Annotated in this window: 50 protein-coding genes and 2 riboswitches (1 of these 52 running past the window's edge); of the genes, 12 read left to right on the forward strand and 38 right to left on the reverse strand. The window is 44.6% G+C overall.

From position 1 onward, the window contains the following. The 4 genes from ACEW8F_RS03800 to ACEW8F_RS03815 form a co-directional block, all read right to left on the reverse strand. Positions 1-110, reverse strand: a 110-nt coding sequence (locus ACEW8F_RS03800) for an adenylosuccinate synthetase (RefSeq protein ID WP_373482210.1), incomplete at its 3' end; no start/stop codon positions are given. 350 nt (positions 111-460) lie between these two features. Further along, on the reverse strand, positions 461-1,033 hold the full coding sequence (locus tag ACEW8F_RS03805) for an ANTAR domain-containing response regulator (RefSeq protein ID WP_373482142.1): 573 nt from the start codon (positions 1,031-1,033) through the stop codon (positions 461-463). Positions 1,034-1,068: 35 nt separating this feature from the next. After that, positions 1,069-2,397, reverse strand: coding sequence for a type I glutamate--ammonia ligase (gene glnA / locus ACEW8F_RS03810; protein WP_373482143.1), 1,329 nt, complete (start codon positions 2,395-2,397; stop codon positions 1,069-1,071). A gap of 477 nt (positions 2,398-2,874) precedes the next feature. Then, the gene (locus ACEW8F_RS03815) at positions 2,875-3,102 is read right to left on the reverse strand and encodes a hypothetical protein (protein WP_373482144.1); all 228 of its coding nucleotides are present in this window, start codon (positions 3,100-3,102) and stop codon (positions 2,875-2,877) included. A gap of 569 nt (positions 3,103-3,671) precedes the next feature. On the opposite strand from ACEW8F_RS03815, the gene ACEW8F_RS03820 reads away from it, so the two are divergent. From ACEW8F_RS03820 to ACEW8F_RS03830, 3 genes are all read left to right on the forward strand, one after another. Then, positions 3,672-5,711 (forward strand): glutamine synthetase III, encoded by a 2,040-nt coding sequence (locus tag ACEW8F_RS03820; RefSeq protein ID WP_373482211.1) that lies wholly within the window; start codon positions 3,672-3,674, stop codon positions 5,709-5,711. 188 nt (positions 5,712-5,899) lie between these two features. After that, positions 5,900-6,241: a P-II family nitrogen regulator gene (locus ACEW8F_RS03825; protein ID WP_304888102.1), complete on the forward strand. Its 342-nt coding sequence runs from the start codon at positions 5,900-5,902 to the stop codon at positions 6,239-6,241. 152 nt (positions 6,242-6,393) lie between these two features. After that, positions 6,394-7,662 carry an ammonium transporter gene (locus tag ACEW8F_RS03830; protein WP_373482145.1) on the forward strand — a complete coding sequence of 423 codons (1,269 nt, stop codon included), beginning with the start codon at positions 6,394-6,396 and terminating at the stop codon, positions 7,660-7,662. A 218-nt stretch (positions 7,663-7,880) separates the two neighbouring features. Here the strand turns inward: ACEW8F_RS03830 and ACEW8F_RS03835 are convergent, their stop codons facing one another. The 19 genes from ACEW8F_RS03835 to ACEW8F_RS03925 all read right to left on the reverse strand — a co-directional run bounded on the left by ACEW8F_RS03835 (position 7,881) and on the right by ACEW8F_RS03925 (position 29,557). Continuing rightward, entirely contained in the window at positions 7,881-8,318 is a 438-nt protein-coding gene (locus tag ACEW8F_RS03835; RefSeq protein WP_373482146.1) for a flavodoxin, read from the reverse strand. Positions 8,319-8,382: 64 nt separating this feature from the next. Continuing rightward, positions 8,383-9,507: a GTPase gene (locus ACEW8F_RS03840; RefSeq protein WP_373482147.1), complete on the reverse strand. Its 1,125-nt coding sequence runs from the start codon at positions 9,505-9,507 to the stop codon at positions 8,383-8,385. Then, a complete protein-coding gene (locus ACEW8F_RS03845) occupies positions 9,500-10,666 on the reverse strand; it encodes a YcjF family protein (RefSeq protein ID WP_373482148.1) in 1,167 nt (388 codons plus the stop codon). The genes ACEW8F_RS03840 and ACEW8F_RS03845 overlap by 8 nt, the downstream gene beginning before the upstream one ends. A gap of 393 nt (positions 10,667-11,059) precedes the next feature. Beyond that, complete coding sequence (locus ACEW8F_RS03850; protein ID WP_373482149.1) at positions 11,060-12,370, reverse strand: TIGR02679 domain-containing protein; 1,311 nt, start codon at positions 12,368-12,370, stop codon at positions 11,060-11,062. Continuing rightward, positions 12,357-16,472, reverse strand: coding sequence for a TIGR02680 family protein (locus ACEW8F_RS03855; protein WP_373482150.1), 4,116 nt, complete (start codon positions 16,470-16,472; stop codon positions 12,357-12,359). Before ACEW8F_RS03855 ends, ACEW8F_RS03850 begins: the two co-directional genes overlap by 14 nt. Next, positions 16,459-17,616, reverse strand: a complete 1,158-nt coding sequence (locus ACEW8F_RS03860; RefSeq protein WP_373482151.1) for a TIGR02678 family protein — start codon at positions 17,614-17,616, stop codon at positions 16,459-16,461. The genes ACEW8F_RS03855 and ACEW8F_RS03860 overlap by 14 nt, the downstream gene beginning before the upstream one ends. Then, positions 17,603-19,120 (reverse strand): TIGR02677 family protein, encoded by a 1,518-nt coding sequence (locus tag ACEW8F_RS03865; RefSeq protein ID WP_373482152.1) that lies wholly within the window; start codon positions 19,118-19,120, stop codon positions 17,603-17,605. The genes ACEW8F_RS03860 and ACEW8F_RS03865 overlap by 14 nt, the downstream gene beginning before the upstream one ends. Before the next feature lie 4 nt (positions 19,121-19,124). Beyond that, complete coding sequence (locus tag ACEW8F_RS03870; RefSeq protein ID WP_373482153.1) at positions 19,125-20,045, reverse strand: 5'-nucleotidase; 921 nt, start codon at positions 20,043-20,045, stop codon at positions 19,125-19,127. A 260-nt stretch (positions 20,046-20,305) separates the two neighbouring features. Then, a complete protein-coding gene (locus ACEW8F_RS03875) occupies positions 20,306-20,470 on the reverse strand; it encodes a hypothetical protein (protein WP_373482154.1) in 165 nt (54 codons plus the stop codon). Positions 20,471-20,513: 43 nt separating this feature from the next. Further along, on the reverse strand, positions 20,514-21,626 hold the full coding sequence (gene trpD / locus ACEW8F_RS03880) for an anthranilate phosphoribosyltransferase (RefSeq protein ID WP_373482155.1): 1,113 nt from the start codon (positions 21,624-21,626) through the stop codon (positions 20,514-20,516). A 93-nt stretch (positions 21,627-21,719) separates the two neighbouring features. Further along, positions 21,720-22,760 (reverse strand): alcohol dehydrogenase catalytic domain-containing protein, encoded by a 1,041-nt coding sequence (locus ACEW8F_RS03885; protein ID WP_373482156.1) that lies wholly within the window; start codon positions 22,758-22,760, stop codon positions 21,720-21,722. Between the two features lie 113 nt (positions 22,761-22,873). After that, positions 22,874-23,051, reverse strand: a riboswitch (cobalamin riboswitch). 96 nt (positions 23,052-23,147) lie between these two features. Beyond that, on the reverse strand, positions 23,148-24,116 hold the full coding sequence (locus tag ACEW8F_RS03890; protein WP_373482157.1) for a tocopherol cyclase family protein: 969 nt from the start codon (positions 24,114-24,116) through the stop codon (positions 23,148-23,150). Between the two features lie 64 nt (positions 24,117-24,180). Continuing rightward, entirely contained in the window at positions 24,181-25,026 is an 846-nt protein-coding gene (locus ACEW8F_RS03895) for a DUF92 domain-containing protein (RefSeq protein WP_373482158.1), read from the reverse strand. 14 nt (positions 25,027-25,040) lie between these two features. After that, positions 25,041-25,262, reverse strand: coding sequence for a hypothetical protein (locus ACEW8F_RS03900; RefSeq protein WP_373482159.1), 222 nt, complete (start codon positions 25,260-25,262; stop codon positions 25,041-25,043). A 23-nt stretch (positions 25,263-25,285) separates the two neighbouring features. Next, positions 25,286-26,152 (reverse strand): phytoene/squalene synthase family protein, encoded by an 867-nt coding sequence (locus ACEW8F_RS03905; RefSeq protein ID WP_373482160.1) that lies wholly within the window; start codon positions 26,150-26,152, stop codon positions 25,286-25,288. Next, a complete protein-coding gene (locus tag ACEW8F_RS03910) occupies positions 26,149-26,511 on the reverse strand; it encodes a phytoene desaturase family protein (protein WP_373482161.1) in 363 nt (120 codons plus the stop codon). Before ACEW8F_RS03910 ends, ACEW8F_RS03905 begins: the two co-directional genes overlap by 4 nt. Next, positions 26,471-26,779: a phytoene desaturase family protein gene (locus ACEW8F_RS03915; RefSeq protein ID WP_373482162.1), complete on the reverse strand. Its 309-nt coding sequence runs from the start codon at positions 26,777-26,779 to the stop codon at positions 26,471-26,473. Before ACEW8F_RS03915 ends, ACEW8F_RS03910 begins: the two co-directional genes overlap by 41 nt. A 153-nt stretch (positions 26,780-26,932) precedes the next feature. Beyond that, positions 26,933-27,391, reverse strand: coding sequence for a redoxin domain-containing protein (locus ACEW8F_RS03920; RefSeq protein WP_373482163.1), 459 nt, complete (start codon positions 27,389-27,391; stop codon positions 26,933-26,935). A 36-nt stretch (positions 27,392-27,427) separates the two neighbouring features. Continuing rightward, a complete protein-coding gene (locus ACEW8F_RS03925) occupies positions 27,428-29,557 on the reverse strand; it encodes an HD domain-containing phosphohydrolase (RefSeq protein WP_373482164.1) in 2,130 nt (709 codons plus the stop codon). A 298-nt stretch (positions 29,558-29,855) separates the two neighbouring features. Further along, a riboswitch (TPP riboswitch) is annotated at positions 29,856-29,952 on the forward strand. Between the two features lie 107 nt (positions 29,953-30,059). Between ACEW8F_RS03925 and thiC the strand changes: the two genes are divergently transcribed. Beyond that, positions 30,060-31,352, forward strand: a complete 1,293-nt coding sequence (gene thiC / locus ACEW8F_RS03930; protein WP_373482212.1) for a phosphomethylpyrimidine synthase ThiC — start codon at positions 30,060-30,062, stop codon at positions 31,350-31,352. Between the two features lie 112 nt (positions 31,353-31,464). Beyond that, a complete protein-coding gene (locus tag ACEW8F_RS03935) occupies positions 31,465-32,604 on the forward strand; it encodes a hypothetical protein (RefSeq protein WP_373482165.1) in 1,140 nt (379 codons plus the stop codon). 126 nt (positions 32,605-32,730) lie between these two features. Here ACEW8F_RS03935 and ACEW8F_RS03940 read toward each other — a convergent pair whose 3' ends face one another. Continuing rightward, complete coding sequence (locus tag ACEW8F_RS03940; RefSeq protein ID WP_373482213.1) at positions 32,731-33,996, reverse strand: MFS transporter; 1,266 nt, start codon at positions 33,994-33,996, stop codon at positions 32,731-32,733. Between the two features lie 244 nt (positions 33,997-34,240). Between ACEW8F_RS03940 and ACEW8F_RS03945 the strand changes: the two genes are divergently transcribed. Next, positions 34,241-35,128: a LysR family transcriptional regulator gene (locus ACEW8F_RS03945; protein ID WP_373482166.1), complete on the forward strand. Its 888-nt coding sequence runs from the start codon at positions 34,241-34,243 to the stop codon at positions 35,126-35,128. Here the strand turns inward: ACEW8F_RS03945 and ACEW8F_RS03950 are convergent, their stop codons facing one another. From ACEW8F_RS03950 to ACEW8F_RS03985, 8 genes are all read right to left on the reverse strand, one after another. Beyond that, positions 35,129-35,656: a hypothetical protein gene (locus ACEW8F_RS03950; protein WP_373482167.1), complete on the reverse strand. Its 528-nt coding sequence runs from the start codon at positions 35,654-35,656 to the stop codon at positions 35,129-35,131. Then, entirely contained in the window at positions 35,632-37,296 is a 1,665-nt protein-coding gene (gene fadK, locus ACEW8F_RS03955; protein ID WP_373482168.1) for a medium-chain fatty-acid--CoA ligase, read from the reverse strand. The genes ACEW8F_RS03950 and fadK overlap by 25 nt, the downstream gene beginning before the upstream one ends. A gap of 121 nt (positions 37,297-37,417) precedes the next feature. Further along, on the reverse strand, positions 37,418-38,767 hold the full coding sequence (locus tag ACEW8F_RS03960) for an MFS transporter (RefSeq protein WP_373482169.1): 1,350 nt from the start codon (positions 38,765-38,767) through the stop codon (positions 37,418-37,420). A 19-nt stretch (positions 38,768-38,786) separates the two neighbouring features. After that, the gene (locus ACEW8F_RS03965; RefSeq protein ID WP_373482170.1) at positions 38,787-39,800 is read right to left on the reverse strand and encodes an electron transfer flavoprotein subunit alpha/FixB family protein; all 1,014 of its coding nucleotides are present in this window, start codon (positions 39,798-39,800) and stop codon (positions 38,787-38,789) included. Positions 39,801-39,817: 17 nt separating this feature from the next. Next, on the reverse strand, positions 39,818-40,606 hold the full coding sequence (locus tag ACEW8F_RS03970; RefSeq protein WP_373482171.1) for an electron transfer flavoprotein subunit beta: 789 nt from the start codon (positions 40,604-40,606) through the stop codon (positions 39,818-39,820). A 13-nt stretch (positions 40,607-40,619) separates the two neighbouring features. Further along, positions 40,620-41,762, reverse strand: a complete 1,143-nt coding sequence (locus tag ACEW8F_RS03975) for an acyl-CoA dehydrogenase family protein (RefSeq protein WP_373482172.1) — start codon at positions 41,760-41,762, stop codon at positions 40,620-40,622. Between the two features lie 16 nt (positions 41,763-41,778). After that, entirely contained in the window at positions 41,779-43,002 is a 1,224-nt protein-coding gene (locus ACEW8F_RS03980; protein ID WP_373482173.1) for a CaiB/BaiF CoA transferase family protein, read from the reverse strand. A gap of 82 nt (positions 43,003-43,084) precedes the next feature. Continuing rightward, entirely contained in the window at positions 43,085-44,257 is a 1,173-nt protein-coding gene (locus ACEW8F_RS03985; RefSeq protein WP_373482174.1) for an acyl-CoA dehydrogenase family protein, read from the reverse strand. Positions 44,258-44,599: 342 nt separating this feature from the next. Here ACEW8F_RS03985 and ACEW8F_RS03990 point away from each other — a divergent pair, with 342 nt between their 5' ends. After that, positions 44,600-46,027: a diguanylate cyclase gene (locus tag ACEW8F_RS03990; RefSeq protein WP_373482175.1), complete on the forward strand. Its 1,428-nt coding sequence runs from the start codon at positions 44,600-44,602 to the stop codon at positions 46,025-46,027. 50 nt (positions 46,028-46,077) lie between these two features. Here the strand turns inward: ACEW8F_RS03990 and ACEW8F_RS03995 are convergent, their stop codons facing one another. Together ACEW8F_RS03995 and ACEW8F_RS04000 are read right to left on the reverse strand one after the other, a co-directional pair. Beyond that, a complete protein-coding gene (locus ACEW8F_RS03995) occupies positions 46,078-46,617 on the reverse strand; it encodes a GNAT family N-acetyltransferase (protein WP_373482176.1) in 540 nt (179 codons plus the stop codon). A gap of 36 nt (positions 46,618-46,653) precedes the next feature. Then, positions 46,654-47,139, reverse strand: a complete 486-nt coding sequence (locus tag ACEW8F_RS04000; protein WP_373482177.1) for an N-acetyltransferase family protein — start codon at positions 47,137-47,139, stop codon at positions 46,654-46,656. Between the two features lie 346 nt (positions 47,140-47,485). On the opposite strand from ACEW8F_RS04000, the gene ACEW8F_RS04005 reads away from it, so the two are divergent. From ACEW8F_RS04005 to lpdA, 5 genes are all read left to right on the forward strand, one after another. Then, positions 47,486-49,447, forward strand: a complete 1,962-nt coding sequence (locus tag ACEW8F_RS04005) for a sigma-54-dependent Fis family transcriptional regulator (protein WP_373482178.1) — start codon at positions 47,486-47,488, stop codon at positions 49,445-49,447. Positions 49,448-49,667: 220 nt separating this feature from the next. Continuing rightward, entirely contained in the window at positions 49,668-50,654 is a 987-nt protein-coding gene (locus ACEW8F_RS04010) for a thiamine pyrophosphate-dependent dehydrogenase E1 component subunit alpha (RefSeq protein ID WP_373482179.1), read from the forward strand. After that, on the forward strand, positions 50,651-51,625 hold the full coding sequence (locus tag ACEW8F_RS04015; protein ID WP_373482180.1) for an alpha-ketoacid dehydrogenase subunit beta: 975 nt from the start codon (positions 50,651-50,653) through the stop codon (positions 51,623-51,625). The genes ACEW8F_RS04010 and ACEW8F_RS04015 overlap by 4 nt, the downstream gene beginning before the upstream one ends. A gap of 295 nt (positions 51,626-51,920) precedes the next feature. Continuing rightward, a complete protein-coding gene (locus ACEW8F_RS04020) occupies positions 51,921-53,234 on the forward strand; it encodes a dihydrolipoamide acetyltransferase family protein (RefSeq protein WP_373482181.1) in 1,314 nt (437 codons plus the stop codon). A gap of 21 nt (positions 53,235-53,255) precedes the next feature. Then, positions 53,256-54,641 carry a dihydrolipoyl dehydrogenase gene (gene lpdA / locus ACEW8F_RS04025; RefSeq protein WP_373482182.1) on the forward strand — a complete coding sequence of 462 codons (1,386 nt, stop codon included), beginning with the start codon at positions 53,256-53,258 and terminating at the stop codon, positions 54,639-54,641. 154 nt (positions 54,642-54,795) lie between these two features. Here the strand turns inward: lpdA and ACEW8F_RS04030 are convergent, their stop codons facing one another. The 4 genes from ACEW8F_RS04030 to ACEW8F_RS04045 form a co-directional block, all read right to left on the reverse strand. Next, the gene (locus ACEW8F_RS04030) at positions 54,796-55,653 is read right to left on the reverse strand and encodes an SDR family NAD(P)-dependent oxidoreductase (RefSeq protein ID WP_373482183.1); all 858 of its coding nucleotides are present in this window, start codon (positions 55,651-55,653) and stop codon (positions 54,796-54,798) included. An 80-nt stretch (positions 55,654-55,733) separates the two neighbouring features. Further along, on the reverse strand, positions 55,734-56,546 hold the full coding sequence (locus tag ACEW8F_RS04035) for an AraC family transcriptional regulator (RefSeq protein ID WP_373482214.1): 813 nt from the start codon (positions 56,544-56,546) through the stop codon (positions 55,734-55,736). 78 nt (positions 56,547-56,624) lie between these two features. Beyond that, positions 56,625-57,290 (reverse strand): hypothetical protein, encoded by a 666-nt coding sequence (locus tag ACEW8F_RS04040; protein WP_373482184.1) that lies wholly within the window; start codon positions 57,288-57,290, stop codon positions 56,625-56,627. Positions 57,291-57,366: 76 nt separating this feature from the next. After that, on the reverse strand, positions 57,367-57,671 hold the 3' portion of the coding sequence (locus tag ACEW8F_RS04045; protein WP_373482185.1) for a macro domain-containing protein. Its footprint extends 730 nt past the window's final position; only the last 305 of its 1,035 coding nucleotides appear in the window; its start codon lies beyond the right edge, outside the window; its stop codon occupies positions 57,367-57,369.

Consider the following 57,671-nt stretch of genomic DNA (forward strand, 5'->3'; position numbering starts at 1 on the left):
TCGCCCCCTTGAAACCGAACAATTAAATCAGACTGTTTGGCGAAATAATCCACCATTTTGCCTTTGCCTTCATCGCCCCACTGGGCGCCAACTAATACAGAAATCGACATCTATTCTCATTCCTTCCATCAACCTCAGACCCGAAACACCTCTGTACGCCTGGATTGTATCCATTTTCATCAGAGGGCTTTGATCGAACACCACTTATTAGCATCTTTAAATATTTTAAAATATAAAATTTATGGGATCATTTTTTCCCAGAGCATTATAACATAAAGCCATCAGATTTGTTCCACATATTTTTAATTTTTTCAATGATATTGTTTACATTTTTTCTTTTCATCGTTTAAGCCGGATTACACTTAAACCAATCTTCTGTTCTTAAAGCTTATCATGTAAAAAGCTTCATAACAAGGATTTATCTCGTCATGAAGCTCAATTTGCTGACTATTTTTATTCGCTACTTTTTATCATAGGTTTTGATGATCTGTTCGGCCACTTTTCGGGGCGATGTCCGCATATCCATGGCCTTCTTCTGGATATAGCGATGGGCCTGATCTTCGGTCATATCCAGATGCCCCATCAGGAACAGTTTCCCCCGGTAGACAACCCCAAGGTCATCAATTTTTGCTTTCAAGGCCTGATTCTGACTTTGCAGCTTCTGGATTTTTTCCCGGGACTGACAGACAAAGCGAACGTTTTGAACCAACAGCTGCCGGTTCAGGGGTTTAGGGACCACAAACGCCGCTGTTTCGGTCAGTTTTTCTTCGACGTGATCGACCAGTTCGCTTTTGACAATCAGAATCACCCCGACCATGAATTTTTCAAGAATATCAACAGCAAAATCCACACCGAATTCATCACCTAAAGGGGTGTTCACGATCACCAGGTCATATTCAATTTCCTGAAGTCTCCGCCGACCTTCGGCGGCCGAATTGGCCGAGTCGATTAGTTGAAAATTCATCGGGCGCAGAATATCGGCCAGCCCACGGATAACGTCATCTTGCTTGCATACCAATAATACGCTGCTCATCCCCTTCACCTCCTGACTTTTTAAGTTTTTTCGGTTTAATAAGTTAAGAGGTAGCGATCAATTTCCCAGGGGTGAACGGTTTTAATATAGTCCATCCATTCGGCTGTTTTCAGTTCAATATATTTTTCGGCCAGGTCTTCTCCCAGCACCGTTTTAATTAAGGGATCGGCGTTCATTTCAGTCAGGGCATCCATTAAGGTGATGGGCAGCTCCTGAATGTTTTTAACCGCCATGGGATCTCTGGTTATTTCATCTTCATCCAGTTTTAATTCATCCATTAACGTCATCTTCTTTTCAATCCCTTCAAGACCGGCCGCCAGAATAATAGCAAAGGTCAGGTAGGGATTACAGGTGGGATCTGGCCCCCGCAGTTCAAATCGATAATACTCATCGGACTCCATCGGGATCCGGATCAGTGGTGAGCGGTTGCCAAAGCCCCAGCCGATGTGCCGGGGCGCTTCCTTACCGCCGGTTAAGCGTTTATAGCTGTTAACCAGCGGATTGGCAATGGCCGTCATGCCTTTAACGTGGGCCAGTACTCCGGCCATAAATTGTCGCGCTTCTTCGCCCAAAATGCCGTCTTTATTTTCAAAAATATCCTGTCCGTCTTTTAGCAGCGACACATGAATGTGCATGCCGCTGCCCGGTTCTTCCATCAGCGGTTTTGGTAAAAATGAGGCATGCACCCCATTTCTTTGCGCCACGGTTTTTACCACGGTTTTAAAGGTCATGATCTTGTCTGCTGAACACAGGGCATCGTCGTATTTAAAATCAATCTCGTGCTGTCCCCGACCAGCTTCGTGCCGCGAGCTTTCGATTTCAAAACCCATGTCTTCGAGGGTCAGACAAATTTCTCGGCGGGTGTTTTCGCCCCGATCATAAGGCGCCAAATCAAAATAACCGGCCTGATCAGTGGGAATGGTGGTGGGATCGCCGTTTTCATCTTGTTTGAAAAGATAAAACTCACATTCCGCGCTGGTGTTAAATTCGTACCCCAGGGCTTTGGCCCGGTTAATGGTTTCTTTTAAGATATAGCGGCTGTCTGCTTCAAAAATATCGCCATTGGGGTATCTGATATCACAGATAATTCTGGCGACCTTCCCTTGCTGAGGACGCCAGGGCAAGAGCTGAATGGTACTGATGTCCGGAAACAAGACCAGATCGGTATCCCGGGATTCAGGAAATCCCACCACTAACGAGGCATCAAAGGGAATCCCGCTGGCCAGAGCTCGTTCCATCTGCATTGCCGTAATGGCAATATTCCGATTTTGTCCAAAGAGATCACAAAACTGAAGACGAATAAATTTTACATCATTCGCTTCAATAAATTTCATCGCTTCAATTATATTTTTCGCTAAGCTCATCCTAAACCTCCACTTATTTTAATCCGAAACAGCATGGATTTATTTCTATACTTTACGCATTAATCTATCTGTACTGCCGCTTCTTTAAATTAATTTTGTTATCATTGTCTCAGTCTTTTAAACCGGCTCACACAAACCTTGCGGTTTCTTTGTGTTTTATACCCATTCGCCCGATAACTCCACACGAATTTACCCCATTGCCTACCAATAAATAAAAAAAGAGCATACTAAATGATCCCCTCTGCAATCTGAAAATTTCAGGAGGATCGAACGCCTTTGTTCTTTGATAACTGTTCCTATTTTATTTTTTGTATACAATGTACTTTGTGACTAGTCTTATCATTAAAACATATTTCCGCTGCGGTTTCAATTTATTTTTGTTTTATTTTAGGTGACAAGGTTTTCAGTTTCTATTTATCACTAAAAACCCCTTAAACTTTCAGCTTAAAGGGGTTTTCGCAGTTTGAGCGGTTGTACTTATTGCACCGGACCTTTTTCCATTTGGGCCATGACGATTTGTCGCATCATCTCCATCGAGCCGGCAAATTCCTCAAGGGTTAATCCCGGTACTCTTTCAGCCACCAGCCGATAGCCGGCTTCAAAGTCTTCGGCGGCATTTAAAGCCATCATCAAATCGGCATCGCCTAGTAAGGCATCCAGCACCTTGATATGTTTTTCTTCATCCATTTCAAATTTAATACTCATATTTGTTGCTCCTTTCATTTAAGCAGTCTATTCTGACATTTATTTTCCTAGAATATTTTATACTGATAATACTATATATATATTATAGTAGGCTTTAGTCTTTGTAAATCATTCCTGCACCTTTATAAATTGATAACCATTACATACAATTTGTTGTAAATTTTACTTTACAAGAGCCTTTTCATCGTCTATAATAAGCTTAAATTTAAATAGTGATAACTGCCACGAGAGTGACGATAGCAATGGTGCTTTGAAAGTGTAATGATAACTTTCTGAGGCGCTTTTTTTTTAGCCACTTTCCGGCACCCTTCGCGGGTTCCAAAAAACAGTTACCCATCTTTTAAGATGAGATTCATCATCTGAAGATTTATATCTTGTCAGAAAGAAGGCCTTCGCTTAAATTAATAGAAACCTTCGATTTGATTTTACTCAGCTTTTATTGTAACATATCTGACAATGGTGCCATGTATGTTATAATTATACAAATTATATTTTAGGAGGAAACACACGTGCCAATTTATGAGAATGTATCCGAACTTTTCGGATCAAAAGTTTTTAACTCCGGTGTCATGCGAAAGCGCTTACCAAAGCATATTTACGCTTCGCTGTTAAAAACAATGAAAGAGGATTTACCTCTGGAAGAAAACGTCGCTGAAGTTGTGGCAAACGCCATGAAAGATTGGGCTTTAGAATTGGGTGCGACTCATTATACGCACTGGTTCCAGCCAATGACTGGTATCACTGCTGAAAAGCATGATGCCTTTATCAACCCAACTGAAGACGGTAAGGTTATTATGGAATTCTCCGGTAAGGAACTTATTAAAGGCGAACCAGATGCGTCTTCCTTCCCTTCCGGCGGACTTCGGGCAACTTTTGAAGCGCGGGGCTATACCGCCTGGGACCCAACGTCCTATGCTTTTATTAAAGGAACGACCCTATATATTCCCACCATTTTCTGTTCCTACTCTGGTGAAGTACTTGATAAGAAAACACCACTGTTACGATCGATGCAGTCCCTGAATACTCATGCTGTGCGTATTTTGAAACTATTTGGGAAAGATGATGTCAAAAAAGTAACTTCCACCATTGGTGCTGAACAGGAATACTTCCTGATCGAGCGGGAAATGTATAAAAAACGTAAGGATTTGATCCTTTCCGGCCGGACCTTATTTGGTGCCAAACCACCGAAGGGCCAGGAAATGGAAACTCATTATTTTGGTAAGATTCGCGGTCGAGTTGCTGCTTATATGGCTGACTTGGATCAGGAATTATGGAGCCTGGGCATTGCCTCTAAAACACGACATAATGAAGTTGCCCCGGCGCAACACGAGCTGGCACCAATTTTTGCCAACACCAATATTGCCACCGACAATAATCAGTTAATTATGGAATTCATGCAACGCGTTGCTTACCGTCACGATCTGGCTTGTCTGTTACATGAAAAACCATTTGAATTTGTCAATGGCTCAGGAAAACACAATAATTTCTCGATGTCCACCAACACCGGCGAAAACTTATTGGAACCGGGTAAAAATCCTGTCGAAAACAAGCAATTTCTAATTTTCCTTTGCGCTGTTATTGAAGCTGTTTTTAAATACAGTGAAATGCTGCGAATTACGGTCGCCAGTGCCGGTAATGACCACCGTCTGGGCGCCAATGAAGCACCACCAGCCATTGTTTCCGTTTTCCTGGGCGAACAATTAACAGCCGCCTTAAAATCCATCGAAACTGGCAAACCAGTTAAAGAAGCGAAAGATCTGGTCATGGAACTTGGGGTTAACAGCTTACCAAAATTCATCATCGATGCCACCGACCGAAACCGAACCTCCCCATTTGCCTTTACCGGTAACAAATTTGAGTTCAGAATGCTGGGTTCCAACCAATCGATTTCTGGTCCTAATATTACCATCAATACGATTGTTGCTGATGTATTGAAAGACTATGCGGATACGCTGGAAAAAGCCGACGATTTTGATACCGCTCTGGATACCTTGCTTCAAAATACTGTTAAAGAATGTAAGAATATCGTCTTTAATGGTAATAACTACTCTGATGAATGGGTTGAAGAAGCGGCTCGACGCGGTCTGCCAAACTTAAAGACAACACCGGAAGCTTTAGCTGAATTTACTTCTGAAAAGAATGTTGCCCTTTTTGAACGACACAATATTTTTACTCCTGCCGAAATGGACTCTCGTTATGAAATTCATTTGGATGAATACATCAAAACAATCAATATTGAAGCCTTAACGATGCTTAACCTGGCTAAACGTGATATCTCACCGGCTGTTGTTACCTATACGAAAGAAGTTGTTGATACCCTGATTGCTAAAAAGGCCTGTGGCGAAGCCATCGACGTTTCAGCAGAAGCTACCCTGGTCGAAAGATTATCTAAGCTTTCCGGTGACCTGATCAAAGCCATTGATGGCCTTGAAGCCACTATTGCCGGTATCGAGGATTGTGACTCCGCTCAGGCTGAAGCCAACTATTCCTGTGAAAAAATTATTCCGGCCATGGAAACCCTGCGAGTGACAGCTGATTCCCTTGAAGAAATTGTTGCTGATAAATACTGGCCATTCCCAACTTACGAAGATATTTTATTCTACGTATAATTAAAACACCAACCAATCAGAACTCGCTCGTTTCACTACGTTCGTCTGATTGTGCAGCAAATGTCTTTGCCTGCGAAAGCGAGCTTTCTCGTCAAAGCCGCTTGCTACACTTGAACAAAAATAATCGGGGTTAGGGGGTTTATACCCCTCCCCGTTATCCATTCATGTTAAACTATAAGGAGGTTCATATGAAAAAGCTTGAAATAGTCATTAAACCCGAAAGACTGGAAGACCTGAAAGAAATTCTCAATACCTGTGATGTTCAGGGGATGATGATTACCAATATTATGGGATACGGAAACCAGAAGGGTTATCAAAAATCCTATCGTGGGACGGCCTACACCGTTAATTTTCTTCCGAAAATCAAGGTGGAAACAGTAACTGATGCTGAAACTGCAGGTATTATTATTAAGATCATCAAAGACCGTTTGGCAGCTGATGACGAAATTGGCGGCGGAAAAATTTTCGTATACGATGTCGCTGATGTTATTCGAATTCGTACCGGCGATCATGGAGTTGATGCAATATAATATGAATAGGGAAAGTAATCTAAACTATCAAAGGAGATAGGTTTTAATGAGTAATTAAGGCTATCTTCTTTTTTTATACCCTAATTGATTACTTCTATTCCATTTATGTGATTTATTTTATGTGATTCAATTTAACGAGAGAGGTTATTATTATGGAATTATTAGCACTACAACAATATATCGATATTGTCTGGGTATTTTTGGCAGCAGTATTAGTCTTCTTTATGCAGGCTGGCTTTGCAATGGTTGAAACCGGCTTTACCCGGGCTAAAAACGCCGGGAACATCATCATGAAAAACTTTGTCGATTTCATGATTGGTTCAATCCTATTCTTCTGTTTTGGTTTTGCTTTTATGTTTGGTCCGGATGTGGGCGGATTCATCGGGATGGGTGGATTCTTTAATCCTGAAAACCTGACGAACGTTTCAGCTTTTGAGGCTGTCACCCCAGAACTGTTTATCTTTTTCCAGACTGTTTTCTGTGCCACAGCTGCCACCATTGTCTCTGGTGCTGTTGCCGGACGGACTAAATTTTCGGTTTACTGTGTGATTTCTGCCTTTGTCAGCTTGATTATTTACCCGGTTGTCGGACACTGGGCATGGGGCGGCGGGTTCCTTGGCACCATGGGTTTTGTTGACTTTGCTGGTTCTACCGTTGTTCACTCCGTTGGTGGTTGGACAGCTTTGATGGGCGCCATCCTGGTTGGACCCCGTATTGGCAAATATAACAAAGATGGCAAAGCCAACGCCATACCTGGTCATAGTTTGACCTTAGGTGCTCTTGGAGTCTTCATTCTCTGGTTTGCTTGGTTCGGATTTAACTGTGGTAGTACCCTGGCTGTGAATTTAGATATTGGCCATATTGCCATGACCACCAACCTGGCTGCCGCTGCTGGCGGATTAACCGTTATGTTCCTGACCTGGGCCCGTTACAAAAAACCAGATATTTCAATGACTCTTAATGGTGTCCTTGGCGGACTGGTTGCTATCACTGCTGGATGCCTGGTTGTTACCATCTGGGGCGCCATCGTGATCGGAATCATTGCCGGTCTGATCATCACCTTCGGTATCCCCTTCATCGATCAAAAATTAAAAATTGATGATCCGGTTGGAGCCATTGGCGTTCACTGTATGAATGGTGTCGCTGGTACCTTAATGGTTGGTTTATTTGCCAACTACCTGCCTGGCACAGAAGATGCAATTCTGGGTTTATTATACGGCGGTGGAATTGATCTACTAATCGTACAAACCATTGGTGTCGTTTCAGTTGCTGCCTGGACTTTAGGTACTTCTTTCATTCTCTTCTATGGCCTAAAGAAAACAGTTGGTCTCCGGGTTGAAAAAGTGGTTGAAATTGAAGGTCTTGATGTTCATGAACACGGAATTGAAGCTTACTCTGACTTTGTTAGCCGCATGAACTAAAACCCGGGTTTACTGTTTCACCTTTCAAAATCATTATAAATCACTAGGGCGAATTAGAAACACCCCCCTTGTTTAGAATCCGCCCTGGTTTGATAGAATTCAAAGTACACCTGATGTTGTAACGAAAAAGCCCTGGAAGTTTTTGCTTCCAGGGCTTTTATCAAATTCAATGATAAAATTTAATGCTTCGTTTTAGTGCTATCTTTTATAACACAATTTTAGAATTCAGCAAAGGCCTTGCCAAACTCCACGCAGCGGTGGCGCCCCGCTTTATCGGGTTCCCCTAAGATAGTCAGGCCTTGCTCAAAAAGAATGGCGCCCAGATCCTTTACCTGGTTCTCCCACTCCTGCATCCATGCTCCATCGCCCCAGCCGTGGGATCCGAAAAGAGCGACCTTTTTTCCTTTTAAATGATCGGAAATTTCCTTGAAAAAAGGTTCGAATTCACTTTTTTCCAGGGCTTCCCCTTCCATCGCCGGACAACCCAGGGCAATTTTGTAATAGCTGTCAATACTGTTAATATCAAAGTCAACCACGTTGACTAAAATTGCTTTAGCGCCGGCTTCATCAATGCCATTTGAAATTTTTTCGGCCATAATCTCAGTGCTTTCTTTATAACTCCAATATATCACGCCAATCTTATCTACCAGTTCCATTTCGGTCTCTCCTTCTTATGTTTGAATTTACAGTTGTCTAATTATATACCCCAAAACCAGCTGGTTATTCTTCAAGCTCCAATCCTGAATTAATTTTTTTTAATTCCTGAGACAGGATTGCCACGCAGACTTGCAGATGGTCTTCCAGCAAGGCCTTGTTGTGTCGTAGTCCTTCCCGATAATAGGCCCGGGTTTTTTCCTGGATGGCAAATTTACCCAGCAGTCCCATCACCGGTATCGCCAATAAAACAGCCCCGGCAATTGAGGTTCCAATTTTATCGCTTTTTTTAATCTGAAAATGGGTGATTTGGGGAATGCGCTGTTGATCCGTCACTTCCACCAGCGCATTGCCTGAAAATTGGTTGCTGAAGGCACTAAAAAAATCATAGGCTTCGTTAAAAAGAGCATCCGACTCTCTGCCAATCTCGTCGAAAATCTCCTGGGCGTAGATATCAAAATATTCATTACGACTGGCTTCTTTTTTTCTGGAGGTCGGGTTTAAAAAACCGACATGCTTTTGAACCAGTTCCTGACACTCAATAAACCATCTATTTATTTTCTCCTTGCCGATCGTTGTGAGTATTTGCGGCATTTTTCCGGAAATGGAATCGAGCAGATTAACCTTGATCCGATGGATGATTTTTTCTTTACCAAAGGCCTGGGTGGTCTTGCCACTGAGCAGTTTTTTGGCGTGGCTGGATACCTCGACAATATCCTGATTCCGCACCCCAGTCTTTTTTATGATTTCTTTTCGCATCGCCGCAATGGCGGTTTCCACATTCATCACATCGCAATGGGTCAGTACTACCAGCACCGGGTTGCCATCCTTCCCCAGGGCCGTGATCATTTCCAGATCAAAATCTTCCACTCGGGCTGATTTGGCTGACAAACAATAAATAATGGTGTGAAACCAATCCTTAATTTCGCGAACATCATGTTGCTCCAGTACCTCCTGGATCAGGGCTTTCCAGCTTTCGGATTTATCCGCTTCCAGTCCCCAGGAGTCGTAAAGATGAAGGATCAAAGTTGGACTCAGAGTGATCGTTTCGGAAAAAATCCCCATCCCGGTCACCGGCCGTCCAGCTCCGGTTTTCATGACTTCGGCGCCAAAAATATAATTGCACAGCGATGTTTTCCCCACCCCGGTTTTCCCTAATATCAGAACATTGGTCTCACAACCCTTATCCATGCCGGGAAACCTTGAACCATTCGGCCATCAGGTTGGCAATGTTCTCGCCGTTAAAATAATCGGCCCACTCAATATCTTTTCCTTCTTCAAACACTGCCGTGGCGCAGCGAAAACAGATCTCAGAAATGGCATAGCCCATGGCAGCGGTAAAGCTGGAGGCCACCACGGTGTTAACGGTAGTACCAATGGCGGTGCCCACCCCGGGAATCAATTTAAAGAGGTTGGCACTGAGGGTTTGGGCCAACAATCGACCAGACTCAGAAACCACCACCGAACCCACTAGCGATGACAGGTTCCCCAGCTTCTGGTCCAATCCATAGGTTTTCATAATGTGCAGGGACATCTTAATCTGGATTGGCACCAGCAGCGCCGCATCCGAAAAAGGGATCGGCGTTAAAGCTACGCCGGCAGCGCCACTGGTATACAGGGGAATGATCCGATGATTGATCAGCCTTTTTTTTGCCTCCAGATTTCCTTTCAGGGCACTGATAAACCCTTCTCGCAAAGACTCATCGAGATGATCAATCGCCCAGCTGACCATCTCATCCCATTGCAGATAATTCTGCAAAGCAGCTTTTACCGCCGGGTCATCGGCTACACTGGTGCGGAAAAATTCCACCTGGCAATGGTTTCTGATCGCCGCTTCCATGGCCTGGAGTTCTTCGGCGTCAAGATTATCGATTTGAGTCAGAACCACCGCCACCGGCAGCTTCTTTGCTCTTAGCATCTGGATCACAGCGATATCCATATCGGTTACCCGTTTGTTCCCGGCTGAGATGCAATACCAGACCTCATGAATTTGATTACTCAGACCCTGACTGATTTCGTCCTTTTTATCCGGGTTAACAACCGTGCCAAATTCATTGACCCATCCTTCCACATTGGCCTTGTACTGGGATATTTTTTCGGTGCCGATTTCATAGCCTTCGGTGTCATAAAGCACCACTCCGGCATCGGCCCGCTGATACTTGGTAATTCCCCGGGTCACCGGAATGCCGTGACCAATGCGGGCTACCGCTGCTCCAAAAACATAATTCACCACCGAACTTTTTCCGGCGCCGGTGGCACCGCAGATTAAAATATTTGGTTTCTTGATACTTTCACTGATTTCGCCAAGGGTTTTCTTAAAATCAAAATCGTCGGGCCGATAGTCTTTCATGATGTTCCCTCTTTCTTATTTCTGCTTGGTTACGCTAATTATCTGCAACTTTTCTCGCTTGTCCTAAACAAGGGGTTTAATCCTTCACAAATCCGGCTTTTTACTAATCATTATACCAGAGAATTGTTAATTTCATTTTAATTAAAATCTTCACCTGATTATCACAGAACAATCAACACCCGACCACAGACCAGCGTTAAACTAAGCACAGTAATCCATCACACCTGTTATTTGTATGGGTTTTCACCAAGGGTTTATCCCTCAATAATCCCTTGGTTTAACATAGATCTTTTCATGAACTCCTTTCTCACAAAAAAGAATCCTTTTACATCAGAGGATTCTTTTTTGATTTATAAATGCAATTGACTTATGCAATTGACCCATGCCGTTTATTTAAATCGATTCTTTAACTGGATTAAAGAATTTTGATATTCTGTTTACGATATCTTTAAGATAAACCTCCACCATCATTTCCTGATAGCCACTGTAACCGGATTTTTTAATCGTTTCAGCCAACTTTTTTAATTCCGGCGACTCAATCTTATCCAGCTTTTTTAAGCGGGCTGCTGAGATCATCTTTTTCGACTGGATCTTTTCATAAGCTTCCGGAGTAAAATGCCATAAGACTAATTTTTCGCCGTATCTTTTTTTGAGCTTATCGGCAATAATCAATCCCTCCGGATCAAAGTCACCGCCATAATAAATCTCACTGCCGCCCTCGACAATTTTATCCAGCAACAATAGAGTGGCTACCTTGACGTTGCCAGCTGAACAAATCAAAGAGCAAGGCCGATCTTCCAGAATCCCAGCTATTTCACTGAATACGGTCGGGTTTTCAAAAACAAAGACCCGGCTGTTAACACAACTCACCCCCTCGATCATACCGATATTCCAAAGCGAGATGTGCAGCGGTTCACTGCAATCGGCAAAGCCTGCCCAACCGGAATGGATTTTTTCGCCGACAAACGCCCGAATCCCCCGGCAGATGGTGTAATTAGAAACCTCATCATAAATAAGGCCGGCCTGGTATAACAGTTCCATCTGTGCTTCAGCATTTTGGGGATAATCAAGTTTATAATGGGCACTTAATGCGTAAAGAAGCAGGCGGCCGCCATCCCGGTTCATATCAAAGGCATGGGGATCTTTAGTGATTTGGGAAGCAAAGAGAGCCAGCCGCACCTTTTCCGGTTGGTTCACACATTGATTCAAGCCATTACAAACTTCGATCAAGATTCCGTTCAAATGCTCAGGATCTTCGTTATACTTCAAATTAAGCAGCGAATAGGCATTGTTTTTATTTGTCAGAACATCTTCCAACCACAATGCCGCCGGTGATCCCTTAACGACGTGTATAATTTCATCATAATACTGACTTTTCTCGTCTTCATACTGACTTCTCAAATCCTTTTTCCAGCTCAGCTTTTCGCCAAAATAACAGCTCAGTACCGCTTCAAAATCGATGCCCCGATAGCGGGTGGTTTCAAAGGCACTGATAAATTTTTCGACCGGGAAGCTGGCACTTTTCTGAAGATAATTCTTTTTAAATAGACTTCTTAATACCTCTCGCTCGTCCGTGCTTAGCTGATCTAAGCGGATGGTACCGCCGAGATGACCAAGCGACTCATATTTTTCCCGGATCTGTTTGATAATCCGATGATAGCCGGGATTGGCTTTGAGATAAGCGGCAAACTCATGAGGCATCATCGATCACCAGTTTTCGCACCTTGCCGTTCCAGTGGTAACGCAGCACGGTGACAAAATCAGCATTGTCCGGGCGAATCAGCTCGCTGATCGCCAGCGAATCGACGGTGTCATAATCTCCCCAGAGAATTTGAGAATTGACGATATAACTGAGATCCAGCTCGTTAAGCAGGCGGAACATATCGCGGATATTTTGTTCATCGACCCCGGCAAAGGCCTCATCAAGCGAAAGAATCCGGGCACTTTCTTTGCCGGCGGCCTCATACCGGGCGTTGACGGCGGAAAATAAGGGCACATACATCGCCATCGCCTTTTCCCCGCCACTGAATTTAAAAAAGCCGTTATTGGTGAGCTCCTTACTGAGTTGGCCAGTTTTCTTGAAAAAGAGCTTAAACTCAAACCACTTCCGATAATCCAGAATATCCCGCATAATCGAATGGAAAGTCAGATTAACGCCCTGATCTTCCAGGGTGCGTCGGGCCAGAGCAATTTTTGAACGGAAATGTTCGGAAAGGGCATTGAGATCCTCATCCCGCAACAGATTACCATCCATTTTCAGCAGGTTGACCAGCTTTTTGGTATCCAGCTGCTCTTCAGTTTCGGCTTTTTTGCTGGCCCATTTTAGACTAAAGCTCAGCCCCATCGAGGTGTCCATTTTCTCCATCAACTGATTCATATTATCAACCCATTTTTCACTGTGGAAAATCCGGGCGCTGATTTTTTTGCTGATGTTTTTAACCAGAATGTCTTCAAACAATTCCCGGTCGCTTTCTTTTAGCAGCCTATCGGTTTCGTCCAGACTGTCTTTTAGATGATCGGATAAATCATAAAAGTTAACCACCTTGCCCGAGACCCTGGCGGTGATATTTATCCGTTGCCGCAGATCCCCAACCTGCTTAATAGCTTCATTATCCTCATCAAGCGGCTGATCTTCAAAAACATACTGGCTGTTGACGGCATATTCGCGCAGATACTGGCTATTGTCTTTAAAAATTTCCATCAGCCGCAGGGTAATCTGCTCCTTGTTCTGTTTCTCCGACTGCGGATTTTTTTGCATCAGCTCCCGAGCCTGTTCGACCAGCGGGGTTTCAGTTAAGCGGATCAGATAGCCCAGATCCAGTTCTTCCTTAAAAGCATCTTCCATCAGCTGAAAAACTTTTTCCGTCAGTACCAGGGTGTTTTTAACTGTCTCCTGTTCTTTAAAAAAGTGCTCCAGCCCAAGCTTTTGCCGTTCCAGAGCTCTTTCCGCTTCTTTTTCTTCTTTAGGCAGGGTCTTTAAAGCGCTCAGGCAGTGCTCCAGTTCCGCCTTGATGGCCTGATAATCGGTCAGTTGTAACTGTGCGCTTAAGTTTACCCGGGTGATTTCCATGGCTGAACGGGTTTGATTAATCTGGTTGATCTCATAAAGGAGATCATCAATTTCCTGCAGGATTTCCTCGTAACGGTTTTCGGCCACCCGCAGACTGGCTTGACTGTGCTGCAGCTGAATGGCGATTTTTTCTAACTGGTGCAATTCTCTGCCATAGCTTGTCGCTGCTGCCTGGGCTGCTTCATAGGTTTCTAAATCCGGGGGGAGGGTAATCCGAAGGGTAATCCGGTGAACCGTTTCCTTGATCTGCTGCAGCTGCTTATAGCAGCTATTTTCTTCGCCACTTATTTTTTCCACGGCCTTGTCACTCATCCGGGCGTCAAATTCGGCCTGCTTGACCACCGTGGCAGCGGTGATCAAATCTTCCGGATCAAAGCTGGCATCGTACTCCTGCAGAAGCAGCGCTAATGATTCCTTGATCTGATCAAGGATTTGGGTCTTGGCCGCCAGCCGGGCGGTAATCGCACTTAGTTCGGCTTCGAGGCTGCTAAGTTTTTCCTCCCGATATTTTTTTCTGGCTGACGCGCCAATAAATCGGGCGGTCTCATTACCGGTCGCTCGTCCCCATAAGATTCCCAGGCGATAATTGCCCTTTTCATCCATATGGGTGTGGTGGGTATGATCAATCAGGATACTATTTAGCACATTGGCTATCTCTTCCTTTGAAATCCCAACAAGGGCGTCATCGACCTTCAGGTACTGGTTGATGCTGTGAACCATAAATTGCGGCTCGGGAAAAAGATAGTGATCGCCGCTGAGCTCCGGTGTCAGATGCAGTTTTTCCCGCTGGTCCGCCGGCAAAATCAGAGCATCCAGAATCCCCATATCGGCCAGCGCCTCTTCAATGGCGGCCCGGTTTTTTTCATCAATTCCTTCGACAAAGTCCAGCGCCTTATAAAGCGGTACATGGGGAATTCCCAGTACGACCAGTTTTTTTCGGTTTTCGATAACCTTCTCGGCCCTTAGTGGTTCGGGATCTTTAATCTTCTGCCAGGCCTCAATTTCGGCCTGTTTCGATTTTTTCTCCTTATCAATCTGAGCCCAAAGTGATTGTTCCCCGTAAAGCTGCTCCCGTTTGACAGCTTCCTGGTGGTGGTACTCCTCCTGCAGGATCCGGGAAATGCTATTGACATTGGCATCGGGACCAAACTGCCGGATTTCCCGGGCCAATTGGCTCAAACCCTCCACCGGAATGATGTATTCGCAATTATGCTGATTATTGAGATGAAGTTTTTCCACGGTTTCATCCTGAATTTCCATTAACTGGCGGTTGGCCTGTTCCAACAACCGCTCTTTTTCCTGTTGTTCTTTTTTGAGCGTGTCCAGCTCCAGCAACAGTTTTTCATAGCTGTCGGCGATCTGCTTCTGCTTTTCCATTGCCCTGATCGCCTGGGCAATGGTCTGGCTATGGGCGGTCAGGGTGTTGCTGATATAGGTAAAATCATAGGCTTCAGTCAGCGCTTTGGTGATTTCATCGCGGGTGAAGGCGTGTTCATCAAAGGCAAAGGCTTCGGCCAGCTCATCCATCTCATCCAATTGCCGGCAAATCGACTGCTCTCCGGCTGCCACTTCCTGACGGTAACCGGTGATCTGATTATCGAGCTCTCGTTCCTGCTGTCTTTTGGTCTCGTGATGCTGGTCTTTTTCCAACCGTTGGCGATTTTTTTGCTCGATTTCTTCTTCCGTTTTGATGATTTTTTCGCGGATCACAACACTGTCATGCGCTTCCAGTTCCTGCTTTTTTCCCTGCTGGGTTTCCAGTTGAATCGCCAGATCGTTGATGGTTTGATTCAGATTGTCGATTTCAGTACGGGTGGTCTGAATCTCCCGGCCCAGCTTTTCATGGCGTTTTTTTTGCTCGGCCAGTTGTTGATAAGCCTCATCATAATGCCGGGCCTTGTCCACCACAATGAACTGATTATAGCGGTCAAAGGCGTGACGGATGCGATCGGATGCCCCCTTACACTCCTTTAACACCTCCAGCCGACTCTTGATGTTATCCATGTTTTCAATCGCTTCGGACATCGGCCGCAGATCATCCTCGGATAAGGGCTGTAATGAGTTTTCCATGATCTCATAGATAACCGTGGGCTTAAAGTCCTTGGACAGCTTGGGACTGCGCAGCTGTACCAGCAGTTTGACCAGCTCATCGTATTCCTCCAGATCATCAAAACCAAAGATCAGGTCGTTGACCAGCTTCATATAGTTTTTCTGACCCTCCACCACTTGGCCGCCTGTCCCGATTCGGTTTTCCAGCTCCCGCATGGTCAGGGGTATTTTTTCACCCAGCTGCTTGTATAAAAAGAAATCCTCACCGATCCGCCGACCATCGGTGATCGAAAAGCCCCAGGAGTTCATCGGTTTTCCCCGTTTGGCCTTAAAGCCCATGCCAATGGTTGCGAGGTTCTCGGAGTGTTTCTTTTTGAATTCCATAAACAGATAACCGATCGATTCCTCTTTACCGTTTTCATCATCACCAAGAATGTAATTTTCAATTTTTCGCGCCTTGGAACCAAAGGGATCGAGCCGCTCCGGGCTTTTATTGCCATCCAGCAGCAGTGGAATAAAGCTCTGCATCGTCACTGATTTCCCCGAACCGTTGGAACCCCGAAGGAGCAGTCGGCCATTGGCAAAATCAAAGGTTTCCTCATCATAATACCAGAAATTAACCAGCCCCGCCCGGTTGATCACCCAGCGATTGTCCGGCATTTTATTGTTTCGATTATTTTTTTCCATTATTTTTCACCGTTTTTTCCTCCACCTCGTCCGGGTAGCTTCCGATCAGTTTTCCTGCTAAAGGCAGGATCTCAATTTCCCGCTGGTCATCACCCTGAGCCAGCATCTTAAAGTCTTCCATATAGGACACCAGATGGTCTGACAGGGTGGCTGCCGTCATTTCCCGATATTCTTTGCTCCAGTTTTCCCTGCTTTCCTGCTTCAGTTTTGTCACCAGCTGATCAAAGGCCACCCGGGACAGTCGGATTCCTCCGGAGCTATCAAGCCGCAGTTTTTTCGTCTCAAGTCGTCGCCGCATCATTGCGCAAAACAACAGGGTAATATCGCAGATCGCTTTAGTATTGGGAAAAGCATCCTTAAGATTTTTGTCTGCCGGTACCAGCAACAGGGCTCCGTTTTTGTGAACATGCAGGGGATACTCCAGATATTTTAAAAAGTCAGCTTCGATCAGCCCCCGCTGCTTTTTGATATAATCATAATCGACATCATCGGCTCTCTGGGAATAAACCACCGGCTCCATGAGCAGCTTGCGGTAAACCCGTTGCCGCCGGATCACGCCGCGATCGGCATTGAGATCCCCCCATTCAGCATTTTCTAAATCTCTGACGCTTTTAAAATCGTTAATATCGGCGGTAAAATGGCGCACCAGATAACGGGACAACCCAGTGCTTTCATATAAGACCTCGGTGCCATCATCCTGGACAAATTTCTGATCATCGCCATCGTTTACGTGCATCAAACCCAGGTCCTGGGCGAAACGCAGCACCTTGATGAAATGCTTCCGGTGGCTAAACAGCGTCCAGTCAATTTTTTCCTTAGCAATCGGATTGCCGGCAATGAATTCGGTGATTTCTGATAAGACAAACTGTTCATCCCGGGAGCGGTCTTCCAGAAACATCAGCAACTGACACAAGAGCACATATTCGATCGTATCGGTAAATGCCTGAATACCCATAAAGGGTTCGGGCGAACCGGGGATTTTTTCCAGTTTTATCAGATGCTGGTTCATCACCAGTCCATAACCCAGCTTATCACTCAAGAAGGTTTTAAACTGCGGGATGCTGTCCTTGACCTGATAAAACAAGTCCTTGTTGTCATCCTTAATAACCCAGTATTGATCCAGCAGGATTTCAAGCTCTTTCATCCTGCACCTCCTGTTTCTGATCCAAAAAGCGGATCACATAGGCTGGCATTTCGAGATTGCCATCGTCACAGCGCAACAGACAGCGGCGGCGTTGATCCCCTGGGATCTCGACCTGAAAAATCTGACCATCCTCGGTTTTTCCTTTTTTATCGCTATTTACAATCCCCTTGCTGAGCCATTTCAGCAGGGTGCTACGGACATGACCCTCAATCACTGGTAGTTTTTCAAAATCAATGCAACCATCCAGAACATAACTGTCCATCGTTCTTTTCTCGATTTCCCGGATCATCTGGATCTTTTTTTTCATCGCGGCCTTCTTTTCGGCATGGCTACGAATCGGGTTCCGCTGCGCTTTTTCCTTATAGCCCCGAACCCGGGGCTTTAACAGGGTACTGCCCGGCATTTCCTCAAAGATCTGGCTGTTGATACTCTCGGTTTCGCGAAACTGGTCGGACTTTAAGTGCTTCATCTGAAAAAGACCAAAAGACAGACTGGAAAGCTGGTGGGCTTCTTTAATATTTCCACAGGCATCAAAAAGCTCGGCCAGCTTCCGATATTCTTCCTTGCGGTTTATGGCACTGCTGCGGCTTTCAGAAATCTGGGCGGCATAACGGGTAATTTTGCGGATAATATCGTTAGTAATCTCCATCAGCTTGGCGGCTTCGCTGAAATTGCCATGCTCCCCTAAAAACCAGGCATTCAGATTGTCCCAGCGACCTAAGATGTTGTCTCTAATTCCAGTGGCATCGATGTCGGCATCAATTCGTGGGATCGACAGCTCATAAGCGATGGCCTTGGTCAAAACCGCCTCCACCGCACTGGGATGAAGATGGAAAAGAATATGTTCAATCGCATTGGCATGGTTTTGCAGTCCTTTGACAAAGTCTCTCAGGTATTCAATAAAGCGATCCTTAAAAACCATAAAAGCCTTGGTTTTCATCATTTCCTCGGCTTTAATGGAATACAGATCGCGGATATAGTCCTGATAATTCTGGTTCAGGCGTTTAAAATCATTGTTGACCCCATTCCACCAGTTGCCTGCTTCTTTTTCACTCAGTTTTGCCACCTGAGGCAGCTTTTTAAGTTCTTCCCGGAGCCGTTCCAGCAGGGTCGGTTCAAGCGAGGCACTTTCCACCGACAGATTCTCCAGGCGAATCGTGAGACGCTCAATTTCGACCGTGTAAGGGGTCATCTGATAACGAAACTGTTTATTCTTGAATTCCTCCACCGTGGAGACCTTGGCAGTATCCTGATAGGCGGAAAGATTTTTCCAGGACAACAGCACATCCAGATCCTGTTTGCATTGTTCCAGGGTGTAGCTCGCAAATTCGTCATACTCTTTCAAGGCGGCAAAAATATCTTCCTTATAAAGCCAGTTCTTCATTTTCTCAGATTGGCTATAAAAAAAGCGTAAAATGCTCCGATAGCGCCAGGCATTTTCCGCCGTCAGATAGCGCATCTCATCAATTTGTTTGGTTAATTTTCCGGTGACTTCAAACTTCATTAAATTATTCCTGTTCCTTATTTTCTTCATTGTTCTTATACGGCACCCGGGCAGAGGGGACAAACTCCGCAGTTGCATCGGTGTGGATGGCCTGGTCGTCAAAATAGATGTGGGCACCGAAGGCCTTAAGTACCTCCTGCTTGCTCATCCCACCGAGGAAAAAGGCTTCATCAATCCGCACATCCCAGGCCCGCAGGGTCCGGATCACCCGCTCGTGGGCCGGAGCATTTCTGGCCGTGACCAGGGCTGTGCGGATCGGTGCCTGACTTTTATCAAACTCCTTCTGAATCGCCGACAGGGTTTTTAAAAACTTGGCAAAAGGTCCCTCCGGCAAGGGCTTTCGGGCGTTCTTCGTTTCGTTGGCCTGAAAGGCTTCGATACCCTGACTTTTATAGATCTGCTCCGACTCATCCGAAAAAAGCACCGCATCGCCATCAAAGGCAATCCGGATCTGATCGATTTCCGTTACTTCCTCATAAGCCAGGTGCTGGGTATAAATAATCCCCGCCGCCACCCCGGCATTAATGGCCTCCTGAACATCTTCCTCATTGGCAGAAAGAAAAAGATCGGTATTAAAAGCCTCCAGATAGGGTGAAAGCAGGGCACCACTGACCAGAGCCGCCCGGGTTATATCCAATTGGTAATGTTTAATCGAGTTAAAAATCCGCAGACTGCTATCGGCATTGTTGCGGGACATCACAATGATTTCGGTTTTCCGTTCCTCTGAACCGATTTCGTTGAGCTTCAGCAAGGCCTTGATTAAGGCAAATCCCGTCCCCGGTTTTAACAGATCATTCTCGTGTTCAATCTGATAGTTGGTATAGGCCTCCACCCCTTCTTCATTAAAAATCTGATTTTCCGCTTCCAGATCAAAAAGGGCCCGGGATGAGATGCCAACGACCAAACAGTTTTCAAATTTATGCATGTTATTCCCCTTATTTTCTATATGATAATGATAGCTTAGTCTAAATTCTTCTGTTAAAAGATCATGTTATCCACAATTGTGTTGATTTTATCGACAATTGTGGATAATATTTGCCAGCGCTAATTTTTCTCGGCCGGCAAATCTTATCCACATGCCAAAAGAACCTTTCTCAACGAGAAAGGTTCTTGCAATTAAATTTTAATATTCTTATCATATCACCTGAATGGTAGATAGTAAAGGGAATCCTGTCTGATATTTACTTAAGCGAAATGATCCGTTTCGGCCAGCGTTATTTTAATAATGCGCAGGCTCGGAAGCTGCTCCTGCAGTTCAGATTTTAACACTTTCAGCATGGCCAGTTCGGTTTCCGGATAAACACTGGCTTTGTTGATACCAACCAGGTTAAACGCCTTATTTTCTGCCATTTTAAGATATCCTTCAGCTGATTTTAGCGCATAAAGAATCATCCTATATCATGGCCTTTGCTTCCAGATCATATAAGGTCGAGAGTCCCTTAAGCCGATCCCGGTTCTGGTATTTAACCCAGGTTTTCAGTTTTTCCCAGGCGGCGCCGTTGTGAATAAGTTCCAGGGCCATTTCATAGCCTTCCCGAATGCTGGGCGCCTTGTCTCTTAAATACAGAATCAGACCGGCATTTAGGGCAACAATGTCCTCCCGAGTTTTGGTTTCTTGCCCGTTCAAAAGTCGCACAATACACAAAGCCGACGCTTCCACTGACTCAAACGTTCGGATTTCATCCACAATTCCCGGAGTTATCAACATATCCTGTGGATTAAACGAGTAGTTTTCCACAGTGCCATCTTCTTTCAGCTCAGCAATATAGGTGGTCCCGATGGTCGAAGCCTCATCAATCGATTGCTCGCCAACTTCTCCATAAACAACAATGGCCCGTTTATAACCGATCTCCGCCATAATCTGGGGCACAAACGCCAACATTTCTTTCGAATAAACACCTCTTACCCCATACTGCGGAAGCGCCGGATTGGCCAGGGACGCCGAAATATTCAGCACACTGCCAAAGGAAATCTGCGATAAAACCCGGCCCAGCGCCACGGGGTGAACTTCCGGGCTCATCCCGTTGAAAATACCAATACCGGCTTTTTCAATGCTTTCTTTGACCAGCTCCACACTGGAATCCATATCGATGCCCAATGCTTCCAGCACATCGATGGTTCCGCATACCGAGGTCAACGCCCGGGAACCGTGTTTGGCCATCGGAATTCCCGCTGCTGCTGCAATAATTGATGCTGCGGTGCTGATGTTGAAGGTTTTAAAACTATCCATCCCGGTGCCGCAGTTATCCACAATCGGAAACTCGGTGACCGGTTCCACCTTAAAGGTGTCCACCTCATAAATTGCTTCAAAACTCCCGGCCACTTCCTCCGGTGTCGCCCCTTTGGCACTGAGTGCCGCTAAAAAAGCGCCCTGCTGCATGGCCGTTTGTTTATCACTTAAAATTTCCATAAACATTTCTTTGGAATCATCTTTTGACAGGTTTTCTTTATTGATCAACTGGGTAATCACCTGACCATAATCTTTCATACTGATTGTTTTTTCCATTTGATTTCTCCTTGAATTTTTCCTGTTAATTTTTATTATTCGTTGTTTTTAATGAATCCACAACGGCGTAAGCATCGCTTTCACAAACGCCCATCAGTTCATCACCACAATGGTTGAATAGCCATCGCCATTTCTGATATAATCCATTCCCCGGGCCAGTTCTGTCAGTTTAACCCGATGGGAAATAAGGGGGTGTACATTAACTTTTTTTGATTCCAGCAAGGTTTTGGCCTTCCGGCCATGCTTAACACTGCAGCCATAGGATCCCACCACTGAAATTTCCTTGTAGTGAATCAGATTGATGTCTGGATAAAAGGTGTCATCCCGGGTAATGCCGCTAAAGTATCCCAGTTTTCCTTTTTTGCGTAAAATCTGCAAGGCCAGATCCAGGGCCTTTGGTCCCGGACAACAGGGAATGACTACATCCACTCCCCGGTTGTTGGTACACCTTTGCAGCTGATTTAGAAAATCCGGCTCGGTGCCCCTGAAAACAGCATCAAAGCCAAATTCTTTACCACGGTTGCGCCGGTCCTGATTTTCTTCAATCAGGATAACGTTGCGGACACCTTCAGCTTTTGCCAAAAACAAATTTAGTAGACCTAAACGCCCACCACCGATGATCACCAACACCGACTTTGAATTCATTTTCAGGCGGTCCTGGATATTCACGCAACAAGCTAACGGTTCGATAAAGGATATCTCTTCATATGCCAAACTGTCATTACTAATCAAACTAACCACCCCAGCTTTCAGGGATTTTTGATCAATTTTGATCACTTCCTGAAATCCGCCATCAAAATTGAAACCCATAATCTTAATTTGATCACAGAGATTGTCCTGGCCACTTTTACAATAGTCACACTCGCCACAGGAAATTCCCGGATGAACGTGAACCCGCTGGCCAATCTTATAACCGCTGACGTTACCGCCTTTGGCGATGATCTCCCCGGCAATTTCATGTCCCAATACTCGGGGATAAACCAGATCCCGTTGCCCGATGGTGGCACATTTTAAGTCGGTCCGGCAGATATTGCAGGCTCTGACCCGCACTAACAACTCATCGGCATCGCAGACCGGCATGGCCCGGTCTTCCAAAACAAGTTCTCCCGGTTTTTTTAAAACAACTGCTTTCATTTCTATCTCCACTTCTTTATTCTTATTATCTGACACCCTTTCTGAAAGAAGGTGTTTAACCCTATTTTAAACAAAAAAAAGCTACGCTAACAAAGCGCAGACTTTCCACATCTCTCATTATCTAATTCTCAGGCAGGTCTTCTGACTCATGATCATCATCTCTGTTGCCTTCCCATTCTTAAAACAGTGGCATATTAACAGAAATTCCCAATTTACAGCGGCGGGCCCGTATAAGCTTCTCACTTATTTTCCTATTCTCCCCCGAAGGGCACCTGAAAACGATTATTCAATTTTGATCCATTATATCATAATTTCAATCCTTGACAAAACATTTTTTTGGCAACTTGAAATCATTATTTTTCATCAGAATTAATTTTTTTGTCAAAATTATTTTTTCGACGCCATCTCTTCATCCATACAGATTTCCATCCCCGCCTCACTGCTGGAACTTTCAAACAAAACGATCCCTTGCGGATCGGTTAAACGCACCCACACCGCGGCAGTAATGCTCTCGATGATCTCCCGGTCCATCAATCCATCCACCGGAGCCCGGAGTCTTCCGCCCCCCGCCATCTGAGCTTTAAAGGCAAGTGCCCCGGCTGGACCTTCCAGCTCACCGGCACAGATTCCCGCCTCTTTATCAACTTCCCATTTTACCAGCCGGGAACGATTATAGGTGGCAAAGCGCCGGTTAATCCCGTTAAAATCAGTGAAATAGGCAAAAAATCCCGGAAACTCCATGCCTAAAAAGGGGATATTCGCCCGTGAAAAAACAAAAGAAGCATTTCTTCCTTCAAAATGACTGGCCTGAAGCCAGAGGTAAGTTTTGGGAAACGAACGGCCGTAGTCTTTTTCGATATAACCCACGCCGCCATTAAAATCAAGGATCTCACCGTCCAGCTCAATATCACCTTTTATTTCATGATACAAATGGATGATGGCGTGGTAGCATTCCATAAACGGCAACATTCCAAAAGGGCCCATAATTCCGGGATTCTTTGGGCCGGTAGGAAAGGGGTGGATATTCGCAAAGGTAAGCCGTCCTTTAATGCTCCCTTCTTCTGTATCCACATTTAGAGACAGACCCTGGGTATTAAAGCCATTATTCTCAATTTCCACATCAAACTCATCTGATCTGGCGCTGAACTCAGAATAAGGAAAGTGATGATACCAGGTTTGTCCATTTACGGCATTGATTACCTGGATAAATGCATGCTTTTCCCCTTGAGGATTAATAGCCATTCCCGGAATAATGGCAATGGCATTTTTTCGATCGGCACTGATACATTTAAAATACCAGCCTTCAAAATACCGTCTCTTTTTGTTTTTTCCCTTAAAAAATGCCTGCTTGATCATAAGTCGCATTCCTTTCATGTCACTAAAATAGTTTTTTGTGCCTTAATTATTGCATTCTTTGGCACTACACTAAAATCAGAACCAATGCGGCTGCCAATAAGGAACTGGCAAAATTAACAAAATCATTGTTCACAAAGGTTATCCCGCTATATAACTGATTGGGTTTGTTGTTGTGGTCCGGTTTCTCGGTTAACTCACCCGTTTCATGGCTGATATACTTGGCCTGAATAACAGCACCCATTAGGCTGTCCAGGATTGACCCCAGCACACCGCCTAAAGTAATAATACCGATTTGACTCCATAACAGCAAGCCACTGTTTCCGGCGCCAAACTGATAAAGACCATAGGTTAATGCCACCACCACCGCTCCACCCAAAGAAGCTAACAGACCCAGCACACTGACGCCGCCGGAAAGACCGGGATTGACCGGTTTTAAGGTGATCAGTGAAACCGGCGCCTTACGGCTGAGAATGCCAATTTCCGAAGCCCAGGTATCAGCATTGCAGGCCGCAAATGCAGCTGCCACCGCCACCAGATAGGCGGGATTCTGAGATAATACAAAAGGCACCGCCATGATCAGCGCAGCACCTCCATTAGCCACCACCTGAATAATGTCCCGGGGGCCGGACTTGGCATGGATTCTGGCTTCGATGGAGTCTTTAAAGCTGGCTTTAAAATACGACAAAAAAGTGGAACTGAAAAAAAAGACCATCAGTAAAATAAAAAACAAGGGCCCTCCGGCCAGATACAAGACCACGGCCAGAAGAAAGGCTCCTAGGGCCGCCGAAAATGTTAATGCATTTCGCCTTAATGCAAAAACAGAAACCGCTAAAGCCAGAAAAATATAAACCACATGTTCCAGGGGCGATCCCGTTTGAGCAGCCAGGCTATAGTTTGTTAAATTTTCCATTCTACTACCTCCGATCAGACAAATAAAAAATAATAGGCCCCGGCACTTACCAATGGCACGGTTAGATTATCCATCCCCAGGGGTGTTACGGCTTCGAGCAATGTCGCCAGAACCGCCTTGCGACTGGCTTCTTTGCCGAATCGCTCTAAAAATTTGGCCAGAAAAATCACACTAAACACATAAATAAGCGAAACGATGATTCCCATAATGTGATGATAATTCCAGATATTTTCCATTTGATGCCTCCATTCACCGCAGCTTATTGACGAAAGCTTGTCAATAACAGCTGTCCGTTTGCTGTTACAAAAAGCCAGAACTTTTCCCACCCGGGAACATAAATCCGCTCGTCAAACAAGCGATACCGGGCCTTCCGACAACGTTTTATTATCTTACTATAATAAAGCAGGGACAACAACACCGGCAAACGGGCCTTTTTGTCAAACGCATCCAAATTCACTGTAATTCGATGGTAGCGACTTTCCGCTTCGGCTGCCAGATGCTCCCACAACCTAATCAGTTCCGGAGTCGGTTCCGGTCCTGCCAGATCTTCCGGATTAACCCCCAAGGCGATCATTAGATCCTCTGGCAGGTAGATACGATTCAACTGATAGTCCGTGCCCACATCTCTTAAAATATTGGTAAGCTGCATGGCAATACCCAATTCCACCGATAATTTTTCAGTTTCAATGGTCACCGGTTTTGCCAGCAAGGGACAAAGCATCAAGCCCACGGTTCCAGCCACCAGATAGCAATAATCCAACAGATTGTTAAAGCTTTTGGGCTGCTGAAACTCAACATCCTGAAGCTGGCCGATGAGCATCTCCTGAAACGGTTGAATGTTGAGTGGAAAATGATCAAACGCCCATCGTAGCGCCCGCCACATCGGTTCATCCGGGGTTTCCCCGACCTCGAAAGCCGCGAGCTTGACCGCCATTGCTTTAACCACCTCCGGGTTGTGATCCACATCGATGGCATCATCGGCAATCCGGCAAAAGGCATAGATGGCAAATACCGCCCGGGCCTGCTCGCGGGGCAATTTTCGGAAGGCCCGGTAAAAGCTGCTGGAATTATTTTGAATCAAGGTTTCGCACCAGTTTAAATCTTTTTGAATATCTTCTTCGATCATTTAAAATCCCTCACCACTTCCGCCACCGTAATCTTTGCCGATGTCAGCACAATCGGAACGCCGGCGCCGGGATGGGCGCTGGATCCGGCAAAATACAAATTTTCATAGCCCATAGCCTTAGGCTGAGGCCGCCAGTAATTGCTTTGTAACAAGGTCGGCCGCAAACCAAAGGTCGCTCCGAACAGGGCATTAAAGTCGTCCCTGAAATCACTGGGGGTATAGGCTTTTTCAAAAATAATATGCTGTTCAAAATCCTCCAGCGGTAGGATCTGGCTGATTTTTTCAAAGGCCCGTCTGCGATAGCCCGTAACTGTGGTTTCATCTTCCCAGGAAAGGGGCCCGTCTTTTAAGTTGGGCACCGGCACCAATACATAAAGACCCAGTTGCCCCGGGGGTGCCAGGCTTTCGGCCGCAACTGCTAAACACCTCTTGATAAATCTGAGGCATCATCAAAATGGTAGGACCCAGATCAAAGGTAAAGCCATTTCCGCTGATGACACCCATCCGTCCCCCGACCTGGTTATTTTTCTCATAAAGATCAACCTCAAACCCCTCGCTTAACAACCGCACTGCACTTGCCAGGCCGCTGACTCCTGCCCCGATGACAATCATTTTCTTTCTGCTCATGCTTTTGTATCCCTTCATTTCAAGTATGTTTTTTTTTATACCCCAAATGATTCAAAAAACACCCCGGTTACCCAGGGCATTGATACTGTCGACAAATCTGATTTTTTATTGCCGGTTCGATAGTTCGCCAGCGCAAATGAACGGTTTCCCACCCTATTTCATTTTTCCCAGCACTTCTTCCACATCCGGTAGGGTGCGAATTTCATACTTCTTTGCCCAGATCACCATCCCCGCTTCATTGATCAAGATATTGGCTCTTTTTGACGCTCCATGTTCTTCACTAAAGATACCATAGGCTCTGGCCGTTTCGCCTAAGGGCACAAAGTCCGACAAAATTTTTATGTGTTTCAAGGATAAAGCCCGGGCCCACACCGATTTACTGGGCTGTGGATCAACACTGAGGCCCAACACCACCGTATTTTTTTCCTCGAATCGCTCCACATTCCGGTCCAGGGATCGCATCTGGTCGGTACACACCGATGTCCAGGCCAGCGGATGCCAGGATAGCAGCACCTTTTTCCCTTTAAACTGACTCAGCGTGACCACCTCACCATTTTGATCCGGCAATGTAAAATCCGGAGCCATTGCCCCCAATTGAATCATCTCTGTCATGAACTGTTCCTCCTCTAATCTCTAATTTTTTGCATTTTAATTTTTCAGGTTATCCAATGATACTGGAATTTCCAACTGCACCGGTAATCCTTCCTCTTCAATAATGTTAAGAAAAACACTGACGATTTCCGGATCAAATTGAGTACCGGAACAAGCTTTCAATTCGCTGATGGCATACGACAAATCACTGGCTTTTTTATAGCTGCGGCTGTGAGTGATCACATCAAAGGAATCCACCACGTTGATAATCCGACCCAGAAATGGAATTTCCAGAGCTTTCAGCCCATTGGGATAGCCGGTTCCGTCATATTTTTCATGGTGCGCCAAAATATACTCGGCAATATGCTCAAGTGCCGGAGTTGACTTGGCAATCCGGTATCCAATCTCCGGATGGGTTTTGATAATCTCCCATTCTTCATTGCTGAGCCTGGCCGGTTTGTCGAGGATATATTCCGGTATCCCGATTTTGCCAATATCATGAAGCAGGGATAACAACTCCAATTCATCCATCTGATCTTTGCGCAGATCCAGACGGCTGCCCAGCGCTTTGCTCAATTGGGTAATCCGCATGGTATGGGCTTCTGTCTCCGTGCTTTTTTCATGGAGGGTTCTGGCCAGCGAGCGGATGGTCGCATTTCGGGAGCTGCTACTTTCCATCAGCTTATTGCGATACATTCGATTTTCAGCCAAATTCAATACCTCTTCCGGACTTTTCAATACCTCATTACTTTCAGCATAACCCATGGCGACGCTGATATTCAAGTGGAAATCGCAAATTTTCTCAATTTGATTGGTAATATCCCGGATCATCTGGCAGACCCTTTCCTGATTGATATCTTGGAGTAAAATAACAAACTCATCTCCAGGCCACCTTGAAATAATATCAGTAGGACGGCACAATCGCCTCAGCACATTGCTCACCGCAATCAGGACCTGATCACCTTCCTGATGACCAAAGGCATCATTGGTCAACTTAAGTCCATTGACATCGCACATAATAATAAAATAATGGGCACCTTGCTGTTGACCGAGAATTTCAAAATGCATTTTCATATAATCCCGATTTTTAAGCTGCGTCAAAGGATCTGAATAACTCAAAAACAAGATTTCTTCCTCGTTGATTTTCCTTTTTGTGATATTGGATTTGATATTCTGATTGGCCTGGCTGATTTCTTGAAGCATCTGGTTGATTGAAACCGCCAGCGTTTTAAGCTCATCCTGTCCATCCATTTCGATGGATAGGGTTGCGTCTCGTTTTAGTCCTACTTCTTTGGTAAAGGCGATCAGCTTTTCGATTCTTTTTAAAAAATAACAGTTTACGATAAAATAATCAATGCCGAGGATGAGGAAAAGAATGATAATGAAACTGACCATAAAGAGATTAAACTGATGCTTGACAAAGCTATAATTTTCTTCAATCCGGGAAATCGTCATCAGAATGGTTTTTTCGCCAGCGCCATCCAACAAAAGCCGGCTGGCTGTGAGATAGGGTTTACCATCGAATTCTCTTTTCAGAATTTGATTTTCCGAAATAACGGTCATCGACGCCGCTTCTCTGATTTCCACATTAACTCCGGTTAACGCTTTAATATAAGCCGTCATTTCTTCATCAACGGTTTTGACCATCACCATACTGCCATTGCTTACCGCATTATGGCTGGAATTGTTAACCCGCCCGGCTGCAATCAAATAGGCCTGTCCGTCGAGGATCATCAGATTTATTTTGGTGTCCTCATCATCTGTCAGTAAGCCGGTGTAAAAGTTATTCTGGGTGATTTTTTTCACCAGTGCGGCTGATTCTTCATCTGTCAGGCCAAAATCCACAGATCCCACCACCTCGCCGGTTTGATTGACAAAGAACATCATATTCAAACTCAGATTTTCCAGTGTTTCCTGATTAAGATTCACTGTCACGTAAGTCGGATTACCGTCGTTGATAAAATTATAGGTATCGTCCCAATAGGCCCAGTCCTTCAAAATGCAATTGAGGTTTTCTTTTTCATTTTCAATGATGGTTTCAACCATTTCAAAATCTTTATTGATCTGATTTCTCTCGGCGGTATCAACATAGCCGTAAAAGACCCAATAAAAAATCCCATAGGTGATCCCCAAGAGCACTGCGGCACTACAAAGGGCAATTATAATTGTTTTAACTTTCAGTTTCATTTGACACCATCTCTGTCTTTTTTTACAATGACTTTGTTAGTTATTCCCAATCTTAAAATCGTTTTCATTTTAGCAGTCCATAAACTGATGATTCTTAAAGACAACAGTTCTTTTTCGTTTTGCTCTATTAATTGAATTGAATCTTATTGTTCCTATCATAACAATAATCAGGCAAAAATGACAGTCCCTATTTATTAATTTTCATGATCTCCGACCAATTTACCAAACTATTATTGGCTTAAATCAGTCTTTCATCTTGACATTTATATTGCAGATGATATAATACTCACAATTAAATACTCATTTGCGGGGGGACTTATTGTTGAGAAGGTTAAAACCTGACCCTTTGAACCTGTTAGTTAATACTAGCGTAGGGATGCAAGGCGTTTTAGCTGATTTTCTAATACGTACTTTCAGTGCTTTCCTATTCGGGAAAGCACTTTTTTTATCCGCAAAATTTTAAATCTGAAAGGAAAATATTGTGAAGAATTACAAAACTCAAATGGATGCGGCCAAAAAGGGGATTATCACCCCGGAAATGGAAACAGTGGCGCAAAAAGAAGGAATGGATGTTAATAAACTCATGGGCCTGGTCGCCTGCGGTCAGGTTGCCATACCAGCCAACGTCTGGCATTATTCCCTTTCTCCAGAAGGTATCGGCACCGGTCTGAAAACAAAGGTCAATGTCAATCTGGGCGTATCCGGGGATTGCAAAGACTATTCCGCCGAACTGGAGAAGGTAAAACTCGCTTTAAAATTCGGGGCCGAAGCCATCATGGATTTAAGTAATTATGGGAAAACCAATACCTTCAGAAAACAACTCATTGAAATGTCCCCGGCAATGATCGGTACGGTTCCGATGTATGATGCCATCGGCTATCTGGAAAAAGATCTGCTGGAAATTACCCCTCAGGATTTTATGCGGGTGGTCCGGGCCCATGCCGAAGAAGGGGTAGATTTTATGACCATTCACGCCGGCATTAATAAACGGGCAGTCGAAGCATTTAAGCGCGATGGCCGGCGAACTAATATTGTCTCCCGGGGTGGCTCTTTGCTCTTTGCCTGGATGGAGATGACTGGCAACGAAAATCCCTTCTACGAATACTACGATGAACTCCTGGAGATTCTCCGGGAGTTTGATGTCACCATCAGTTTGGGGGACGCCCTGCGCCCTGGCTGCATTGACGACAGCTCCGATGCTTCTCAACTTAGCGAGCTGATTGAACTGGGTCATCTGACCAAACGGGCCTGGGCCAAAGATGTCCAGGTGATGGTTGAGGGTCCCGGCCATATGGGTATCAACGAGATTGCCGCCAATATGGTTATTCAGAAAAAGCTCTGTTACAATGCGCCCTTCTATGTTCTCGGCCCATTAGTTACCGATATCGCTCCGGGCTACGACCATATTACCGCTGCCATCGGCGGTGCTATCGCCGCCGCCAACGGCGCCGATTTTCTTTGCTACGTGACCCCCGCCGAGCATTTGCGGCTCCCGGATATCGATGATGTTAAGGAAGGCATCATTGCTACGAAGATTGCCGCCCATGCTGCCGACATTGCCAAGGGCATCCCCAATACCCGCGACTGGGATAACAAAATGTCCGATGCCCGGCGGCAAATTGACTGGGAGACCATGTTTGAGCTGGCCATTGATGGTGAAAAAGCCAGAGCCTATTATGAAAGTACGCCCACCGAAGAAAAACACAGCTGCTCGATGTGCGGCAAAATGTGCGCGGTGCGAACCACCAACATGATTCTTGAAGGAAAAACAGTCGCTCTTCGCCCTGAGAATTAATCAACTTTATTTAATTTAGTCCTTATCTTTTTTTTCAATCTGCCGATATTAGTTTTAACGGATTGCGTCTTTTGGGGGCGTGGTCTTTTCGTAAAAACATGGAGGTGGATTTATGAAAATCGAAAGTTCAACCGTCGCAATGGCCAGCCAAAGCAGTTATAAGGAAGCAACTAAAGCTGTCGAGTCTTTGAGAACCTGGGATGCTCAGGGTAACTCTAAAACTACAACCATAACCAATTCTTCTGCCAAGGGGATGGATACCTTTGAATTATCAGAAAAGGCTCGAAATCTGCCATTAAACACGCAAACCCCGGTGTCAACGGTGCCCGCAGAAGATGAAACCGCTTCGCTGTCCAGCAAAGAAGAACAGCAACTAACCTTATTGAAGCGGATGATTGAAGCCTTAACCAAGAAAAAAATAAAATTTGTGATGCCTAAAAAAGCAACGCTGGAAGATCCGAAAATGAGCCAGGCCATCCAGGGCGCCTATGCCAACCGAAATTCGCTGCTAACAGCCGCCGCCGGATGGGCTCAGGGTTTAGCCGGTACCCAACCCCGCAGCAGTGCCAGCAGTTCTTCCGGTGGCGGCTTTGAATACAATCAGAGCGTCACCCATTATGAATCCCAAAGCACTTCATTTCAGGCTCAGGCAGCCGTCACAACCGCTGATGGGCGACAGATCAATATCGATCTGCAGTTAAATCTCAGCCGGGAATTTATGTCCCAATCCAATCTTAACATTCAGGGTGGCAATCAACCCGTTCAAGTTGATCCACTGGTGATTAACTACGATACCGGCAGCGCCTCGGTTACCGCAGAAAAATATGCCTTTGATATTGATGCCAACGGCACCCTGGATCAAATTTCCTTTGTTGGCCCTGGCAGTGGCTTCCTGGCCCTGGATTCAAACAATGATGGAAAAATCAATGACGGCAGCGAACTCTTCGGCCCGCAAAGTGGCAACGGTTTTGATGATTTGGCTAAATACGATGCGGATGGCAATAACTGGATTGACGAAAATGACGTCATCTATGATAAACTGCAGATCTGGTCCAAGGATTCCGCCGGCAAAGATGTTTTGATGGCCCTGGGTCAAAAAGGCGTGGGCGCCATTTATCTGGGCAACGTCAGCACCAGCTTTGCTCTTAAAGGTGCTGACAATCAAACCAATGCGCAACTGCAGCGAACTGGGATCTATCTCAACGAAGACGGTTCTGCCGGAACCATCCAGCACATTGATCTGGTCATCTAATTCTGGCAATCAATCCATTGGTATTTAGATTCCTGATCAATGATCAAACACATATCGCATCGATTCAAACGCCCTTTATCACAAATGATTGTTTAAACAATCATTTGTGATAAAGGGCGTTTCTTCTTATTCGTTATCGATAATCATATGTTGATTTTTTCTTTGTCGCTCAAAAATAGGTACGATGGGTTGTACCTGGCTTGTCAATAAAATAAACGCACCAATTATGGATATACCTGCACCTAAATATAAAGCATAATTATATCCATAATGATCCACAATGATTCCCGTTAATAAAGGTGCAACAATACCGCCAATGGTCGCACAGGTTGCATAAAGACCGGTAATCTTTCCGGCATTCTTTGGCGAAAAAACGATTGGCATGGAATAATATCCCCCCATTGTCAAACACAGTAATCCATTTGATGCAGAGATAAAAGCCACCGCTGCTACAGGCGTAGGGGCCTGGGATCCTAAGACCAATAATATCCCGGCACCAACCATCCCCAGCAGGGGAAATAGTTTTCTCCCCATATTATGCCCAAATTTATTTGCTGCTTTATCGGCCAACCATCCCCCCAGCGGATAAGTAATCGTCGCAACAATATAAGGCATCATGGTGTATATGGCACTTGTACTCATTTCAAACCCTCGTCCTTTGACAAAATAAGTAGGTAACCAGGTCATAAATAAATAGAACAAATAGTTTGTGCAGAAAAATGAAATAGCTCCAGTCCATACCGATGGTGTAGAAAATATATCTTTAGTTGTCAACTCGACAAGCTTGCCTGAATTATCCATTTGAAGTCCCTGATCTGACCGAATATATGTAAGCTCTTCATCGCTCACTGTCGGATGATCTTCTGGTTTATCTTTTCCAAATTTCCACCAGATGATTACCCAAATCGGAGCCAATAAGGCAAACGCATGAAATACCATTTCCCACCCCCAAACATTAATGATCCAAGCAGAAAGTGGCATCGCTAAGGCAATACCGATTGAAACCCCCATGATGCTGACTCCCCAAGCTAAACCTGATTCTTTTTTAGGTATCCATTGGGCAATAATCGTAGACATAGCCGGCAAAGAAACCCCTTCGCCCATTCCCATAAAGATACGTATGGCAATCATTAAACCCAGTGTTGCTCCGAACGGCGTAATAAAAACAAATATTGACCACCAAATAGCTCCAAACATCACAATTTTTCCTCCACCAAAGCGATCTGCCAACCATCCACCTAGTAATTGAGTACAAACGTAACCCATAAAAAAAGCGGTAGAAACTAAACCAAATTGCGTAGCATTCCAATTATAATATTTCATCATGGAAGGTCCGGCCATCGACATACATGACCGATCCATGTATAAAACGATATAACAGATTGTCAACATAAAAACGATTCTCCATCTTTTATTGTTCTTCTTTATGCCCACCTTATTTCCCCTTTCTATTGCTATTTTAATTTTTGTTTAAACGTTTAAATTCTTCTTTGTTTTTCTGGAATACTTCTCAGATCTATGTTAGTATATTTCCGATATTCAAATTTATTTAAACTCTAACAATCCTCTTTCACAAACAATTCTTTTATGTTTATTCGTTATTTTATCACTAAATAATTATTCCAGGAGGTATCTTATGAATCTTAATCAACTGTATTATTTTAAAAAACTAGCTGAATTAGAACATTACACCCAGGCATCAAAAGAATTATTTATAACCCAACCTAGTTTAAGTGGCGCAATTTCGTCTCTTGAAGAAGAACTCGGCATTACATTATTTCAACGTCATGGGCGGAATATCAAGTTATCAAAATATGGTAAAGAGTTTTACCAGTATGTCTGTTTATCATTAATTGAACTGGAAAAAGGCATCGAAAAAGCCAAAGAAAGATCTGATTCTTATGGTGGTGTCATTGACCTGGGCTGTATCCCAACACTGGCCGGGGATTTTCTTCCAAAATCAATCAATGGTTTCCTGAAATCCATCGACTCTAAAACACAATTTAATGTTTTCCATGGCATGACTCTCGAATTAATCAAGGGGATCGAATCTGAAAAATATGATGTTGGTTTCTGTTCCTATGTAGAAAATAAACCAAAGCTCGATTTTCATCCGATTATGGCACAAGAGCTCATTTTGCTGGTTAATAACAACCATCCTCTTGCTGAGAAAAGCTCAATCTGCCTTAAAGAGCTTTCCGGATATAAACTGATCACCTATCGTCAATGTTTACCCATTGGAAAAACAATCCGAAAATATCTAAAGGCAAATCAGCTCAAAGCACTTTATGCGTACGACGATGAAATCTCAATCGGTGGGATTGTCTCAACGACTGATAATGCTGCCATCACTGCTCGCACCCCATTTTTACATCAGTTTCACGATTTGAAAATGATTACCCTGGATATCCCTCTCAATGCCCGGTTGATCTATCTTGTGATGAACAATAACAGCTATCACACTTTACATGTCAAATCATTTATAAATTATATCTTGCAAAATGAGTGCCGTTTGCCTGAATAACTACCAGCTTGCCTTCATTCTCTCGATTGGTATTCTTATCAGTCCGCCATTTTTTAGATATGCAAAAATCGTAAATCCCCTTTTGCAACGGAATGTACATTCCAGACAGGGATCTTCATCACAATACACATAAGCATCTTCATCCGCAAGTGCAAATAAAAAGGAATTTTTCAACGTATTTACGGCATACTTTATTTGTCCACCTGTAAACGTTTTAATGTAAATCCACTCCATACGTTCATGATTTTTTTTATCAACAATTTCCCAGCTTACCTCAATCGCATTATCATTATAGCCGCCAACAATCCGGTAATCAATCAACACCTTCTCTTTGATTTCTGCCACATTAATAGGCACCAATTCTTTTATTGTGCTATTACAACAATATTTAAACTCGTTCGTTGGATATCCCATAATCTGGACCATACTTTTACAATTGCCACATTGATAAAAGTGTATCTCAGGACATTCAGCCTTTGGCTTTGTAGTTTCTCGGGATCTTTTTATGCCAAATTTCTGTTCCTGCAATCCGCTTCCTCCAATTTCTGCATCCGTTTTTTTAAATCGTCTCTTAACATATTTTTCTTTACTTTGCCACTATCTGTCCGTGGAATCGCATCAATCTTTTCCAGCCGTTCCGGCCAATAACGTTTGGGTATTCTTTTCTTCTGCAAGAAGCTTTGAATTTTTTTTAAATCCATCCCTTCTTTTCCCTTTTTCAAAACCACATATGCACAAATTCTTTCGCCAAGACGTTCGTCTGGCATTGCAATAACTGCCTGGTCTAAAATATCCGGGTGTTTTGATATGTAATCACCTATAGAATTCGTATTAAGGTTTTCTCCCCCTCTGACAATGATATCTTTTTTTCTTCCAATCACTTTAATATTCCCTTTTTCGTCTGCTACACAAAGATCCCCACTGTAAAACCATCCTTCATCATCCAAATCCTTTTCAGTAGCTACCTTATCATTCAAATAACCAACAAAAACATTCGGCCCCCGAGATACTTCCTCCCCTATGGTACCTAACGGAACATCCTGTCTATTATCATCGACAATTCGAACTTCTATCCCTTCCATCGGTCTGCCTGATGTACGTCCTCGTGATTCCAGTGTTTCTTCTGGTCTGACAAACACATGGGGGACACTTTCCGTTGAACCATAAACTTCACATAGTTTAATGCCGTATTGATCAGCACAATTCACCATATCCCCAGGTATGGGTGCCCCACCACAAAGATAAAACTTGAGTGTGTCCAATCGATTATTTCCGTTCTTGATATCCTTTAAAATATCATAAATAAAAGGCGTCGAACCCATGGAATAAGTACATTGCTCACGATTAATCAGATCGATCGCTTTCAGGCTTGCAAACTTACTCTGCAATACAACTTTTGCACCCATCAGCATGGGAGCAATAATCCCGTGGTGAAAACCAGTGGCATGATTAAGCGGCGCTGGCATAAACATGATGTCATTTTTTGTTATCCCCAGTTCTTTATTAAAAAATTTCTCACTGAATATAATATTATTATGGGTTAACATCACTCCTTTTACACCTCCAGTTGTCCCAGAGGTAAAAAGAATCACTGCAACATCATTACTATTGACCTTTTTTTCATTTTCTTTTTTTATTTCATGATGTCGATTTTCACTTAAAATTTCTTTCAATGTAATTGTATTGCCAGCTTTTTCTCCACAATTATCCAGCAAAATGACACGCTCAAGATTAGCCAAACTTTTTATTGCTCTCTCGATCAAAATTTCATAGTTTGTTTTGTGATGCCAGGTTGGGCAAAAGAAAACCTTAGTTCGTGACAAGTTTAATAAATATTCCAGTTCCTTTCCCCGATAACACATCCCAATGGGATTGATAACTGCACCGACCTTTAAACACGCAATGGTAATAAAAACAAATTCATTCCAAACTGGCAATTGATAGGATACCGTATCACCTGAAATAGTTCCCGCCTTTTTTAGATAAGAAGCGATAATATCAGCTTTCTCATCGATCTCATCATATGTCAACCGATTACCCAAATCATCCACTACGAATTCACGATTCCCATTTTCAGCAACTGTCCGATTCCAATAATCTAAAAGCGTCGCATCTCCCCAGTAGCCCAATTCTTCATACAATTCTTTTTGATGTCTGTTTATTTTCATTCTTCTTTTATCCCCTTTTATTTCAGAAGAGTATACCAAATATCAGCTATCAGGCAGTAATGCTTAATATCCAGATCTGCATTACTGCCTGAACATCTTTAACGCTCAGATCTAATTGATCCTATCCATTGCTAGGTTTGACCGGATCAAGTTTGGCTACTAAAGCCAACACTGAACCAACAATACAAACAGCGGCACAAACCCATAAGGCGTATCCATATGCGACAGCATTGCTTGCACCGGCATTTAGACCCGCATCTACAACAAGGCCAGTAACGGTCGGTGCCAAAATTCCTGCTATCGCTCCAATAATACCGGCCAATCCAGAATATACCCCTACATTAGCAGGACAGATCGCCGAAGGCACTGAAAAATAACCACCCATTGTCAGACAAAGAAATCCATAAGATAAGGATACTGCTGCCACAACAAAAGTTGGATCGGTGGCGTTCGCCCCAATAAAGATAAATACGGCAGCACCGATCATCCCGACAACTTGCACTAATTTCCGACCAATCTTATCGCCAAATTTTTTAGAGGCACCATCTGCAATAAAGCCACCGACAAAATACGCAAAGAACCCGACAATATACGGCATCGCACCCGCACTGATACTCATCCCGCGACCAATCGTAAAATAATTGGGCAACCATGTTGTGGCAAAGAAGTACATATATACTGCACATCCATACGATAAACACATTAACCACACTGCCGGTGTTTTAAAGATATCCGCTTTGGTAATAACAACTGGCTTTGTATGTTCCTGACCTGCTGGACGCTGTTGAATCCACTCAATTTCCTGTTGATTCACCCGTTTGTGTTCTTTTGGAGAAGATTTCCCTACCAGAACCCAAACAATACACCAGAGCGGAAAAATGATGGCATACATATAAAATAGATTTTTCCATCCAATCATTGGCAACATCGCTGCTGCAATATACATATTGAGTGCCGAACCCAAGGGGCAGCCTGCCTGAACCAGTGCTGAGGCTACTCCGAATTCTTTTTTGGGAAACCATTTGCCTAAATTTGACATGGCTCCCGGTACAATACAACCCTGTGCGGCCCCCTCTAAAACGCGTACCAGAATCATCAGAAACATGGATATTCCAATTATCGGTGTGAAAAACGTAAACACTCCTGATAACAGCAAGCTGATTATCAATACCTTGGTGGCCCCATACTTATCTGCAATTGATCCAGACGGAACCATTGTAATCATATAACCGATAAAGAATGCTGTAGACGCATAGCCAAACTGCGCTGAGGTCCAGCCATATTGTTCCATGATTGCTTTTCCGGATACTGAAAAGACTGTTCTTCCCATAAACATTGCCATGAAGGAAAGTGCCAGTACAACCGCTACGGCCCATCGCACATTTGTTTTTTTTTCCTCCAATTCTAATGGTACCGCCGCTACTCCAGGAGCGTCTGCCAATTGGACATTTGCTTTTTTTCCATTACTCATCGAAATTTCCTTTCATTTTCTAATCGAGATTTTTTGCAACTCTCATTTCTTTAATCATGGCCGGGATCATTTCAAAAACATCACCGACAATGCCGTAATCAGCCACTTCAAAAATTGGAGCGGTGGCATCCTTATTGATGGCAATAATGGTATCGGACTCGGTCATCCCGGCCAAATGCTGTACTGCCCCTGAAATGCCGCAGGCAATGTAAACTTTTGGGGATACAGTTTTACCGGTTTGCCCCACCTGCTTGCTTTGAGGAATCCAGCCGGCATCAACCGATGCCCGGGAAGCGCCTACCGTTCCCCCCAGCAAATCTGCTAGCTCCTTTAGCATCGTAAAATTTTCCGGGCCTTTGAGACCGCGTCCGCCGGAGACAATATATTCCGCTTCTTCCAGGCGAATTCCCGACTCGTCATTGGCTTTAATAAAATCTATCACCTTTGTCAAAATATTTTCTGCTTTGGTGTGGATATCTTCACGAATCATCACCGGCATGCGGTTCTGAGCTTTTTCCGGTTTTTTAAAGGCACCCGGTCTTACGGTTCCCATTTGCGGTCTTGTTTCACTGCAGAGAATGCGGGCATACAAATTGCCCCCGAAGGCCGGTCTTTCCCAAACAACATTGCCCGTGTCTTCTTCCACGCTCAATGCGGTACAGTCTGCCGTTAGCCCTGTTTTTAAACAGATAGCAAGCTTTGATCCTAAATCTCGGCCATTTGCTGTTGCCCCAATCAGAATTGTGTTAGGATGATATTTGGCACATAACTCCAAAAAGGCATGCCCATAGGCATCCGATGAATAATTCTCATACTCATCGCCCTGTACCGCATAGATGATATCGGCACCGTACTCGGTGGCACCTTTAATACCATCATCAACATCTTTTCCGATCACCACTGCACACAGTTTTTGTTTCAAGGCATCTGCCAGCAATCGACCCTGTCCCAACAGTTCAAAACCAACATCTTTTGGCTGTCCCTGAAAACACTCCATAAATACCCATACGTCCTGATATTGTTTTAAATTCATATTCTGATCCCCCCTTTTTATAATATTTTTGCTTCTGCCAGTTTGCCAAACAGTACCTTTGCCGTTTCCCGGGGATTGATGATCTCCAGTATTTCGCAGCAAGCCTGGCGCTTTGGTGTGAAGGTTGATTTTACACGGGTTGGTGATCCCTTTAAACCAATTTTCGTTGTGTCCATACCCGGTAAGTCTGCCAGCGTAATATTCGGTATTTCAGCTTTTAACGATGCTATTTTTTGTTTAATCGTCGCATATCGGGGTTTGTTTGTTTCTTTTGTGGCGGTGCATAGAATCGGCAGTTTCGCTTCAACAATCTCCACACCCTCTTCGATTTCCCGTTCAACCGTACATTTTTTGCCGTCAATCTTAATACTTAATATATGGGGCAGTCTGGCAATGCCCAGGTGTTCGGCAATACTGGGAGCGGTTTGCCCGGTATCACCATCGATGGCTTGTTTTCCGCCCATGATTACATCAAATGGACCCAGCTTTTGAATGACCTTTGACAGAATATAACTGGTAGCATAGGTATCCGATCCGCCAAATGCCCGATCGGTTACCAGATAAGCCTGGTCCGCTCCCATCGAAAGCGCTTCTCGCAGCGTTACCTTAGCCTGTTCCGGCCCCATCGAAATAACCGTTACCATCCCGCCGTACTGTTCTTTTAACTGCAGTGCTTCTTCCAAAGCATTCTTATCAAACGGATTCATAATGCTGGGAACCCCTTGACGAATCAGCGTATTTTTAACCGGATCAATTTTTATTTCAGTTGTATCCGGAACCTGTTTTACACAAACAACAATATTCATTTTCGCTCCCCCTTTACTTATATTCTCGTTCTAATTCACTGGCGATGGTCAGTCTCTGGATCTGATTGGCGCCTTCAAAAATTTGAAATATCTTAGCGTCCCGCATTAGCTTTTCAACTGGATATTCCTTACTGTATCCATATCCACCAAAAATCTGAACGGCATTGGATGTGACTTCCTGGGCGCAATCTGAGACAAACGTTTTTGTGATTGATCCTTCTTTTCGAACCAGACTGCCATGATCCATCATCCGCATGGTATTATTAACCAGCACTCGGGAGGCTTCTGTTTTGATCGCCATATCCGCCAGCATCTGCTGAACCATCTGGAATTTGATAATCGGCTGACCAAATTGTTTTCTTTCTTTGGCATACTTCACGGATTCATCCAATGCGCGTTGCATAATTCCAACTGCCATGGTGGCCACAAACGCTCTGGATAAATTTAAAGCATTTAATGCCAATTTGAAACCCGATCCTTCTGGCCCAACCATCCGGGAAGCTGGTACTCTGACATTTTCAAAGGTCACATCGGTAGTATTTGAAAGGCGCAGACCCATTTTGTTTTCATGTTTTCCAATGGTAATTCCCGGCGCATCGGCATCAATAATAAAGGCTGAAATCCCTTTATGACCAGCTTCGGTATCAGTCTTAAAGAACCCGACAAACAAGGCGGCAATTTCACCGTTAGTGATGAACGTTTTGGCCGCATTTAAAATATAATCATCACCATCCTTAACGGCTGTCCCTCTTAACGCCGCCGGATCAGAACCGGCATTGGGTTCCGTTAAAGCAAAGGCGGCAAAGTTTCCCTTGCCAATAATATCAGCAAAGTACTTCCCTTGTTCCGGTGTTCCGGAAAGGATTACATTTCTAAGCGCTACGAACGTCGTTACCAACGTAATCGCATAACCTGCATCAACTTTTGCCAGTTCCTCAAAAATCATCGCTGTTGTTTCATAACTTAAACCGGTTCCGCCGTACTCCTCCGGTATTTCCAACATGTGCAGACCCATATCAAATGCCCATTTGAATAAATCCCTTGGGCACTCACCTTTTTCATCCAATTCCTGAACAAATGGCTTGATCTCATTTTCCGCCATCTCTTTTACAAGTGCAATCAGTGCTTTTTGTTCTTCGGTATATAATAAACTCATCTATTTCAACCCTCCTTTATTTTTTTAGAAGTTTTAATCCAGCTACTGCACCCTGTTCGATGGACTCATTAATCTGAGCATCATTGTAGCCGAGTTCTTTCATGATTTCCTGGGTATGGGCACCCTGCGGTTGACAGGTTTCAAGCCGTGGTTCCGGCATCGATTCAAATAAAATTGGATTAGTGGGAACCATCCGCTGGCCGGAGGGATAATCGACCTTGGCCAAAATATTGTTTGCCCATACTTGTTCATCTTCGTACACATCCAAAGGTTCATTTGCCGCCTCACAGGGAAGTTCATTGTCAGAAAGCATTTTCACCAGATCCACCCGGTTAAACTGTGCAATCGCTTCATCCAGTTTGTCGATAACTTCACTGTTGCGGTTATTGGCATTGAGCTGGGCACAATTGGTATATCTGGAATTGTCTACCATATCATCAAGTTTTAACAGAGCCATAATTTTATTGAAATCCCGATCATATTCCGGGCAGCACATAATCACCCATTTGTCATCCTTAGTCCGGTAACAGTTATTAAACGGATTCACTACTTCTCTCCGGCTTTTGGGATATTGATTGCCATACTGTGCGGAGATCATTGCGACGCTTAACATAAAGGAAGCAGCGTGTTGAAGTCCGACCGTCACCTTTTCCCCTTTACCGGTTTTTTCGCGATTGTATAGCGCCCCGCAAATTCCCGCCAACAGAGCAAGGGAAACCTGAAAATCTCCAAATCCATTGGGTGGATTCATGGGCGACCCACCCTTATCAACGGTTGTCCCTAAAACCCCGCCTCTGGCCATGTAACAGGTCGCATCAAATCCCGGTTTATCTTTATCCGGGCCTTTTTCACCATATCCGGTCACCTGCGCAAAAATCAGTCTGGGAAATTTTTCTTTCAACGTGTCATAATCCAATCCCAGCTTAACTAATCCCTTGGTTCTGGTATTAGTAACAAATACATCGGCTGCTGCCAACAGCTTGTACATCACTTCCAGACCGCGCTCCGTTTTTAAATTGATCGTAATAAAACGTTTGTCCATATTCGCCACATCAAACGCCAGGTTTTCATCATCGGTAAAGGGCATATTAAAAACTGCTCCCTGTTCTCTAGCCGGGTCACCTTTAGGAGCTTCCACTTTTATCAAATCAGCTCCCCACTCACCCATCACCCGTACCGTCGTTGGAGCAGCCAAATAAGTTGTTAAATCTATGACTTTTACGCCTTTTAAAGGTTCCATACTTCTCTCCTTATTTCTCCATTTGTAAACATAGCCCTTCGAATCGTATCGAAAGGCTATGTTAAAAAGCTACTGAAAATTATTAGTCAATCTCAATGACGCCGCCGCTGGCAATTAGTTTTCTGGATGCCGTTAAACGTTGAACCGTTCGTGGTCCTTCTTCCAACCACATTGCCCGGCAATCCCGGTATAATCGTTCAACCGGACCGTAAACACAATCTTCAAAGTATCCGATCCCACCGAATATTTCCAGCATGTAGTCTGATACCAGTTTTACGGTATTGATACTATGCAGTTTACACATCGCTGCTTTCATTTCGATGTCTTTACCGGCTTCAAAATCTTTTGCAAAATCATAAACCATCAATCGACAGGCATGAATTTCGGTTCCCATATCGGCAATGCTTTGTTGAATAGCTTGTCGTGCGACTAATGGTTTTCCGAAAGTGACCCGATCTTTTGCTCTGGCAATGGTCATTTCCAACATTCTTTGGGCCATTCCAAGGTTGCTCACGCCGATATGGGCCCGGGATACAGATAAAGAATGCATGGCAATTTTTAAACCGTCGCCTTCTTCCCCTAACAGGTATTTCTTATTTAGGCGCAGGTCTGTGAATTTTAGTCCCGCATGTCCGGCGCCACGACAACCCATCATATGAGGCATCGGTACAATTTCATAGCCTGGGGTGTTGATTGGAACAAAGAAACCAGATAGTCTTTTATCTTTATCGGCATTGGGATCAGTAACGGCAAAGACATAAGCAAACTCACAACAGTCGGTATGTGAGATTAGAAATTTTTCGCCATTTAAAATATAGTCATCGCCATCTTTGACCGCCACCGTATGCAAATCTGCTCCGGTTCCACCGGTTTCTTCAGTTAATGCGAAACAGGTGAAGACGGTTTTATCGGCAAATTGACTCATGTACTCATCTTTTAATTCTTTGCTGCCAAAATCGTCAAGAATTCGCCAGTTCATATCGGCCGCATAGTGAAGATGCATCCGCATTCCCCCTGGTCCACGACTGAATTCTTCCTGTACTTGAAGAATCTGCAATTCGTCTAAACCCCAGCCACCATATTGTTCTGGTAAACTGAATCGATATAAATTATTTTTGATTGAAAGATCAAAGAATTCCTGTGGGAATTTATTTGTTACTTCAACCTCTTTTTGAATTTCTTCAAAAGGACCCTCCGCCAATGCTCTAATCTGTTTCAGATATGCTTGAAATTCTTGTTCATTTAATTTTGCCATTTCTTCCTCCTCGTTGTTTTTTTAACAATCTTTTGGTTGCTTTTATTATATAACGGACCGTTTCAACATATCCAATCGCTATTTTTAGCGGTTTTCTCACTTATTTATCGTTTACACCTATGAATCGTTATTTATCTTGAACTACCTGGGTAGACATGATATATTATTAAATTCTCGTTAATTTATTACTTTGATTTCTGCCTACATCTGAATTCCGTCCCAAATTCTTTGATCTTTCTGATAAAATTCAGCTTCTCTCTTTTTTCTGCGACGTGGATCTCTATTGACAATAAGTAGGTTTAATGATAAAAATTGAAGTAAAATTAAACGAATGAGGATATTATGAAACAACGCAATAAAGTCGGACTGCTGATCTCACTGATCATACTCATTGGTATCGTAGCCATTGTATTCTTCAGCTTTACAACCTACAGCAAAATCATCAAAGATGATGTGCTGAATATTTCTAAACTGACATCCACCAATATCTATTCAGAAATCAACAACGAACTGACCAAGCCGATTTTTGTGAGCCTGACCATGGCCAACGACAGTTTTGTCAAGCAATGGCTCCAACTGGAAGAACCTCAAAATAATCAGCTAATTACTGACTATCTGGCGGGCATCCGGAACAAATATAATTATCATTCGGTCTTTCTGATTTCAGCCAAGTCACTGAACTATTTTCATTACAATGGCTTATTCAAAACGATTTCACCACAAGATGAACATGACCAATGGTATTACGATTTTATCAGTCAGGATAAACTTTATATCCTGGATGTGGATCAGGATCAGGTTGACAACCAACGCTTGACTATCTTTATCAACTGCAAAATACTAGATGATCAGGGCAACCTTCTGGGTGTCGCCGGAGTTGGCATTGAAATGACCTATGTTCAGGAGCTTCTTGAAAATTTTGAACGGGACTATGATCTGGAAGCCTTCCTGGTCGATGAAGAGGGGTTGATCCAAGCCCATACCGATCCCAATCTAATTAAAAATCAGAACATCAACGATCTGCAAAGCTATTCCGTTATTGGCCCCGATTTGTATAATAAAACTGACACCATCAACGTATTTAACGATGACAACTTATACAATCAGCAATATATTATCAGTCATTACATTGAAGAACTGGACTGGTATCTGATTGTCCGAAAAGATACCTCGGAACTGGCTCAGTCCTTTAATCAACAATTGTATTATGACCTCTTTGTTGTCATCCTGGTCCTGGCCTCAGTGCTGATCATTGTTCAGCGGATCATCAATAAAAATGATAACCAGATGAAAAAGCTGGCACTGCTGGATAATCTGGGTATTCTCTCCAATCGGAAGGATTTTGACGAAAATTTAAAAACCACCCTCTCCCAAACAGGTGACGATCAACCGCTCTGGTCGGTTTTCCTGCTGGACCTGGATCACTTTAAAGACGTCAATGATACCCATGGCCATTTGCAGGGAGACAAGATCTTAAAACATGTGATGACGCTTTGCAAGGCAGCCCTCAGCGATCATCTCATCACCCGCTGGGGTGGTGACGAGTTCAGTGGTATCATTTACCTTCCTGGGGTTTTAGCCACTGAAAAGCTTGAAGCGCTACGGCTTGAAATTGTCAATGATCCGTTGCTCTCTGAATTCAACATCACTGTCAGCATCGGAGTAACCCAGGCCATTGATATTGACACCGAAGATACCATCATTCGTCGAGCCGACCAGGCACTTTATGAATCTAAGACCAACGGCAAAAATCAGGTTACGCTGCTCTAAAATAAAGACTAAAAAAGGATGAATTGCCTGCGCAATCCATCCTTTTTTTGTTATTCTTTGATAATTTTATAAATTTTGGTAAATACCTGCTGTCTGAAATGCTCAAAACCTACGGCTGTGAGGGGATCCGGATAAGTCATCAACTTCAGGGAAATTTTTTTACTCACATCGCCACGCATCACCGGCTGATCATAGCCATATTCGGACAGGTGAAAGCCCAACCGCTGATAAAAACCAATTCGTCTTATATTGATTTCAGTTTTTTCATCTTCCACCTCTATCACCACCGGCTTTGTCGCCCGGGCTAAATAGGCCGCCATCATTTTGGAACCGATTCCTGCTCCCCGCAGAGTTTGGTCCACCGCAAAATGTTCCAGAAATATATTGGATCCCAGATCCCACTCGGCAATAAAACCAAGGATTTGATCTGCTTCATTTTTTGAAATCCAAATCGTGTAATGAGAATCCTTAAGCTGGGCTTTGGCATTTTCCCGGGGTCTGACTTCTTCGATGGGAAAAGAGCACTCCATCAGTGCATAAATTTTTTCAAAATCCTTTTCATTCATTTTTAATAGTTCGATTGATTCCACACCCTTTCTCGTCTTTATTACTTAGCGATAATGCCTTTACCAGCTTTTAAGAAATATCAAGGTATCCACATAACTGTTATCTTTTAGTCGATAGCCTTCTTTGATGGTACCAATGATTTTAAAACCCAGTTTCAGGTACAGGGTAATGGCGGGATAATTGGTAGACACCACGGCATTAAACTGGAGACCTTTAAAACCATTGTCCCGACTTCGTTTAAGGCAATCTTCCACCAGTAAACGGCCAACGCCCCGGCCCCGGCATTCCGGTTTAACTCCAAAAGAGGCATTGGCAATATGCCCGCACCGCCCGATATTGTTGGGGTGAAGAATGTAAAGTCCGACCACTTCATTTTCACTGAGGGCGCAAACTGTTTCGGTCTGCTGGGCAAACATCGCGGCTGCTTCCGCTTCACAAAGAACCTGATTTCCGGGAAAACTATTGGCTTCGGTGACAATAAAATTCCAAATTTCTGTGGCCGGTTTTAAATCCGCCGGACCTAACGGCCTCATTTCGATGTCCATAAGCTCCTCCTGAACTGTCATTTTTACTTATCTTCTCAGATATTCATTTTACTTAGTTAATATAGCACAATTTCGCTTTTTCTCCAACCCAAATAGCTACTATGATGTGTCTCTGCTTCCTAAAATTTTAACAATTCTTATTTTTTACAATTATTTTGATTTATTTTAAAAACTTCGCTATAATGTGAATCAATAAGTCCTGCAAACTTTAATACCCTTCCTTGTCATCTGTTGTGATCATCAATAACCGACAAATGTTGCTTGGCCCGAACTTCATACCTGATTCATGCATAAATACCAGTGCGCCGCTGTTTTGCCGCATTCTTTCCAGAAAGGATTAACTAAGATGGAACCTGATCTGAATAAACTCAAAAACAACTGGCTAAACTTTGCTGAACATGGAATTCTGGATAGCAATACCCGGCCGATTATCCAGCGTTCCTGGGAATACTGCCAAAAAATAAAAATGGATGTAAACGGTGGTAAAGGGGAAAGTATTGATGCCCGCCAATTGGAGCAGGTGTTGGCGGAAAACCGGGAACTGATCAAAATCGCTCAGCCGATCATGCAAAACCTTTATGAAATCGTTTTATCTTCCCATTTTGTTTTGGTTTTAACCGACAAAAATGGTGTTTTACTGGATACCATCGGCGATGAGGTGGTCAGTATGCGGGCTTCCGAACTGCGTTTTTTAAAAGGTACCGTCTGGACCACTGATGCGGTCGGCTCCAACGCTATCGGTATCGCCCTGGATGAAGATGGTCCTGTTCATGTGGTGGGTGCTGAGCACTACTGCGTTCCCCATCATACCTGGACCTGTTCCGCCACCACTATCCACAATGTCAAAGGGGAAATCATTGGCGTGCTCAACATGTCCGGGGAAAGCCATAAGCTTCACTCCCATACGCTCGGGATAGTCGTGGCGGCAGCTTACAGCATTGAAAATGAACTGGCGCTATCCCATACCTATCGATCGATGTCGGCCTCCCTGGACTGCACCGAAGATGGGATTCTGGTCACTGATGAAAACCTCAATCTCCAATGGATGAATGTCGGTGCCCAGAAGGTACTGCGGATTAACATGGACGAATTCAATGATATCGGCTTTAAAAAAATCTTTAAGAAAATGGATGTTGATGGTGAAATATGGAATATGGACGAAACCACTCACTACTATACCGATGTCACCGCCCATATCGGCAGTCGTAAAATTCAATGCAGCGCCAATATTTCGCGCATTCTGGAAAATGATAAAATTCAGGGTTACTCCATCGGCATCCGGGAAATCAAGCACCTCCACAGTGCCGTTAACCGGGTCAGCGGCAACGTGGCGACCTATACCTTTGATGACATTGTCACCCAAAACTCCCAGATGCGGATGATTATCAAAACGGCTGAAAAAATGGCCCGGTTTAAAAAATCCATCCTTATCGAAGGCGAAAGTGGTACTGGTAAAGAAATGTTTGCCCACGCCATTCATCAGGCCAGTTCCTTTTCCCAGGGCCCCTTTATTGTCGTCAACTGCGCCTGTCTGCCCCGAGATCTGGTGGAAAGTGAACTCTTTGGCTATTGCAAAGGTGCGTTTACCGGAGCTCTCAGCGAAGGCAAGCCCGGTAAATTTGAATTGGCCGAAGGTGGCACGATATTCCTGGATGAGATTGGGGAGATGCCCCTGGAAGTTCAGGCCAAACTGCTCCGGGTGGTGGAAACCAACACGGTTTCACGAATCGGCAGCCAAAGCGAACGCAAACTGAATATCCGGATTATCGCCGCAACCAATCGAAATCTGGAACAGGAGGTCAAAAACAAAAGCTTTCGGGAAGATCTCTTTTTCCGTCTAAATGTGATTTATCTCCACATTCCGCCGCTGCGGGTGCGGGGGGATGATATTGTCTCGGCTGCTTCCCACTTCCTGGATCGCCTCAACCGGGAATATCCCGAACATACCAAAGCCTTTTCAAAAGATTTTCTGGTAGGTCTTAAGCTTCATCCCTGGCCGGGCAATGTCAGAGAGCTCCAGAATTACATTGAGCGATCCTTTTACCTGTGTCCCGAGCCAATTATCTCAAAAGACTATCTGCCCACACCCCAACCTAAATATGGTGCAGAAAATAGGACTCAGCCAATGGCCGCAAGCCCCACCCTGGATGATCTGGTCAAAACCAATCTGGAAAAAATCCTGAAAGAAACCCACGGAAGTGTGGAGGCCTCAGCTGAAATGATGGGCTTAAGCCGGGCCTCACTTTACCGGAAAATAAAAAAATATAATATTGATATCAAAGATTATCGTTATATGTCTCAAATGTGAGAAATTTCTTGTTTTTGAGACAAACGATTCGCAAATGTGAGATGCGCCTGAGCAATCCGGCGCATCTTTTTTTGTGCAAAAAATTATATTTCCAAGCAAAACCTTATTACAAAGCCATTTTGAAAAACATCCAAGTGATTTTAAAAGTTGGCACGGTTCTTGTTATTAGATAAGCTGTCCAAAATCTTTGGATAATTTTTATAAGGAGAACACTGAATTTATGAAACTTGATAAAGCGATTATCAAAGACATGTACATCCGCATGAAACGGATCAGGGAATTTGAAACTAAGGCTATGAACCTTTTTGCTGAAGGTGCCATCCCCGGTTTTGTGCACCTTTATTTAGGTGAAGAAGCTGTTGCCACCGGAGTCTGCCAGGCTCTTAACGATGAGGACTACATCACCAGTACTCACCGCGGCCACGGTCACATCATTGCCAAAGGCGGCGATCTGAAATATATGATGGCCGAACTCTACGGAAAAGAAACCGGCTACTGCAAAGGCAAAGGCGGTTCAATGCACATTGCCGATGCTACCAAGGGTATTCTGGGTGCCAACGGTATCGTCGGAGCCGGCCATAACCTGGCTGTTGGTGCCGGTTTCAGTGCTCAATACCGGGGCACTGACCAGGTCTGCGTCTGCTTTTTTGGCGATGCCTCAACTAATCAGGGAACCTTCCATGAATCCATGAATCTGGCCAGCATCTGGAAACTGCCGGTTGTTTTTGTCTGTGAAAACAATGGCTACGGCATTTCCATGAGTCAATCCCGTCATCAGGCCATTAAAGATATTGCTGACCGCGGTAGCGCCTATGGTATTCCCGGCATCTCTGTGGATGGAAATGACGTTATTGCGGTTCACGAAGCTGCTGTTGAAGCCGTTAAACGAGCCCGAAAAGGCCAGGGTCCGACCCTCATCGAATGCAAAACTTACCGTCAACGGGGTCATTTTGAAGGCGATGCCGGCAAATACAAACCCACCGAAGAGCAGGAAATGTGGATGAAAAAAGACCCCATGCCACGGATTGAGAAACACATGATCGATAGCGAAATCGTAACGGCTGATGAACTGAAAGCACTCCAGGACTCCGTCGTTAAAGAAATTGCTGAAGCGATTGAGTTTGCCAATGCCAGCGCTTATCCGGAATTATCCAGTGCGGTTAAAGATATTTACTATGATATTGTTGAGGAGGTTCGTTCAAGATGAAACAAATGACATATGGAGAAGCCATTCGTGAAGGAATGCGGATTAGAATGCTGGAAGATGAAAATGTTTGTATTTTCGGAGAAGATGTCGGCGCCTTTGGTGGCTGTTTCGGTGTCACCGCCGGTCTTTTCGATGAGTTTGGTGATAAACGGGTTCGGGATACCCCTATTTCCGAAGGCGTTATCATTGGCTGTGCCGTCGGTTCAGCCGCCACCGGCTTACGCCCCATTGCCGAGCTGATGTTTATTGACTTCTTAACTGTGGGGATGGATCAGTTGGTCAATCAGGCTGCTAAAATGCGTTATATGTTTGGCGGTAATATTTCCGTTCCGATGGTTGTCCGTTTACCCGGTGGCGGTGGTGTCAGTGCTGCGGCTCAGCATTCCCAGTCATTAGAAGCCTGGTTAACTCATGTTCCCGGATTAAAGGTTGTTTACCCATCCACCCCACAGGACGCCCTGGGTCTAATGCTCAGCGCCATCGATGACGAAGATCCGGTCATGTTCGTTGAGCATAAAGCGATGTACGGCATGAAGGGCGAAGTCGATGATGTGATTGTTCCAATTAAATTGGGTGTCGGCGACATCAAACGAGCCGGCACTGATATTACCGTGGTGGCCACTGGTAAAATGGTACATGAGGCTCTTAAAGCGGCTGCCAAACTGGAGAAGGAAGGGATTTCCGTGGAAGTTATTGATCCCCGAACCCTCTATCCTCTGGATAAGCAAATGATTTTTAGCTCGGTTGAAAAAACAACCCGGGTGGTTATTGCCACTGAAGAAGTCAAACGCGGCAGCTTTGCCGGGGAATTGGCAGCGATGATTTCAGAATCCTGCTTCTTTAATCTGGATGCTCCGATCAAACGGGTCAACGCCCTGGATACCCCAATTCCCTTTGCGCCCAACCTGGAAAACTTTGTCCTGCCCAACGACGTCGACATCTACAATGCCGTCAAGGAAGTGATGGCTTAATTTTTAAGGTTATTGGTGAGATCCCGTACCGACCAATTGTTAATCTGTTGTATGCTGCAGAATCGGACACTAGTAAGAAATTCAAAATTTCTTATTAGTCGCAGGCAGTCGCCAACTACAAGCCAGCTTGTGATTGGCGACTGCCTTAGCGCAGGCTATCGCCGTGTCCGCTCTGTTGCATACAACATGATGTAACAATTGTCGGTACTGCTTTATCACTTTATCTGACAGCTAGTTGCAATCTTATCCTTAAAAGATTACAGCTCAATGAAATCAAAAAAATACGGAGGTTATTATGGCACAATTAATCGTCATGCCCAAGTTTGGGCTGACAATGACAGAAGGCACCATTGCCAGCTGGAATGTAGCCGTCGGCGACTCCATCGCTGAGGGCGATATTCTATGCGAAATCGAAACTGATAAACTGACCAATGAATTTGAATCCCCCAAAGCCGGGGTACTGCTAAAAATCATCGAAGGCGATGGCGCGACCGTTACCTGCCTGGAACCAATCGCAATCATCGGTGCGGCCAATGAGGATATTTCGGCTTTATTATCCGGCGGTACTGCTCCCAGCGTGGATGAAACAGCCCCCCCTATCGAAGTTTCTGTTATTTCGGAAACCCCTGAAAAACCTGCTGGCGGCCGGATTAATGCTTCTCCAATGGCAAAAAAACTGGCTAAAGAAAAAGGTATCGATCTTTGTTTAATCACTGGTACCGGCAATAAGGGCAGTATTACCGTGGATGACGTTAATAACTATACACCAGCTGGAGATGTCGGTAAAAAAATCACTGTTTCACCGGTTGCTCAAAAAATGGCCGCCGACGCCGGGCTTGATCTTAGCACCGTGGCTGGCGATGGTCGGATTATGAAAAAAGACGTGGCCGCCCTGGTAGCCGATCAGGTATCGGTCGAAAAACTTCCGGAAACCATCCGGCTGAAGGGGATGCGTAAAACCATTGCCAAACGGATGAGCGAAAGCTGGAGTATCTCGCCCCGGGTCACTTATACCCGGCCGGTTGACACCACTGCCCTCAAAGCATTCCGCTCCCGCTTAAAACCGGAATTTGATAAACGGGGGCTCAAGCTGACCTTTAATCATATTATCATGAAGGTCTGCGCCCAGGCCTTGCTAGAGTATCCGCATATTAATGGTAGCCTGGTTGATGATACCCTGACCCTTCATCCCCATGCCCATATCGGTCTGGCCATCGGCCTGGATTCCGGACTGCTGGTTCCCAATGTGAAAAATTGCGATACCAAATCCCTCTCTCAAATTGCTGCGGAGACCGAAAAACTGATTGCCGAAGCCAAATCCGGTACTACCAACATGGATGACCTGGTTGGTGGAACATTTACCCTAACTAACCTGGGGGCTTATGGGATCACCGCCTTTTCGCCGATTATCAATCAGCCGGAGCTGGCGATTTTAGGGATCGATGCCATGATCGACACACCCGTGGTCGTTGATGGTCAAATCATCATCCGACCGATGATGAATCTGAGCCTCACCGCCGACCATCGCATCATTGACGGGGTTCTGGCCGCTCAGTTCTTACAGCGGATTGGGGAATATCTTGAAAATCCCTCGTTACTGCTGGTTTAACGCTTGAAAGAAGGTAAAAATATGACACATATCGCTATCATCGGCGGTGGTCCCGGGGGTTATGTGGCGGCCATCCGCGCCGCTCAATTAGGCGCTCAGGTTACCCTGATTGAAAAAGAAAAACTGGGAGGAACCTGCCTAAATGTGGGGTGTATCCCCACCAAGGCCCTGCTTCATTCTGCCGAGGTGCTGACCGAAGCGAAAAATTCTGAAAGGATCGGATTGCTGATCCCTGAGGTTGGTTTTGACTGGACAAAGATTCAAAAACATAAGGAACAGATCAGCACCAAGTTGTCGGGCGGCGTCAAGGGCCTGCTTAAAGCCAATGGGGTTAAGATCATCACTGGCACAGCTCAGTTTTTAAACGATACAACCCTATTAATTAGGGAAACCTCTGGAAAATCTGACGAATTGCAACCAGATAAGATTATTATTGCCAGCGGTTCCATCCCAGCCCTTCCGCCGATTCCCGGTATTGAACATCCCAACTGTATCGATTCTACTGGCGCGCTATCACTGGATCAGGTTCCGGAAAGCCTGGTGATTATCGGCGGCGGCGTCATTGGTGTGGAAATGGCGTCGGTTTACAATCAGTTTGGTGCTAAGGTAACAATTGTCGAAATGCAGCCGGGGATTCTGCCTCTGATGGACAGCGAACTGGGGGAAATGCTAAGGAAAAAACTGGTGCGTGATGGGATCGAGATTTTAACCGGCGCCCAGGTATTATCCATTAACGGCAATGACCGTCAGACCACCGTTAACATTAAAAAAGACGGCAAAGATAGTGCCATCACTGGTGAAAAGGTATTGGTGGCCATTGGCCGAAAAGCCGAACTATCCACGTTGAAACTGGATAACACGACCATCAAAACAGATAAAAAAGGCATCATTGTGAACCCGAAAATGCAGACCAACATCCCAAACATTTACGCCATCGGCGATTGTCTGGGAAAAACCATGTTGGCTCATGTTGCCTCTCAGCAGGGGGAAGTGGCCGCCGAAAACGCCATGGGCCATGAGACCAGCTATGACGAAAAAACCAACCCATCCTGTGTCTATACCAATCCCGAGTTTGCCAGTGTGGGCCTGACTCAAGAAGATATCCGGGGTCGGGAAAAAGACTATTCCATCGGCCGATTCCCCCTGGCAGCCAATGGCAAGTCACTGATTATGGGATCGACTGAAGGAATGGTTAAAATTATCACCCATAAAAAATATAAAGAGGTGGTTGGCGTTCATATTTTGGGGCCAAGAGCCACCGACCTGATTGTCGAAGGGGCGCTGGCGCTGCGGCTGGAATCAACGGTGGAAGAAATCATTTCCACCATTCATGCCCATCCCACCGTCGGCGAAGCGATTAAAGAGGCTGCCCTGGCGACGGAAAACCGGGCGATTCACTGGAAATAATATCAATTGAATCCAAGTCTTTCTGAACCCACTAGTTTTTACAAAACACTTGAAAAACCACAAAACTAAAAATCTCAAATTCAATGTTCATAATAAGAGATCCGGGAGTTGAAAAAACATCAATCCCCGGACCTCATTATTTTCCAGCAATATTTTAACCGACCTCCCATAACAAGTTTCTCAAGGATTCTGGATGACAGCCGTTCACATCAGTCAAATTATATTGATTGGCTAATTCTGCCGTAATCAGGATTTTTCCAGTCTCACAAAGCTTTTGTTCGTCCTGCGCAAGGGCCGCAATACAGCGCCCGACAAATTGGGGACTTTCCATTTTCGATAGCTCAACTGCTTCATTATATTTGGCCAGTTCAACCATCCCTTCGGTGCTCACATTACCGGGATAAAGAGAGATAACCGTCACGCCATAGGGTTTCAGTTCATGGGCCATATCTTCTGACATCCTGTCGACAGTGGCTTTGCAGACGCCATAGGCAATATTATTGAAATACCGCTGGCCGCCATAAAAGGATATATTCACGATCAACCCACTTTTCTGCTTTACCATCTGTGCTGCTGCATATTTGCCGGCTACATAATTTGAACGCACGCCCACCTGGTAATGATCATCCCATAATGCAACCGGCTGTTCCCAAAACGGAGTGTTGAAAAAGTAATCACTCATGGCATGCATTCCTCCGCCCCAGGCATTATTTACCAGAATATCCAGGCGGCCCTGTTCCATTGTGATACGTTCAAAGAGGGTCTTCACCGCTTCGTCATCGCGATGATCACAATAGTGAACAATGCCCTCTCCCCCCAGTTGATTGATGGCCGCTGCTGTGTCCACCAGGGTCGACTGATTTAAAAATTCCGGTAAGGGATATTCCCGTTTTTCCTGTCCGGTCACATAAACGGTGGCTCCTGCTTCACCCAGTCCAAGGGCGACACCTCGCCCCACACCTCTGCTGGCTCCGGTAACAACGGCAATTTTTCCGCTTAAATCAAACATCATGCTACACTCCTTTTCATCATTTAGTTGGTTGATACCATCCTAAACCTTTGAGGATCATTCTTCATGATATTTCTTGCTGTTTAAGGCCGTTTCTTAACTGGAATGAGGATTTCAACAGCATTGGTCTGAAAATAATCAGCCCGGTAGATGTTAATCATGCCGATACCAATGGGTTTAATTTCAATTTCTTTGATCATAATCAGCCGGTACAGATCTTCTTCAAAGGTTTCACCAATATTAAACATATCGCCACGATACGTAAAGCTCATATACCAGCCCTCAGGAATGATCCTCGCTGTCAAGCGATGATCATAATTATCACTTCCGGTCTGTTTTCCATAAAATACGGTATAGCCCTCATCCTCGCTACCATGACAATTGACAATCGTGAAAAAACAATTGTGATCAAGCCCTTCATATTGGCCGGTTTCGGTCAGAAATTGACTACCAAAGCGATTGAGATCAACCGCAAAGCTTCCATCCTTGCGGTTGACTTCAATACTTCGCCCCTGTAACGGTATGGCTTGGAGATAACTAAAACTTTCTTTTAGCACTAGCGTCCCTTTGTAATTAATAATATCCCGTTCCACAACAGCGACTTTTTCCACCCGGGCGCCGGCGCTTTTTTCTTTTTTATAAACAGAAGGCGAAATCCCAAACTGCTTTTTAAAAGCCCGACTATATACCTCCGGGTATTCAAAGCCAAAGTCATAGGCGACATCGATCACGGCTGCATCCCTATGATCCAGCCGCTCCAATGACTGGGTCAGCTTACGTCCCAGTATGTATTGCTTCAAACTGATCCCAACCACAGTCTTAAATATCCGATTGAAGTGAAAGGCCGAGACATAGAAATGTTCCGCCAGTTCTTCCAGTGTAAGGGCTCGGGTGATGTTTTTTCAATATATTCAACGGTTTCATTGATAAGACTGACATACCTGTTCATATTTGCTTCTTAATATCTCCCGCTTCTATTTTTTTCCCCGCCGTTCAAAATCCTCATCAATTTCAGCCTTCCAATTGGCAGGAATCGGATTACAGGCCCGCATTTCACAGACCACATCGCTAACCACCTTGTAGTTCAGTCGAGTTCCGGCCCCGTCAGCATGGTAATTGGCGGCCCGATCAGCACTGATCCCAAACCGGGCGGCAGTTTCAATGGCATCAATATTGGCCCCCAGGAAAATGAATTCCCACTGGTACTGGGTTTTCTCCAGTTCAATCAGCTTCTTGATCTTTTCATAGGAGTATTCCTGGCTGGCGTTTTCCAGGCCATCGGTGGTGATCACAAAAATTACCTGATCGGAGCGATGTTCCGGCTGGGTATGACGCTGGGCATTGGCAATCTTGTGGATCGTTTTTCCGATTGCATCCAGCAGGGCCGTGCAGCCTCCGACATAATATTCGTTTTCGGTAATCGGGGCAACGCCCTGAATATCAATCCGGTCATGAAGCACCTCATAACCATCATCAAAAAGCACGGTTGTAACCCGGGCTGCTCCGGAAGCTTGTTGCTGTTTTTTAAGCATGGCGTTGTAACCACCGATGGTATCGCTTTCCAGACCTGACATCGAGCCGCTTTTATCCAGAATAAAGACCAGTTCCGTTTTAATTGTTTTGTTTTCGTTTGTGTTCATCGTATTATCCTCCGTTTCTTTGATAACTAAAGGATAACAGGATTAGCTTCGCCGTTGGTCGCTTTCAAAACGACAATTATGCGCCCAACAGAGCCTGGTCAAAGGCAAACAAGGCTTCGTTGATTTCATAGATGTTATAATTTTCCCCATTGATAAAATACTCAATAATCAAATCAAACTCGTTGCTGCGGGACAGAGCATAGCCGGCCCGCCCCAGCAGATCATGGGTTTCGTCGAGGTTCAGCTCCAGGGCAATGGCAAAGGCAATCGCCGTGGCCTTGCTGGGATTATACTCTTTTTTGCTGCGGATCTTGGAAAACAATTTCCGGTCAATATTGGCTTTTTTATAGGTTTCTACATCGGTCATACCCTTTTGATCAA

The organism is Acetobacterium sp., from assembly GCF_041752335.1.
Lineage (GTDB): Bacteria > Bacillota > Clostridia > Eubacteriales > Eubacteriaceae > Acetobacterium.

Excerpts from the sequence above, each read along its gene's own strand:
- ACEW8F_RS03805 (WP_373482142.1), bottom strand. The coding sequence starts at position 1,033 with ATGAGCAGCGTATTATTGGTATGCAAGCAAGATGACGTTATCCGTGGG.
- glnA (WP_373482143.1), bottom strand. The coding sequence starts at position 2,397 with ATGAGCTTAGCGAAAAATATAATTGAAGCGATGAAATTTATTGAAGCG.
- ACEW8F_RS03815 (WP_373482144.1), bottom strand. The coding sequence starts at position 3,102 with ATGAGTATTAAATTTGAAATGGATGAAGAAAAACATATCAAGGTGCTG.
- ACEW8F_RS03820 (WP_373482211.1), top strand. The coding sequence starts at position 3,672 with ATGCGAAAGCGCTTACCAAAGCATATTTACGCTTCGCTGTTAAAAACA.
- ACEW8F_RS03825 (WP_304888102.1), top strand. The coding sequence starts at position 5,900 with ATGAAAAAGCTTGAAATAGTCATTAAACCCGAAAGACTGGAAGACCTG.
- ACEW8F_RS03830 (WP_373482145.1), top strand. The coding sequence starts at position 6,394 with ATGGAATTATTAGCACTACAACAATATATCGATATTGTCTGGGTATTT.
- ACEW8F_RS03835 (WP_373482146.1), bottom strand. The coding sequence starts at position 8,318 with ATGGAACTGGTAGATAAGATTGGCGTGATATATTGGAGTTATAAAGAA.
- ACEW8F_RS03840 (WP_373482147.1), bottom strand. The coding sequence starts at position 9,507 with ATGGATAAGGGTTGTGAGACCAATGTTCTGATATTAGGGAAAACCGGG.
- ACEW8F_RS03845 (WP_373482148.1), bottom strand. The coding sequence starts at position 10,666 with ATGAAAGACTATCGGCCCGACGATTTTGATTTTAAGAAAACCCTTGGC.
- ACEW8F_RS03850 (WP_373482149.1), bottom strand. The coding sequence starts at position 12,370 with ATGATGCCTCATGAGTTTGCCGCTTATCTCAAAGCCAATCCCGGCTAT.
- ACEW8F_RS03855 (WP_373482150.1), bottom strand. The coding sequence starts at position 16,472 with ATGGAAAAAAATAATCGAAACAATAAAATGCCGGACAATCGCTGGGTG.
- ACEW8F_RS03860 (WP_373482151.1), bottom strand. The coding sequence starts at position 17,616 with ATGAAAGAGCTTGAAATCCTGCTGGATCAATACTGGGTTATTAAGGAT.
- ACEW8F_RS03865 (WP_373482152.1), bottom strand. The coding sequence starts at position 19,120 with ATGAAGTTTGAAGTCACCGGAAAATTAACCAAACAAATTGATGAGATG.
- ACEW8F_RS03870 (WP_373482153.1), bottom strand. The coding sequence starts at position 20,045 with ATGCATAAATTTGAAAACTGTTTGGTCGTTGGCATCTCATCCCGGGCC.
- ACEW8F_RS03875 (WP_373482154.1), bottom strand. The coding sequence starts at position 20,470 with ATGGCAGAAAATAAGGCGTTTAACCTGGTTGGTATCAACAAAGCCAGT.
- trpD (WP_373482155.1), bottom strand. The coding sequence starts at position 21,626 with ATGGAAAAAACAATCAGTATGAAAGATTATGGTCAGGTGATTACCCAG.
- ACEW8F_RS03885 (WP_373482156.1), bottom strand. The coding sequence starts at position 22,760 with ATGAAAGCAGTTGTTTTAAAAAAACCGGGAGAACTTGTTTTGGAAGAC.
- ACEW8F_RS03890 (WP_373482157.1), bottom strand. The coding sequence starts at position 24,116 with ATGATCAAGCAGGCATTTTTTAAGGGAAAAAACAAAAAGAGACGGTAT.
- ACEW8F_RS03895 (WP_373482158.1), bottom strand. The coding sequence starts at position 25,026 with ATGGAAAATTTAACAAACTATAGCCTGGCTGCTCAAACGGGATCGCCC.
- ACEW8F_RS03900 (WP_373482159.1), bottom strand. The coding sequence starts at position 25,262 with ATGGAAAATATCTGGAATTATCATCACATTATGGGAATCATCGTTTCG.
- ACEW8F_RS03905 (WP_373482160.1), bottom strand. The coding sequence starts at position 26,152 with ATGATCGAAGAAGATATTCAAAAAGATTTAAACTGGTGCGAAACCTTG.
- ACEW8F_RS03915 (WP_373482162.1), bottom strand. The coding sequence starts at position 26,779 with ATGAGCAGAAAGAAAATGATTGTCATCGGGGCAGGAGTCAGCGGCCTG.
- ACEW8F_RS03920 (WP_373482163.1), bottom strand. The coding sequence starts at position 27,391 with ATGACAGAGATGATTCAATTGGGGGCAATGGCTCCGGATTTTACATTG.
- ACEW8F_RS03925 (WP_373482164.1), bottom strand. The coding sequence starts at position 29,557 with ATGAAACTGAAAGTTAAAACAATTATAATTGCCCTTTGTAGTGCCGCA.
- thiC (WP_373482212.1), top strand. The coding sequence starts at position 30,060 with ATGGATGCGGCCAAAAAGGGGATTATCACCCCGGAAATGGAAACAGTG.
- ACEW8F_RS03935 (WP_373482165.1), top strand. The coding sequence starts at position 31,465 with ATGAAAATCGAAAGTTCAACCGTCGCAATGGCCAGCCAAAGCAGTTAT.
- ACEW8F_RS03940 (WP_373482213.1), bottom strand. The coding sequence starts at position 33,996 with ATGTTGACAATCTGTTATATCGTTTTATACATGGATCGGTCATGTATG.
- ACEW8F_RS03945 (WP_373482166.1), top strand. The coding sequence starts at position 34,241 with ATGAATCTTAATCAACTGTATTATTTTAAAAAACTAGCTGAATTAGAA.
- fadK (WP_373482168.1), bottom strand. The coding sequence starts at position 37,296 with ATGAAAATAAACAGACATCAAAAAGAATTGTATGAAGAATTGGGCTAC.
- ACEW8F_RS03960 (WP_373482169.1), bottom strand. The coding sequence starts at position 38,767 with ATGAGTAATGGAAAAAAAGCAAATGTCCAATTGGCAGACGCTCCTGGA.
- ACEW8F_RS03965 (WP_373482170.1), bottom strand. The coding sequence starts at position 39,800 with ATGAATTTAAAACAATATCAGGACGTATGGGTATTTATGGAGTGTTTT.
- ACEW8F_RS03970 (WP_373482171.1), bottom strand. The coding sequence starts at position 40,606 with ATGAATATTGTTGTTTGTGTAAAACAGGTTCCGGATACAACTGAAATA.
- ACEW8F_RS03975 (WP_373482172.1), bottom strand. The coding sequence starts at position 41,762 with ATGAGTTTATTATATACCGAAGAACAAAAAGCACTGATTGCACTTGTA.
- ACEW8F_RS03980 (WP_373482173.1), bottom strand. The coding sequence starts at position 43,002 with ATGGAACCTTTAAAAGGCGTAAAAGTCATAGATTTAACAACTTATTTG.
- ACEW8F_RS03985 (WP_373482174.1), bottom strand. The coding sequence starts at position 44,257 with ATGGCAAAATTAAATGAACAAGAATTTCAAGCATATCTGAAACAGATT.
- ACEW8F_RS03990 (WP_373482175.1), top strand. The coding sequence starts at position 44,600 with ATGAAACAACGCAATAAAGTCGGACTGCTGATCTCACTGATCATACTC.
- ACEW8F_RS04000 (WP_373482177.1), bottom strand. The coding sequence starts at position 47,139 with ATGGACATCGAAATGAGGCCGTTAGGTCCGGCGGATTTAAAACCGGCC.
- ACEW8F_RS04005 (WP_373482178.1), top strand. The coding sequence starts at position 47,486 with ATGGAACCTGATCTGAATAAACTCAAAAACAACTGGCTAAACTTTGCT.
- ACEW8F_RS04010 (WP_373482179.1), top strand. The coding sequence starts at position 49,668 with ATGAAACTTGATAAAGCGATTATCAAAGACATGTACATCCGCATGAAA.
- ACEW8F_RS04015 (WP_373482180.1), top strand. The coding sequence starts at position 50,651 with ATGAAACAAATGACATATGGAGAAGCCATTCGTGAAGGAATGCGGATT.
- ACEW8F_RS04020 (WP_373482181.1), top strand. The coding sequence starts at position 51,921 with ATGGCACAATTAATCGTCATGCCCAAGTTTGGGCTGACAATGACAGAA.
- lpdA (WP_373482182.1), top strand. The coding sequence starts at position 53,256 with ATGACACATATCGCTATCATCGGCGGTGGTCCCGGGGGTTATGTGGCG.
- ACEW8F_RS04030 (WP_373482183.1), bottom strand. The coding sequence starts at position 55,653 with ATGATGTTTGATTTAAGCGGAAAAATTGCCGTTGTTACCGGAGCCAGC.
- ACEW8F_RS04040 (WP_373482184.1), bottom strand. The coding sequence starts at position 57,290 with ATGAACACAAACGAAAACAAAACAATTAAAACGGAACTGGTCTTTATT.